Below are 55999 nucleotides of genomic sequence, written 5' to 3'. Positions count from 1 at the left end.
CGGGCGGTAGGCGACCAGGCTTGCGGGCTGCTCGAGGAGAACGGACACCAGGCCTCCTGGGGTGGCGGGACGGGGCCGGCTCGTGGGGGGTGAAGCCGGGACGAACCGTGCTTTCAAGGTCACAGTCGTCTTCGGCACCGAACCCGTCCGCCTTTAGAGAATGATCACGATTCGGTGATAACAATCCGTGCAATTCGGACACGCGGTCGATCACTCGAAGGTCGAACGGTTTCGGTCTGCGTCGATTGGCGGTCGAAAGTGGCCGTATCGACAAAGTGATTCGGCCAAGAGGGGTACGCAGGTGTGATCGTCGGCAGGGCATGGTTGACCGCCCCGTACAGGTTCGATCAGTACGGGGTCGGAACGGGTTCGATCAGCGGGACTGCGGCCCTCGCCGCTGCGGCAGCGTCACGACCGACGCGTCCCCGGGCCCGGCCGGTGGCAGCCCGGCGATCTGGGCGAGCAGATCGCACCAGGCCGCCAGATGCGCGGCCGTGTCCGGTGCGCCGCCCAGGCCCTCGCGCGGCGTCCACGACGCACGGATCTCGATCTGCGAGGCGGCCGGGCGCGCGGACAGCCCGCCGAAGTAGTGGGAACTCGCGCGCGTGACGGTGCCGCTCGGCTCCCCGTACGTCAGTCCGCGCGCCTGGAGCGCGCCGGTCAGCCAGGACCAGCACACCTCCGGCAGCAGCGGGTCCGCGGCCATCTCCGGCTCCAGCTCCGCGCGCACCAGCGTCACCAGCCGGAACGTGCCCCGCCAGGCGTCGAGCCCGGCCGGGTCGTGCAGCAGCACCAGCCGGCCGTCGGCCAGGTCCTGGTCGCCGTCGACGACCGCGGCCTCCAGGGCGTAGGAGTGGGGGGCGAGCCGCTTCGGCGGGGGCGTCGGCTCGACCTCGATCTGGGGCCGCAGCCGCGCCGCCCGCAGCGCGTCGACGGCGGCCCGGAAGGGCAGCGGGGCGGAGTCCGCCTCCCGCCGGTCGTTCTCGGTGTCCTTCGCTTCGTCCATTCCGCCAGCGCCGTCCGACAGTCGTCCCTGAGCCGCAGCCATGCGGGAAGATTACGGGGACCGGGGCCCGGGTGCGGGGCTAGACACCCCGCGCCTCTCCAGGGGCTGAATCACGCTGTCCGGCAGCGTGCGAAACTTGGCCCCGTGAGTGCCAACGACGCCCCTCGGGCCCAGCAGCCGTCCGCCCCGTACGAATCCGCCTTCCTCAAGGCGTGCCGGCGCGAGCCCGTGCCGCACACGCCGGTGTGGTTCATGCGGCAGGCCGGGCGCTCACTGCCGGAGTACCGCAAGGTGCGCGAGGGCATCCCGATGCTCGAGTCCTGCATGCGGCCCGACCTGGTCACCGAGATCACCCTCCAGCCGGTGCGCCGGCACGGCGTGGACGCGGCCATCTATTTCAGCGACATCGTCGTCCCGCTCAAGGCCATCGGCATCGACCTCGACATCAAGCCCGGCGTCGGCCCGGTCGTCGAGCACCCGATCCGCACCCGCGCCGACCTCGCGCAGCTGCGCGACCTGACCCCCGAGGACGTCTCCTACGTCACCGAGGCCATCGGCCTGCTCACCCGCGAGCTCGGCGCCACGCCCCTCATCGGCTTCGCCGGCGCCCCCTTCACCCTCGCCAGCTACCTCGTCGAGGGCGGCCCGTCCCGCACGTACGAGAACGCCAAGGCGATGATGTACGGCGACCCCGAGCTGTGGGCCGACCTGCTCGACCGCCTCGCGGACATCACCGCGGCGTTCCTGAAGGTGCAGATCGAGGCCGGCGCCTCGGCGGTCCAGCTGTTCGACTCCTGGGCCGGTGCGCTGGCCCCCGTCGACTACCGGCGCTCGGTGCTGCCCGCGTCGGCGAAGGTCTTCGAGGCCGTGGCCGGCTACGGCGTCCCGCGCATCCACTTCGGCGTCGGCACCGGCGAGCTGCTGGGCCTCATGGGCGAGGCCGGCGCGGACGTCGTCGGCGTCGACTGGCGCGTCCCGATGGACGAGGCCGCCCGCCGGGTCGGCCCCGGCAAGGCGCTCCAGGGCAACCTCGACCCGACCGTGCTGTTCGCCCCGACGGAGGCCGTCGAGGCCAAGACCCGCGAGGTCCTGGAGTCGGCGAAGGATCTCGAGGGCCACATCTTCAACCTCGGACACGGCGTCATGCCGTCCACGGACCCGGACGCGCTGACACGGCTCGTGGAGCACGTGCACACGCGGACCGCGCGCTGACGCCAAAGCCCGGTCGGCCGGCTCGGTGAACGCGGCCGTACGCGCGTGCGTATGTGTCGGCAACCGCCCGCGGCGCGGGGAAGGCGGGTCGCGGGGCCGACGTGAGGATCAGGCGATGAACGACCGAGTTACCCCCGCGATGCACGCGCTGCCCGACGGCGAGGCGGAGCTGACGCTGGTGGTGCGGCTGCCCTGGGAGGACGTGGCCCGCCTCGGCCAGGAAGCGGGGCGGCTGGCGACCCAGTTGCGGCGGCCCGTGACGCTGGAGGAGGCGGTGAGTCACCGGTTGCGGTCGACCCGGGTGGCTTCGCACGCGAAGCCGGCGGGGGAGCAGCCGCCGGCGGTGACGGCTTCGGCGTCGGTGTCCTCCTTGCCGTCGCGGCCGCCGGCGGAGCAGGCACGGCAGGCGATCGACCGGATCAACGGTACGGTCGGGACCGCGTAGGCGCTACGCCGTGGGGGCGCGGGTTCACGAGGAACCGCGGACCTTCGCCGCCGCCTTGCGGGCCGCCACCAGGACCGGGTCCCAGACCGGGGAGAACGGCGGGGCGTAGCCCAGGTCCAGCGTGGTCATCTGTTCTGCCGTCATGCCCGCGGTGAGGGCGACCGCCGCGATGTCGACCCGCTTGCCCGCGCCCTCCCGGCCGACGATCTGCACGCCCAGGAGGCGGCCCGTGCGGTGCTCGGCGAGCATCTTGACCGTCATGGGGGAGGCGTTCGGGTAGTAGCCCGCGCGGCTGGTCGACTCGATGGTGACCGACTCGAAGCGCAGCCCCACGCGGTGGGCGTCCTTCTCGCGCAGGCCCGTGCGGGCGATCTCCAGGTCGCAGACCTTGCTGACCGCCGTGCCGACCACGCCCGGGAAGGTCGCGTAACCGCCGCCGATGTTGGTGCCGATGACCTGGCCGTGCTTGTTGGCGTGGGTGCCGAGCGGGATGTGCCGGTCCTGGCCCGAGACCAGGTCGAGGACCTCGACGCAGTCGCCGCCGGCCCAGATGTCCTCGTGACCGCGCACCCGCATCGAACGGTCCGTGAGGAGACCGCCGTGCGGGCCGAGGGGGAGGCCTGCGGCCTTCGCGAGGGTCGTCTCGGGGCGGACGCCGATGCCGAGCACGACCACGTCCGCCGGGAACTCGCGGTCCTGCGTGACCACCGCCCGCACCGCTCCGTCGTCCCCGGTCAGGACCTTCGTGACCTCGGCGTCGTTCACCATCGTGATGCCCAGGCCCTCCATGGCCTCGTGCACCAGGCAGCCCATGTCGGGGTCGAGGGTCGACATCGGCTCGCTGCCGCGGTTGACGACCGTCACCTCGTAGCCGCGGTTGATGAGCGCCTCGGCCATCTCCACGCCGATGTATCCGGCCCCGACGACCACCGCCCGGCGGCCCCGCGTGCGTTCCAGCGTGTCGAGGAGTGCCTGGCCGTCGTCCAGCGTCTGCACGCCGTGCACCCCGGGGGCGTCGGCCCCGGGCATATCGGGCCGGATCGGCCGGGCGCCGGTCGCGATCACGAGTTTGTCGTAGGACGTCCAGGACTCCTCGCCGGAGTCGACGTCACGCGCGCGTACCCGCCGCCCGTCCAGGTCGAGTTCCGTGACCTCGGTGCGCAGCCGCAGGTCGATGTCCCGGGCGCGGTGCTCCTCGGGGGTGCGGGCGATGAGCCGGTCCCGGTCCGTGACGTCGCCGCCCACCCAGTAGGGGATCCCGCACGCCGAGTACGACGTGAAGTGGCCCCGTTCGAACGCCACGATCTCCAGCTCGTCGGGGCCCTTCAGACGGCGCGCCTGCGACGCCGCGGACATGCCCGCGGCGTCGCCGCCGATGACGACCAGTCGCTCCCGTGTACCTCGCGTACGGCTCATGCTCATGCGAACACGCTACGGGAGCACGGCATTTCAGTTCTGCTCGCCCTGGGTCCGCGGCCGCGTGGACTCCGGCGCCGGGCGGGCCGTCGGCAGCGGTCCCAGCGCGGTCGCCGTGGACACGGGCTCGGGGCGGCGCGGCAGCCGGGGGCGTACCACGCGGAGCCACAGCAGGACGATCAGCGCGGCCACCGCCGCGAACGGCAGGACCGCGCCGAAGGCGACGGCGAGCCAGCGCAGCATCGTCACGAAGGCGCTCCAGCCGCCCGCGAGCGCGTCCACGAACCCCGGGTCCTCGTCCTTGGTCTCCTTCTTCACCGGTGTCTCGGACAGCGACAGCGTGATGGTGGCCAGGCTGGTGCGGTCCTTCAGGGACTCCTGCCGGGCGAGCAGCGCCTCCAGGTCGGCCTGGCGGGTGCTCAGCTCGCCCTCCAGGGTCACCACGTCGCTGAGCTTCGTGGCCCGGTCCATCAGCTCACGGATCCGGGCCACGCTGGCACGCTGCGAGGTGATGCGGCTCTTCACGTCCACGACCTGGTCGGTGACGTCCTCGGCCTTCGCGCTGCGGTCGAGGAGTGTGCCGGCGCCCTCCAACTCGGCGAGGACCTCGTCGTACTTCTCGACGGGTACGCGCAGCACGACCCGGGTGCGCTCGTGGCCCTCGGCGTCCCGGGTGGTGGTCTCGTTGCCGACGTAGCCGCCCGCGTTCTCGGTGCCGGTGCGGGCCTGCTCCAGGGCCTTCGGGACGTCCTTGACCTGGACGGTCAGGGAGGCCGTGCGGATGATGTGGCTCGGGGTGAGCTTCGGCGGCGCCGTGGCCCTGGCGCCGCTTCCGGCGCCGCCGGGGGCGGCCTCGCCCGAGCCGGCCTTGTCGTCCGCCCCACGGTCGGCGGCGGAGTAGCTGCCGCCCGACGCGTCGTCCCCGGCGCTGCACCCCGTGAGCGCGAGGGCGGCCGCCAGCAGCAGTGCGGCCAGGGTCGGGGCGGGGCGTCGTACGGATCGTCGTGTGCGCATGCGGGATCCCCCGAGGGTCGATTTCTGCTGACGCTTCTTCGACGCCCGGACGGGGCCGATGGTTTGGCCCGGGACGGTTCCGATGCGGTCACGGTCGTGACTCGTGGAGGACACCGGGGCGCGGCGGCGCCGCCGGTGGGGTCTGAGAGGCTGGGGGCATGCGCGAAGTTCAAGGGCAGGTCGTCGTCATCGGGGCGGGCATCGCGGGGCTGGCCGCCGCACACCGGCTGCTGGAGCGCGGGGCGCGGGTGACCGTGCTGGAGGCCTCCGGCCGGGTCGGCGGCAAGCTGCTGCCCGGGGAGGTCGCGGGTGCGCGCGTGGACCTCGGAGCCGAGTCGATGCTGGCCCGCCGCCCCGAGGCGGTGGCACTCGCGCGCGAGGTGGGCCTCACCGACCGCCTCCGGCCCCCGGCCACGGCGACGGCCTCGCTCTGGACCCGCGGCGCCCTGCGCCCTTTCCCCAAGGGGCACGTGATGGGGGTGCCCGGCACCGCTTCCGCCCTGGCCGGCGTGCTCTCCGAGGAGGGCCTGGCCCGCATCGAGCGGGACGCCGAGCTGCCCCGCACCGAGGTCGGCGACGACGTGGCGGTGGGGCAGTTCGTGGCGGAGCGCCTCGGCCGCGAGGTCGTCGACCGCCTCCTGGAGCCCATGCTGGGCGGGGTGTACGCGGGCGACGCGTACCGCCTCTCCATGCGCTCGGCCGTCCCGCAGCTCTTCCAGGTGGCCCGGACCCACACCTCCCTGACGGCGGGGGTCCGCGAGCTCCAGGCCAAGGCGGCCGCCGCCCGGCAGACCGGCCCGGTGTTCATGGGCATCCAGGGCGGCATCGGCACCCTGCCCCTCGCGGTGGCCGACTCGGTCCGTGCGCGCGGGGGCGAGATCCTCACCCGGACGCCGGTGACGGAGCTGCGCCGCACCTCCGAGGGCGGCTGGCAGGTCGGCTCCGGTGAGCGGACGTGGCTCGCGGACGCCGTGGTCGTCGCCGCGCCCGCCCCCGTCGCCGCCCGGCTGCTGCGCGCCGAGACTCCCGGGGCCGCCGCCGAGCTCGACGGTGTCGAGTACGCCTCCATGGCCCTGGTCACTCTCGCCTACCGCCGTGCGGAGACGGCCCTGCCCGACGGCAGCGGCTTCCTCGTGCCGCCGGTCGACGGGCGCACCATCAAGGCGTCCACGTTCGCCTCGCAGAAATGGGGCTGGATCGCCGAGGAGAACCCGGACCTGGTCGTCCTGCGCACCTCCGTCGGACGGTACGGCGAGGCGGAGATCCTCCGGCGCGACGACAGCGAGCTGGTCGCCGTCTCCCGGCACGACCTGAAGGCCGCGACCGGCCTGGACGCCACACCCGTCGCCACCCGCGTCACCCGCTGGGACGACGGCCTGCCCCAGTACCCCGTCGGCCACCACGCCCGCGTGGCCCGCGTCCGCGAGCACATCGCCCGGCTCCCCGGCCTCGCCGTCTGCGGCGCCGCGTACGACGGCGTCGGCATCCCGGCGTGCATCGCCGGCGCCTACGCCGCCGTCGACCAGATCCACGGTGACCTGCGGGGTGTGCAGGAGCTCACCGCCCACCCGGTGCAGAGTCTGCACGGCGGAGCGGGAGAATGAGGCCATGAGCAACGACGCCCCTACCCCCGAGTCCGGCAGGATCCCGAACAAGGGCAAGCTGGCCAAGGACCTCAACGAGGTCATCCGCTACACGCTCTGGTCCGTCTTCAAGCTGAAGGACGTCCTGCCCGAGGACCGCGCCGGGTACGCCGACGAGGTCCAGGAGCTGTTCGACCAGCTCGCCGCCAAGGACGTGACGATCCGCGGCACCTACGACGTCTCGGGCCTGCGCGCCGACGCCGACCTCATGATCTGGTGGCACGCGGAGACCAGCGACGCGTTGCAGGAGGCGTACAACCTCTTCCGCCGGACGAAGCTGGGCCGCGCCCTGGAGCCCGTCTGGTCGAACATGGCGCTGCACCGCCCCGCCGAGTTCAACCGCTCGCACATCCCGGCCTTCCTCGCCGACGAGACGCCCCGCGACTATGTGAGCGTCTACCCCTTCGTGCGCTCCTACGACTGGTACCTGCTGCCCGACGAGGACCGCCGCCGCATGCTCGCCGACCACGGCAAGATGGCCCGCGGCTACCCGGACGTGCGCGCCAACACCGTCGCCTCGTTCTCCCTCGGCGACTACGAGTGGATCCTCGCCTTCGAGGCCGACGAGCTGTACCGCATCGTCGACCTCATGCGTCACCTGCGTGCCTCGGAGGCCCGCCGGCACGTCCGCGAGGAGGTGCCGTTCTACACGGGCCGCCGCAAGGACATCGCCGAACTGGTCGCCGGTCTGGCCTGATCAGCGGATGCGCTCGCCGGCCCCGGCGGCCCCGGCCCTGTCCGGGGCCGCCGGCTTCGGCTCGGCGTGCGCGGCGCACTCCGCGCGCCGTCCCGGCAGCAGGCCCTCCAGCAGATACGCCTCCATGTGGCCGTTGACGCAGGCGTTCGCCCCGCCCGCCAGGCCGTGGGCGCCGGCGTCCCGTTCCGTCACCAGGACCGAGCCCGCGAGGCGGTCGCGCAGTTCGAGGGCGCCGTCGTACGGCGTGGCGGCGTCCCGCTCGGCGGCCAGGATCAGCGTCGGCGGCAGCTCGCCCGGCCCGGTGCCGACGTCGAGCGGCCGCTGCCGGGGCGCCTTCCAGTAGGCGCACGGCAGGTTCGTCCACACGTTGTCCCAGGTCTCGAAGGGCGCCACCCGCGCGAGCCGGGTGTTGTCCCGGTCCCACACCCGCCAGTCCGTGGGCCAGGGGGCGTCGTTGCACTCGACGGCCAGGTAGACCGCGCGTGAGTTCTCCGCCTCGGCCGCCGCTTCCGGGTGCTGCTCCGCCTGCTCGACCAGCGGCTCGGGATCGCCCTCGAGATACGCCGACAGCGCGTGCGCGCGGTGCGGCCACTGGTCGTCGTAGTACCCGGCCTGGAGGAACGCCTCCTGCAACTGTCCCGGCCCGACCTTCCCGCCCGCCGGCTCGGCGGCCAGCTTCGCGCTCGCCCGCTGGTAGCTGCGCAGCACCTCCCGCGCCGTCCTGCCCAGCCCGTACACGTGGTCGTGCCGGGCGATCCACGCGCGGAAGTCCGCCCAGCGGCGCTCGAACGCCGCCGACTGGGCGAGGTTGTTGCGGTACCAGATCCGCCCGGGGTCGGGGTGGACCACCGAGTCGAACACCATCCGCCGTACGTGCGTCGGGAACAGCGTCGCGTACAGGGCACCGAAGTACGTGCCGTACGAGGAGCCGATGAAGGTCAGCCGTTCCTCGCCGAGCGCGGCGCGCAGCACGTCGAGGTCGCGGGCGTTGTTCAGCGAGTGGTAGTGCCGCAGCGCGCCGCCCGACCGCTCGGCGCAGCCGCGCGCGTACGCCTTCGCCTGCGCGATGCGCTTTTGTTTGTACGCCTCCGAGGGATGCGTCGGCGACAGCGAGGGCCCCTCGAAGAACTGCTTCGGGTCCTGGCACGACAGCGGCGCCGAACGGCCGACGCCGCGCGGGGCGTAGCCGACGAGGTCGTAGGCGGCCGCGATCCGCTTCCACTCGGGGAGCAGGGCGGTGAGCGGGAAGTACAGGCCGGTGGCGCCGGGCCCGCCCGGGTTGTAGACCAGGGCGCCCTGCCGGCGGACCGTGTGCTTGCTGTGGTGCGGGTCCTTCCGGGTGGCCCGGGTCCTGCTGACGGAGAGTTCGATCCGCTTGCCGTCCGGGTCGGCGTAGTCCAGCGGGACGCTCACCGTGCCGCACTGCATGCTGCCCGGCAGGTCCTGTGCGTCGGGGCACGGGCCGAAGTCGACCCCGGCCGCCTTCGCGCGCGCGGCGGCCACGGCGGTGCCGCGCATCTCGGCCGCCCCCGTCCGGTCCTCGGTGTCCGGGCCCGCGGTGAGGGTGCTCAGCAGCAAGGACCCGGCGGCCGAGTAGAGGAGGGCGGCTCTCATCGCGTATCCCTTCGATGCACGGTGGCGACGAAGGGGATGTTTCGGTCGGCGAGGAGGGAAGGCAAGCACCGACCGCCGGTGTCGGGCCCAATGCCTCCTGTGCGCCCCCGGGTCGGTCAGTCGTGCGACTCGCGGTGCGCGAACGCGGCGCGCAGATCCGGTTCGCCGACGGCGCGGACGCCGCGCACGGCCACCGAGGTGAGGTACGTACGGTCGTCGGCGGCGCCGTCCGCGGTCCTGGTCAGTGCGCCGAGCAGCCGCTGACCGGCCGGGGAGGCCCACCGCGAGTACGGGTGGATCTCGACCCGCGCGACGGCCAGGCAGCTCAGGGCCAGGGCGAGCGGCAGCGCGAACCACAGGGCGACCAAGTGCCGCGGCATGTCCGGCGGAACGGGCGTCAGCAGCGCGGCCACGCCCAGCCCGAGGACGGCGACGGCCGCCCCGCGCACCTGCCGGACGGCCGTCGCGACCGTCGTACGGGCACTGTCCGGCACCGCGAGCCCCGCACGCACCAGCCCCTCGGCGATCCCGCGCACCGCGTCCGCCGTCGCGGCCGTGGCCCGCACCGGCGCGATACGGGACTGCCCCTCGGGGCCGATGGCGCCGATCACCGACCGCTCCATCTCGTCCCGCCCGCGCGGGTCGACGACCGTCGCCCAGCCGGTGCGGGCCAGGAGCAGACGGCGCTGGCGGGCCATGGCGACCAGGGTCACGTCGGCGACCCGCCGCGGGCCGCCGGAGAGGAACGCGGCCTCGTAGAGCGTGAGTTCACGACTCCGGCCGGTGTCGGCGTCGACGGCCGCGGCGCGAACGGCGGCCAGGCACAGACGTGTGCACGCAGTGCCGGCCACGGCCCAGGCCGCCAGCAGGAAAAGAACCCAAAGCATATGTTGTTTGTATGTGACACGGTCCCGAGAACACCATGCCTCGTTCACGATCCGGACGGAGTGTTGTCGGTATGTGACGTTCCGTTTCCTCTCCGGTGGCGGGGTGTGGGCGGGCGACTAGCCCAGCCGGGTCCTCTGGGCCGTCCGGACGCCGTCGCGGCGGTGTGCCCCGTGGCCGCCGCCTGCCCGATGGGCCATGTTGCTGACCGTCGAGCCGATCGGGCTCCGGCCGGATGCCAAGGAGGCCCCGCGGTGGGTGAGCTGTACATCGACGGCGAGTGGACGCATGCGGCGGCCGGTGGCCGGCGCGAGGTGATCAACCCCTACGACGCCTCGGTCGTCACCACCGTCGACGAGGCCGACGCCACCGACGTCGACCGTGCCGTGCGCGCCGCCCGGCGCGCCTTCGCCGAGGAGGACTGGGCGAACGCCCCCTCCCGCCACCGGGCCGACCTCCTGCTGCGCGTCCACGACCTGCTGCTGCGCGACCGGGAGGACATCGCCCGCACCGAGACGCTCGACACCGGCAAGACGCTGGCCGAGGCCCGGATCGACGTGGAGGACGTGGCGAACGCCTTCCGCTACTTCGCCGAACTCGCGGGCAAGGACGGCGGCCGGGTCGTCGACGTCGGCCCGGACGTCCTCAGCCGCGTCGTCTACCAGCCCGTCGGCGTGTGCGCGCTCATCGCCCCCTGGAACTACCCGCTGCTGCAGGCCTCCTGGAAGGTCGCCCCGGCGCTCGCCGCCGGCAACACCTTCGTCCTCAAGCCCAGCGAGACCACCCCGCTCACCACCATCACCATGATCCGGCTCCTCGAGGAGGCCGGCGCCCCGCCCGGCGTCGCCAACCTGGTGCTCGGCGCCGGAGCGACCGTCGGCGCGGCCCTGACCGGCCACCCCGACGTCGACCTGATCTCCTTCACCGGCGGCCTCACCACCGGACGGGCCATCATGGCCGGCGCCGCCGAGGGGCCGCGGAACATCGCCCTGGAACTGGGCGGCAAGAACCCCAACATCGTGTTCGCGGACGCCGACTTCGACGCCGCGGTCGACTACGCCCTCGACGCCGCCTTCCTGCATTCCGGGCAGGTCTGCTCGGCCGGTTCGCGTCTGCTCGTGGAGGACTCCCTGCACGACCGGTTCGTCGAGGCCTATGCCGGGCGCGCCCGGAGGATCAGGCTCGGCAACGGCCTGGAGGAGGGCACCGAGAGCGGCCCGCTCAGCTCCGCCGAGCACCGCGAGAAGGTCGAGGGCTACATCGCCGTCGCCAAGGAGGAGGGCGCCCGGCTCGTCACCGGCGGCACCCGCCCCGACGACCCCACCCTCAGCCGCGGCTTCTTCCTGCTGCCGACGATCTTCGCCGACTGCGACCGGTCCATGCGCATCGTCCAGGAGGAGGTCTTCGGCCCGGTCGTCACCGTCGAGCGCTTCCGCAGCGAGGAGGAGGCGGTGGAACTGGCCAACGACACCCGCTACGGCCTCGCCGGCGGCGTGTGGACCTCCGACGCCAGCCGCGCCCAGCGCGTCGCCCAGCGGCTGCGGCACGGCACCGTGTGGATCAACGACTTCCACCCCTACGTACCGCAGGCCGAGTGGGGCGGTTTCGGCCGCTCCGGCGTCGGACGCGAACTCGGCCCCACGGGGCTGCGCGAGTACCAGGAGGCCAAGCACATCTACCAGAACCTCGCCCCCGCTCCCTCCGGCTGGTTCAAGGGCTGACCCGCACGCCGCACCGCACCACCACGAAAGGCACGGCATGGCCACCACTCCCGCGCACGGCGCCGAGTCCGCCCACGACTACGTCATCGTCGGCGGCGGCACCGCCGGATGCGTGCTCGCCGCCCGGCTGAGCGAGGATCCCGACTGCCGCGTGTGCGTCATCGAGGGCGGCCCCAGCGATGTCGGCGACGAGCGCATCCTGCGCCTGCGCAACTGGATCAACCTGCTCGGCTCGGAGTTCGACTACGGCTACACCACCGTCGAGCAGCCGCGCGGCAACTCGCACATCCTGCACTCACGGGCCCGCGTGCTCGGCGGCTGCTCCTCGCACAACACTCTGATCAGCTTCCTGCCGCTGCCGCAGGACCTCGACGACTGGGTGAGCCACGGCTGCTCCGGCTGGGACCCGGCGACGATCCTGCCCTACCGCGACCGGCTGCTCACGCGGATCGTCCCGGTGGCCGAGGCCGACCGAAATCCCATCGCCAAGGACTTCGTCACCGCGGCCTCCCGTGCCCTCGGTGTCCCCGTCGTCGACGACTTCAACGCCGAACCCTTCGCCGACGGCACCGGCTTCTTCTCGCTGGCCTACCAGCCGGAGGGCAACCTGCGCTCCTCCGCGTCCGTCGCCTACCTCCACCCGGTGCTGGACCGGCCCAACCTCACGCTGAAACTAGAGACCTGGGCGCACCGGCTGATCCCCGACGAGTCGGGCCGGCTGACCCGGGTCGCGGTCCGGGGCGCCGACGGCGAACCCGCCACCGTGCGTGCCGAGCGCGAACTCCTGCTGTGCGCCGGCGCCATCGACACCCCGCGCCTGCTGATGCTCTCCGGTATCGGCCCGGCCGACGACCTGCGCGCCCTGGGCATCGCCGTACGGGCCGACCTGCCCGGCGTCGGGGAGAACCTGCTGGACCACCCCGAGTCCGTGATCGTCTGGGAGACCGCGGGGCCGCTGCCGCCCAACTCCGCGATGGACTCCGACGCCGGCCTGTTCCTGCGCCGCGACACCGGCCAGCCGCGCCCCGACCTGATGTTCCACTTCTACCAGGTGCCGTTCACCGTCAACACCGAACGCCTGGGCTACCCCGTCCCGCGGTACGGGGTGTGCATGACGCCGAACGTGCCGCGGGCCCGTTCCACCGGCCGCATGTGGCTGCGCAGCAACAACCCCGCCGAGCATCCCGCCCTGGACTTCCGGTACTTCACCGACCCCGAGGGCCACGACGAGCGCACCCTCGTGGACGGTCTGAAGGTGGCGCGCCGGGTCGCCGCGACCGACCCGCTGCGCGACTGGCTCGTCCGCGAGGTCGCGCCCGGCCCGGACGTCGTCTCCGACGCCGACCTGTCGGAGTACGGCCGCCGCGTGGCCCACACCGTCTACCACCCGGCGGGCACCTGCCGCATGGGCGCTGCGGACGACCCGGCTGCCGTCTGCGACCCCGAACTGAGACTGCGCGGCTTCGACGGCGTGCGGATCGTCGACGCGTCGGTGTTCCCGACGATGCCCACGATCAACCCGATGGTGACCGTACTGCTCGCCGCCGAACGGGCCGCCGACCTGATCACCGCGGAACGGAGGGCGCAGCGGTGACGGATGCGCAGCCCCCGGCGGCGGCCTCCGCCACCCCCGGAGGGGAGCCGGGCTCCGAGTTCCGCAAGGACATGGGCCCCTGGGCCAACTTCGCCCTCGGCTTCACCTATCTCTCCCCGGTGGTCAGCACCTACACCCTCTTCGGCACCGCCCTCGCCGACGGCGGGCCGCCCATGATCTGGGCGTTCGTGCTCGCCGGCTGCGGCCAGTTCCTCGTCGCTCTGATCTTCGGCGAGGTCGTCGCGCAGTACCCCATCGCCGGCGGTGTCTACCCGTGGGCGCGGCGGCTGTGGGGCAAGCGCTGGGCGTGGATGACCGGCTGGGTCTACATGTGGGCGCTGCTGGTGACCATCACCTCGGTCGCCTACGGCGCCGGCCCCTACATCGCCATCCTCTTCGGCTTCGACCCCACCGTGTACACCACCGTGCTGTGCACCGCCGTCCTCATCGTGGTCGCCGTCCTCATCAACTACATGGGGACCAAGGCGCTGTCGGCGGCGGCCGTGATCGGTTTCGCGGGGGAGCTCATCGGGGCCCTCGTCGTCGGCATCTACCTGCTGTCCACCCACCGCCACCACGGCCTCGGCGTCATCTTCGACACCTACGGCACCGAGGGGAACGGCTCCTACCTCCCGGTGTTCCTCGGCGCGGCCATCATCGGCTTCTACCAGTACTACGGCTTCGAGGCGTGCGGCGACACCGCCGAGGAGGTCGAGCACCCCGGCCGCGTCATCCCCAAGGCGATGCGCCGCACCATCTACATCGGCGGCGCGGCGGCCACGTTCACGTGTATGTCGCTGCTGCTGTCGGTCACGGACTACAACGCGGTCATCTCGGGCGAACAGGCCGACCCGGTCGTGGACGTGCTCTACGACGCCATGGGCGAGACCGGGGCCCGGATGGTGATGGCCGTGGTGCTGATCTCCTTCCTGTCCTGCACGATCAGTCTCCAGGCCGCGGCAGGGCGGCTCATCTACTCCTACGCCCGTGACGAGATGATCGCCGGGCACCGGCTGCTGCGGCGGTTCGCCCACGCCCGTGCGGTGCCGGGCTACGCGCTGCTGGTGTCGGCCGCCGTGCCGCTGCTCATCGCCTTCGCCTCGCTGCTCTCCGAGGACGCCCTCACCAACATCGTCTCGTTCGCGATCCTCGGCATCTACGCCTCGTTCCAGATGGTGGTCCTGGCCGCGCTGCGCGCCCGGCTCAAGGGCTGGAGCCCGGCGGGGGAGTTCACCCTGGGCCGCTGGGGCCTCGCGGTGAACATCGGTGCGCTGGCGTACGGCATCTTCGCCATCGTCAACATCTGCTGGGCCCGCACTCCCGAGAAGCCGTGGTGGGAGAACTGGATCGTCCTGCTGTGCGGAGCGGTGGTGCTGGGGGTGGGCCTGCTCTACATGGTCACCACGCACCACTACGGGCGCGGGGAGGCACCGGCGGGTGACGCCGTGCCGGACAGGGCCGGTTCGCTGTCCGGGGGGTCGCCTCCCGAGCCGGGGTGAGAGAGAGGAGTGAGGGGCCCGGGCCGGGCCCCTCACGCGTCAACGCCGCAACAGCACCCTGCGCGTGGCGCGGGCGAGCCGGTGGGCAGGCCGCCGGGAGCGCGGTGCCGGTCCCGACCGTTCCTGCCACCACTCCCGGAGCTCCCGCCGCGCCCGCGCGTCCCCGGGGTGCCCGGCGGACAGCAGGTGTTCGGCGAAGGTGAGGGCGTCGCGCCGGTAGCCGGCGGTCATCGGGTGGGTCTGGGCGTAGCCGAGGAACGCCGTGCGGTACTCGTCCCCGAGGATCACCGGCAGCTCGGGCGCGACCTTCGCCACGACGTCCGCCCGCTTCGCGGCGAGCGCCCGCGCCTGTACGCCGACCCGCACCCGGTCGAACCCCTCGGGCACGGGCGTCCCCGCGACCAGCGCCGACAGCAGCGCGGCCTGCGCCAGCCCGAGCCGCTGCCGGGCACCGTCGGCGCCCTCCGGGTGGGGCAGGCCGAAGGCGCCCCGTGTCGCCCCGGCCGCCCCGGTCTCATCGCCCTGCCCTCCGGCACCGACCGGCGCCGGTGCCTCGTCACGCCGTTCGCGGAGCTGCGTCTTCACGCGCGCGACAGCCCCTGACTCCAGCGCCCGGCGGATCGCGGTCAACTCGGTTTCCAGCTCCGCCGGTTCCGGGAAGTTCTCGTCCCGTTCCAGCAGGACACCCGGCGGGCAGACACGGGAGGCGAGGTCCGTGAGGATGTCGAGGACCGGCCGGGGGACCGGATGGGCGTGGCTGTCGTGCCAGACGCCGTCGCGTTCGAAGCCGCCGGCGACATGGACGTAGGCGAGGGCCTCCAGGGGCAGCTCGGCGAGGGCCTTGGACGGGTCCTCGCCGCGGTTGACGTGGTTGGTGTGCAGGTTGGCCACGTCGATGAGCAGGCGGACGCCCGTGCGGTCGGCGAGGTCGTAGAGGAACTGGCCCTCCGTCATCTCCTCGCCCGGCCAGCAGATCAGCGCGGCGATGTTCTCGACGGCCAGCGGCACCGGCAGTGAGTCCTGCGCGATGCGCACGTTCTCGCACAGGACGTCCAGGGCGTCCCGGGTGCGGGGGACGGGCAGGAGGTGGCCCGCCTCCAGACGCGGGGACGCCGTCAGCGACCCGCCCGCCCGTACGAACGCGATGTGCTCGGTGACCAGCGGGGAGCCCAGCGCCTCGGCGCGCTCGGCCAGTGCGGTCAGCCGGTCCGCGTCGGGCCGGTCCGCGCCCCCGAGGCCGAGCGAGACGCCGTGCGGCACCACGGTGACACCGCGCTCGCGCAGCCGCCGCAGCGAGTCGGGCAGATGCCCGGGGCAGACGTTCTCGGCCACCGCCTCGACCCAGTCGATCCCCGGCATCCGCTCCACGGCGTCCGCGATCTCCGGCCGCCACCCGATGCCCGTCCCCAGTCGCTCCATCGTCCCCTCCTCCACCCGGCCCGTTCCTCGAACGTGAGGGGGGTATGGCCCAGCCGTCCGGCCCCGAACCCCGCCCGGCCCTCCTTCAGAGCAACATTTGAGGTTCGCGGGTCACTGCCCCCACCGACGGAGGCGCAAGGCTCGCGTCCCGCCCTGATACGTCGTAGACCGGACCTATGCCCGAAGGCAGCGAGCAGCCCCGCCACCCCGAGCGGACACGGGAACCGGAGTCGGAGGCGGCCGGTGCCCGCCGGTTGCTGATCGGAGCCGGAGTCCTGCTCGTGGCGGTCGGCACGGCCTACTTCCTGCTGCCGCTGGAGGGGCTCGGCGCCGACCGGCCCTGGCTCGGTTGGCCGCTGTTCGTGATCTGCCTGGCACTCGTCGCCGCGCTGCTGCTGCGCCAGGTGCGCGACGTCGTGCTGGAGAGGCCCAAGGCCCGCTCGGGCATCATGATCTCGATGCTGATGTGCCTGGCCGTGCTGGTCTTCTCGTCCGGCTACTACGCGCTCGCCCAGCGGCCTGGCCAGTTCACCGGCCTGCACACCCGGGTCGACGCGCTGTACTTCACCGTCGTCACGCTCGCAACCGTCGGCTACGGCGACATCACCCCGCGCGGGCAGGAGGCCCGGCTGGTGACCGTCGCTCAGGTCGTGTACACGTTCGTCTTCCTCACGGCGGCGGCCACCGCGCTGACCCGCCGGCTGCACAGCGTGGTCGCCGAGCGCGACCGGCGTCCGCCGCCGTCCTGACCGGGCGCGGCTCTACACCGGGCGGGACGAGCGGTAGTTGAACACCGACCAGAGGACGAACAGTCCCGTCACGATCATGATGATCGACCAGAACGGCTGGTACGGCAGCCAGAGGAAGTTCGCGATCAGCGCCAGGCCGACCACGACCGCGCTCACGACCCGCGCCCAGGCGGCCCCGGTGAACAGGCCGCACCCGGCCGCCACCACGAGCACACCGACGATCAGATGGATCCAGCCCCACGCGGTCAGGTCGAACGCGAAGGAGTACTGGCCGAAGCTCGTGTACACCTCGTCGCCGGCGATGGCCGCGATGCCCTGGAGCACCGCGAAGAGGCCGTAGACGACCATCAGGATGCCGCCGAGGGCGAGACCCCCCGCCGCCCACGGGTCACCGGAGCCGCCCGGGCCGAAACCGCCGGGCGTACGGTCGTCGGAGGCGGGCGGGGCGGGGGGAGGGGGCGCGGCACTGCTCATGGCTGCCTCCTGGATCGGGTCGACTGGTAACCCCACTGGAGCACTCGCCCGCTGCCGACGCGCCCGCGGTTACGCCGAACGGGTGGCCGCCGGGCCGCCCCTGCCGAGCGGCTCCCGGCGCAGCGACGGGTGATCCGCGACCACCGTGCACGAGCCGGGCGCGATCTCCGTGAACCCCGCGTCACGCACCAACGGCAACCCGCTGCCGGTCAGTCCGGGCCAGCGGGCCGCATCGGCCGTCCGGACGGCGAGCGGGAAGCCCGCGTCCCGCCAGGCGGTCCGCTCCTCGTCGGACAGCTCCCACCAGGCCAGTTGGGCGGCGTGGCCCGCCTGCGCCATCGCCTTGCCTGCCGACATGCCGAGGCCCGGGTTCAGCCACAGCACGGGCGCGGCCGGGTCGGCGTCCACCGGAGGCTCCGGGTCGTCCAGGTCGGTGCCGGACACCTGGAGCCTGGCCAGGTCCTTGGGCCAGCCGTCCAGCGGGACGGGCGGGAAGACCCGCACCTCGGCCGCTTTGCCGGTGACCGTGATGCCGGGCAGCGCCCCGGCCCGCCGCCACTCCGCGCCGCGCGCCCGCCGCACCACCTTGCGGATCCGGGCGTCCTGCCAGTCGCGCATCGCCTCGGCCCACTCGCCCTCGCCGGCCGACCGCTCGTCGGCCAGGATCGTCAGCACGGCCCGCGCGGCCGTCTCCAGCGCGTCCGTGCGCGCCGGCGGATCCGCCCGCTCGATCCGCACGACCAGGGGCAGCACGAACTGCGGTGCCTCGTCGCGCGCCGAGGGCTCGGACCGGAAGGGACTGTCACTCACGGGCGTCGGGTCTTCGCTCACGAATCCCAGTGTGCCAGCCGGAAAATCGTGCAGGATGGCCGGATGCGACCCGACCTGTGCCTCCGGAACGCGGGCCGCCGCTACGGTCTGCGCGGCCCCTGGGTGCTGCGCGGTGTCGACCTGGTGGTGGCCCCGGGCCGGCTCGTCCGCATCGAGGGCACCAACGGCAGCGGCAAGTCCACGCTGCTGCGGCTGCTCGCCGGCATCGACGCGCCGAGCGAGGGCCGTGTCACCGGCCGGCCGCGCACGGCGTACGTCCCCGAGCGGTTCCCGCCGGCCCTGCCCTTCACCGCCGCCGGATACCTCACCCATCTGGGCACCGTGCACGGTCTGACCCGGGCGACGGCCGCCCGGGCCGCCCGGGAGTGGCTGGAGCGCCTCGGCGCCGCCGCGTGCGCCCAGACGCCCATGGCCCGGCTGTCGAAGGGCAGCAGCCAGAAGGTCGCGGTCGCCCAAGCCCTGCTGGGGGAGCCCGAGCTGCTGGTGCTGGACGAGGCGTGGACCGGCCTGGACACCGAGGCCCGCGCCGAGTTGGAGCGCGCGGTCGCCGAACGCACGGCGGCCGGCGGATCCGTGGTCTTCGTCGACCACGACCCGCGCCGCCTCGCGGGCCTGCCCGACGCGACGTACGCCGTGCGCGACGCAGGCCTCGTCGAGGGCGCGTCGCCGGAGCCGGGCCTGTCCGGCCCGCAGGTCACCGTCGACGTACAGGGCCCGCCCGACGGACGGCTCCCCGACGACGTACGGCGGATCGTCACCTCCGCCGACGAGACCGCCCCGGGCGGCTACCGCCTCACCGTCCCGGCCCCGCACTCCGACATCCTGCTCCGCAGCCTGCTGACGGCCCGCCCGCCCTGGCACGTGGCGAGCGTGTCCCCGCAGGCGACGGCTCCGGGGAGGCAGGGATGACCGCCCTGATGCGCTACCACGCCGCCCTGCTGCTGCGTTCGCAGCGCTGGCTGCCGCCGTTCCTGCTGTACGCGGCCTTCCTCGGGATCAGCATCCAGGCCGGGCAGCCGGTGCTCGACTCGCTCGGCTACACGGCCGCCGCCCTGCTGCCCGTCGCCGCCTGGCTGGCGCGGATCTGCGTCACGGGCGAACCGGACGCCGCACGCGGCTGTGTGGCGGCGGCCGCCGGACCCGCGCGGGCTCATACGGCCTGTCTGCTGGTGGCGCTGGCCGGCACGGCGGTGCTCGGCACGCTGGCGACCCTCGCCGTGACGCTCCTCAGCGACCCGGTCGCCTCCGACCACCGCACCCGCGTGCCGCTCGCCCCCGCCTGCGGGGCCGGGCTGCTCGCCGCCCTGGCCTGCGCCCTGCTCGGCACGGCCGTCGGCGCGCTCACCAGCCGGCCCCTGCTGCGCTCCCCGGGCCGTGCCGTCCTGGCCCTCTTGCTCGCGGCGCTGCTGTCCCTGGTGGCCTCCGGCTCACCGGCGCAGGCGGCCGTGCAGGGCCTGGTCACCGGCTCGCAGAAGGGCACCGTCCCGCTGCCGCTGCTGCCCCTGGCCGCGGCGGCCCTGATCGCTGCCGCGGCGCTTGCCCTGGCCGGTGCGATGGCCTCGCGCAGATCACCCTGAGCAGGCGGTGCGCTGCGCCTCCTGCCACTCGCAGGCGGGGCAGAGCGTGATGCCCTTGTACGACTCGGGGTACTCCGTCGGCTCCCGGCACAGCACGCACTCCGCGTACGGCGGCCCGTCGGCCCGGGGCGGCCTGGTCGCGTCGATCAGACAGTAGTCGTCCTCGCTCATACGTCCAGCGTAGGCCCGGGGCGCTCGTCAGAGGTCGCGCTGCTCCAGCGGCTTGGTCGCCGGGCCCTGGATCACCTTGCCGTCCGTGTCGAAACGGGAGCCGTGGCAGGGGCACTCCCAGGCGCGTTCGGCGGCGTTGAAGTCGACCAGGCAGCCCAGATGGGTGCAGCGGGCGGAGACGGCGTGCAGCCCGCCGTCCTCGTCCCGGTACACCGCGACGCGGTGGCCGTCGGCGCGGACCACGGCGCCCTCGCCGGGCGGCAGGGACTCCACCGGCGGCGATGGCCGCAGCCGGTCGCCCACGAAGTGCCCGGCGACCTTGGCCTGCGTCTTGAGAAACGTCGGCGCCTCACGCACCGCGGCCTTCAGCCGGCGCGGATCGTACAGCGCGCTCCACTCGCACTCCTCGCCCGTGATCTGCGCGCTCAGCAGCCGGCCCGCCATGATGCCGCCGGTCATGCCCCAGCCGCCGAAGCCGGTGGCCACATAGGCGTGCCGGGCGCCATGGTGCAGCAGGCCGACCATCGGAACGGTGTCCGTGGGTTCGGTGTCCTGGGTGGCCCACCGGTGGGTGACCTCCAGGTCCGGGAAGTGGCCGGTGGCCCAAGCGGTGAGGCGTTCGAAACGGGCCCGTGGGTCGCTCGTGCCCGGCGTGAAGTGCTCACCGGTGACGATGAGCAGCCGCCGGTCGCCCTCGTAGGGCGCGGTGCGCACCGAGCGGGTGTCCTCGTCGGGCGTGATGAACATGCCGTCCGGGTCCTGGTCCGCGGGGATCGTCCCGGCGACGACCAGTTCGCGGCGGGTGGAGAGGCGGGCGAAGAGCAGGGCCCGGTCGAAGATCGGGTAGTGCGTCGCGACGACGACGTCCCGGGCCCGGACGGTCGCCCCGGCCGCGGTCGACAGCCTGCACGGCTCACCCTCGTCCAGGCCGAGGACGGTGGTGTCCTCGTAGATCCGCCCGCCGTGTTCGACCAGGTCGGCGGCGAGGGCCAGCAGGTACTTGCGCGGGTGGAACTGGGCCTGCCCGGTGACCTCGACCGCACCCGCCACCGGGAAGGGCAGCCCGGTCTCGGTGACGAACGAGGCGGGCAGCCCGGCCTCGGCCGCGGCCCGTGCCTCGGCGCGCAGTTCCTCCACGCGGCTCGCGTCGACGGCGTAGGTGTAGGCGCTCCTGGTCTCCCACTCGCAGTCGACGCCCAGTTCGCGGGCGATCCGGGACGCGTGCTCGATCGCCTCGGACTGCGAGCGCGCGTACAGCCGCGCGCCGTCGGGGCCGCGGGTGCGCCGCAGCTTGTCGTAGACCAGCGTGTGCTGGGCGGTGACCTTGGCGGTGGTGTGCCCGGTGACGCCGGCCGCGACCCGGCCGGCCTCCAGCACGGCCACGCTCCGCCCGGCCCGCGTCAGCTCCCACGCCGTGGACAGCCCGGCGATCCCGGCGCCGATCACCGCCACGTCGACGTCCAGATCCTCCGCGAGCGCCGGGTGGCGGCCGTCCGGTGCCGTCTCGAGCCAGTACGAGCTGCTGACCTGCTGCTTCTCGCTCATGGGCCGTCGAGTACCCCGGTCCGTCCGCTTCAGTGTCGGGCGGGTCGCCTTTACAGAAGCGGCGGGCAGGGCTAACGTACAACCAAATGGTTGTAGATGAGCTGAGTGACGACACGGTGGACCGGCTGTTCCACGCCCTGGCCGACACCACGCGCCGGGACATACTGCGCCGCTGCGTGCGCGGGGAGCTGTCGGTGTCCCGGCTGGCCGAGTCCTACCCGATGAGCTTCGCCGCGGTGCAGAAGCACGTCGCGGTGCTGGAACGGGCGGGTCTGGTCACCAAGCAGCGCAGCGGACGGGAGCAGCTCGTGCGCACCGACCCCGACGCGGTGGGCCGCGCACGCCAGGCCCTGGACGAACTCGAGTCGGCGTGGCGCGGGCGCGTGGACCGCATGGCCCGGCTGCTCGCCGAGGACGCCGGAACCGAAGAGAACGACACGACGGAAGGAACCGGACGATGAGTGTCACCAGTGTCGACAAGGACCTCGACCGCCTCACCCTCACCCTGATCGCCGACTTCGCCGCCCCGGTCGAACGGGTGTGGCGGCTGTGGGCCGACCCCCGGCAGCTGGAGCGCTGGTGGGGTCCGCCGACCTACCCGGCGACCGTGGAGGAGCACGACCTCACCCCCGGCGGAGAGGTCACCTACTTCATGACCGGCCCGGAGGGCGACCGGCACCGCGGCTGGTGGCGGATCACCTCGGTCAGCGAGCCGACGGCCCTGGAGTTCACCGACGGTTTCGCCGACGACGACGGCAAGCCCAAGGACGACATGCCGACCATGTCCGTGACGGTGCGGCTCAGTGAGCACGACCGCGGCACCCGCATGGAGATGCGCTCCCTGTTCGACTCCCGCGAGCAGATGGAGCAGATGGTCACCATGGGCATGGAGGAGGGCCTGAAGGAGGCCGTCGGCCAGATCGACGCCCTGCTGGCCGCCTGACCGGAGGGATCAGGACTGCTCCAGCAGCCGCTTCCGGCACTCGGCCACGTCGAAGTCCGCCTTCGGATACCGCGGATCCAGCTCCTGGAAGTGCTCCAGGAGCAGCGCGCTGACCGCCCAGTTGCGGTACCACTTGTGGTCGGCCGGGACCAGGTACCAGGGTGCGTACGAGGTGCCGCAGCGCTCCATGGCGGTCTCGTAGGCCTCCTGGAACGCGGGCCACAGGGCGCGGTCGTCGATGTCGGAAGCGGCGAACTTCCAGCGCTTCTCCGGGTTGTCGAGGCGTTTGAGCAGCCGGCGGCGCTGCTCTTCGTAGGAGAGGTGCAGGAAGCACTTGATCAGGGTCACGCCGTCGTCGGCGAGCGACTTCTCGAAGCGGTTGATCTGCTCGTAGCGCCGTGCGATCTCGGCGGCGGGTGCGAGCTCCCGGACGCGGGCGATCAGCACGTCCTCGTAGTGGGAGCGGTCGAAGATCCCCAGTTCACCGCGGACCGGCAGCGCCTGCTCCACGCGCCACAGGAAGGGGTGCGTGCGCTCCTCGGCGGTGGGCGCCTTGAACGCGGTGATCCGGCAGCCGGACGGGTTGAGCAGACCGATGACGTGCTTGACCGTGCCGCCCTTGCCGCTGGTGTCCATGCCCTGCAGCACCAGCAGGACGCGACGCCGGTCACCCGCGGTGCCGGCCGCCCACAGCCGTTCCTGGAGGACGGCGAGGCGCTCGCCGATCCGGGCCGTGGCGGCCTTGCCGGCCGCCTTGCCGTCGGGGCCCGCGGGGGTGGCGGCGGCGTCGTACCGGGTCAGGTCGACCGGTTCACCGGTGGCGAGAGCCAGCCGCTCCCGCAGCGAGGTGCTGTCCTGCTGTCTCACCGGGCCCCCTTGCGGTCCTGTGCCTCGATGGTCCCCTGGGACGCCGGGCCATGCCGGCGCCCCGTCCGGGAAGGTGAGCGCCGGCTAGCGGCGCCAGGGGCCCGTCACCGCGAACGTGGTGCCGGGCGTGTAGCAGTTGACGTACATCGTGTCGCCGTCGGGGGAGAAGGTCACCCCGGCGAATTCACCCCACTCGGGCTCCTTCGGAGTGCCGCCCGCCGCGTCAGCGGCTGATGTGATCGCCTGCCGGTTGCGGGCCATCGCGTAGACCTCGCCTCGTCGGGTGACACCGTAGACGTGCTGGGCGCCGTTGCCGTCCTCGCAGACCATGAGGCCGCCGCTGGGCGCCAGGCAGATGTTGTCCGGGGACTCGCCCGGCAACTGCACATCGGTGTCCGGGCCGAAGACGACCACCAGGGTGAGCCGGCGGCGCTCCGGGTCGTAGCGCCAGACCTGCCCGAAGTGGTCGGCGGCCGAACCGTCCGAGCGGCGGGCGAAGGACGACACGAAGTACACCGACCGGCCGCCCCAGTAGCACCCCTCCAGCTTCTGCGCGTGCGTGATGCCCTTGCGGCCGAAGTCCTGGAACCGGATCGGCGTCTGCGCGGCCTGCGGGTCCGGGACGTCCACCCACTCGACGCCGTCGAACTCGGCGCCGACGTCCTGGATGGAGGACAGATCCGGCACGCCCGGCACGCGCATGGCCTGGAGCCGGCCGCCCGCACGCAGCGAACCCCTGCCGCCCAGCGGCCGGTCCGGCAGGAAGCGGTAGAAGAGGCCGAAGGGCTTCTGGAAGGCGTCCTCGGTCTCGTAGACCACGCCCCGCCGGGGGTCGACGGCGATCGCCTCGTGCGCGAAGCGGCCCATCGCGGTCAGCGGGACGGCCCCGGTGCGGTGCGGGTCGGCCGGGTCCACCTCGAAGATGAAGCCGTGGTCCTTGGTGTAGCCGTTGGTGCCGGCCTTGTCCTCGGTCTCCTCGCAGGTCAGCCAGGTGCCCCAAGGGGTGGGGCCGCCCGCGCAGTTCACGGCCGTGCCGGCGATCGCGACGCGTTCCGACCGGACCCGGTTGTGGGAGTCCAGGGTCAGCGCCGTGCAGCCGCCCTTGCCGGCCGGGTCGTAGGTGAGGCCCTCGACGGCCGGGACCGGGACCCTGCCGTCGGCACGGTTCTCGTGGTTGCGGACCAGGTGGACCCGGCCGCCTCTGCCCGCGAAGGCCGCCATACCGTCGTGGTTGGAGGGAACCGGGCCCTCACCGGAGCGGAGTTCGTCTCCCTCGCGGGAGAGGACCCGGTAGCTGAAGCCCTCCGGCAGGTCGAGGAGACCCCTCGGGTCGGGGACGAGCGGGCCGTAGCCGGTACGGCCGAGGCCCTGTGCGGCGGCGGTGCCGGCGAAGAGTTCGGAAAGGGCACCGGAGAACGCGATCCCGATGCCCAGGGCGCCCGTTCCGGCGAGCATCTGACGTCGTGTGGCGGAGCGACCGGATGCGGTCATGGGGAAACCTTCCTGCTGGCGGACAGGAACTGTGATCCCGCTGTGTCTATCACCTGGTGCCGGTGGCGGGAACCACGCGCGTAGCACGGGTCACTGCTCTACGGCGCGCCGCAGTTGCTCCATGGCGTCTTCGGCCTGTTCCGTGCGGTCGACGGCGCCCTCCGCGATCTCCGCCTGTTCCGCCGCCTCGGCGTGTCCCGCGGTTTGCGCGGGGGGCTGCTGGCCCCGTTCCAGGAACCGCAGGAGTTCCACCGGAATGGGCAGGACGAGAGTGGAGTTCTTCTCCGCGGCCACCGCCATGACGGTCTGGAGCAGCCGGAGCTGGAGCGCCGAGGGCGTGTCGGCCATCTGGTGGGCGGCCTGGGCCAGCTTCTTGGAGGCCTGGTACTCGGCGTCGGCGTTGATCAGCCGGGCCCGCCGCTCGCGGTCGGCCTCGGCCTGGCGGGCCATGGAACGCTTCATGGTGTCCGGCAGGGAGACGTCCTTGATCTCCACGCGGTCGATGGTCACGCCCCACTCCACGGCCGGGCTGTCGATCATCAGCTCCAGGCCCTGGTTGAGCTTCTCCCGGTTGGACAGCAGGTCGTCCAGCTCGCTCTTGCCGATGATCGAGCGCAGCGAGGTCTGCGCCATCTGCGAGACGGCGAAGCGGTAGTCCTCGACGTTGACGATCGCGGCCGCCGGGTCCACGACCTTGAAGTACACCACCGCGTCGACCCGCACGGTCACGTTGTCGCGGGTGATGCCCTCCTGAGCGGGGATCGGCATGGTCACGATCTGGAGGTTGACCTTGCGCATCCGGTCCACCGCCGGAACCACGAGGTTGAAGCCGGGCCGTCGCACATCCCCGTGCAGCCGCCCGAGCCGGAAGACGACCCCGCGCTCGTACTGCTTGACGACCCGCGCCGCGGCAGCCACGTACACCAGCGCCCCCGCCCCGACCGCGGCCACCACGCCGACCAGCTCTTCGACCATGCCGACCTCCCCGTCCAGAGGTCCGAATTCTTCTACTTCTGTAACGATATGCCCGGAACAGGGTGCGGGGCCATGCCCGGACGGCCGGGGCGGAAAGGGGCGGACACGAGTGGTCCGGGGCACGCTGGGTGCGCGCCCCGGACCAGAGGGTCGGGTGATCAGGCCGGACGGCTAGGCGGCGGTGACCTTCTCCGCCGGGGCCCGGACGGGTTCCGCGACGGGTTCCGTGACCTTCACCGGCTCGGTGCCGGTCGCGCTGTGGCGTTCGGCCCAGCTCTCCAGGGCCGTGCGGCAGGCGTGGTCGAGGTGGTGCAGCCCCGAGAGGTCCAGCTCGACCGGCCGGTCCTGCGGCAGGCTCTCCAGGCTGTCGAGGATCTTCGGCAGGCGCAGGAAGGTCGCGTTGCCGGACAGGTACGCCTGGATCGGGCCGGCGCCCTTGTCGATGATCTCCATCTTGACGTGCGAGGCCTCCCAGGCGGTCTTGACGACCGACAGGGCCAGACCGATGAGCACGCCCTCGAACATGTTCACCGCGACGATCGACACGGCGGTGACGACCAGGATGAGCGCCTCACCCTTGTGGGCCCGCCACAGCGCCTTGATCTGGCCGAACGGGATCAGCTTCCAGCCGGCGTGCACGAGGATGCCGGCGAGGGCGGGAATCGGGATCAGCGCCAGGGCCCACGGCATCGCGGCGGCGAACAGCAGCAGCCACACGCCGTGCAGCACCCGCGAGGCCTTGGTCTTGGCGCCCGCGCTGACGTTGGCGGAGCTGCGCACGATGACGGCGGTCATCGGCAGCGCGCCGAGCAGACCGCACAGGGTGTTGCCCGCGCCCTGGGCGATCATCTCCTTGTTGTACTCGGTGCGCGGACCGTCGTGCAGCCGGTCCACGGCGGCCGCGCTGAACAGACTCTCCGCGGAGGCGATCAGCGCGAAGGCGATGATGGTGCCCCAGATGGCCGGGTTCGCCAGTTCGCCGAAGGCCTCGGCCCCGGGCGGCTGGATGACGCCCAGCAGGCCCTCCACCTGGACGGTGGCGACCGGCAGGCTGAAGGCGAGCGTGGCGACCGTGGCCAGGACGACCGCTGCGAGGGCGCCGGGCACGGTCTGGACGGCCTTCGGCAACTTCTTCCAGAGCACGATGACGGCGATGGTGCCCGCGCCGATGGCGAGGGAGATCATGGCCTCGCTGCTGCCGAGCGTGTCGGCGAACATCCCGGGCAGCCCGGCGATCTTGCCGAGTCCGGACTCCGGTGCCTTCAGGCCTGCCGCCGCGTAGATCTGCCCGGCGATGATCACCAGCCCGATGCCGCAGAGCATGCCCTCGACGACGGAGACGGATATCGCCCGGAACCAGCGGCCGATCCCCAGGAAGCCCATGGCGAGCTGGAGCAGGCCGGCGAGCAGCACGATCACGCCGAGCGTCGCCACTCCGAACTGGCTGACGGCCTCGAAGACCAGCACGGTGAGACCGGCGGCGGGTCCGGACACCTGCAGGCTGCTGCCGCGCATCAGCCCGGTGACGAGCCCGCCCACGATGCCGGTGATGAGGCCCAGCTCCGCGGGAACGCCGGAGGCGACCGCCACGCCGACGCACAGCGGGACTGCGACCAGGAAGACGACGATCGAGGCGAGGAAGTCCTGCTTCAGGTAAGGGAACTTGGTCATGGTGCCCCTCACAGCTTCTCGAAGGTGTCGGTGTCCGCGCGGTGTTCCCGCACGATGCCGGTGTGCACTTCGTAGAACCAGGCGTGCAGGCCGAGCCGGCCCTCGGCCAGCCGGCGCTCGACGCACGGGTACGACCGCAGTCGCAGCACCTGGGTGAGGACGTGGTTCTGCACGGCTTCGGCGACCGTCGGGTCGGCCGGGTCCGAGCAGGCGGGCTGGTCGGCGGCGCGCGCGAGCCAGTCGCGCACCGCCGGTACGGCGGCGAGGTCGTCGCCGCGTACCACCGCGCCCACGGCACCGCAGTGCGAGTGGCCGCAGACCACGATCTCCTTGACGCCGAGGACCTCCACGGCGTACTCGATCGTGGCCGCCTCCGATGTGGGGTGCTCGAAGGAGTGCGGCGGGACGACGTTGCCCGCGGTGCGCAGCTCGAAGAGCTCGCCGGGGCGGGCGCCCGTGATCAGGGCCGGTACGACCCTGGAGTCGGAGCAGGTGATGAACAGGACGTCGGGGGACTGGCCCTCGGCGAGGTGGGCGAACTCCTCAGGGCGCTGTCCGAAGGTGCGGGCGTTGTCGATGAGGGGTTGCATGAGTGTGGTGACTCCTCCTGGCGCGCAGTGGGGGCGCGTCGGACGGGCATGACAGTGGGTGGGGGGAACTGCTCTGCTCGCTCAGCAGCGAAAGACCTGAAGTGCTGCCGGGGTGTGCGACGTCGAGGATCTCGACGTGCGGTGGTGCGCGGCTCCGGGGATGACCGGTTCGGGCACCGTCGGCTGGATGTGCCTCAGCGGCCGCTCGGGCGCCGAGGGCGCGGAGTCGGCGGTGTGGAACCGGTCGCGGGTGCGCAGGGGACCGGTCGGGTCCCCGTGGTGTCCGGCGCGGCAGGTGGCCGTCTCGTCGCGCAGAGCCTTCCCGGAAGGCTTGTGGCCGGGACGCGAGGACTTGCCGGAGGGTTTCGTTCCGGGCTGAGCGTTGGCCTCGGTTTGACCGTGCGTATGCGCTGATGCGAAGGACGCGGTCGGTGCGAAGAACTGGAGGGCGAGCAGGACGGCGGCGAGGATCGAAACCACGGTCCGTGCCGTCGTACCTCGGAACATGCGCCCCCCTTCAGGTGATTGACACATCTAGCGCAGACCAATACTTGGTCAATGGCTGGTCAAGAAACACGTTAACCCTGCAAGGTCGTTTGCAGGGTTAACTTAACGTTTCAAGCTGAAGAGAGCCTGAAAACCGTGGGTGGACTGGCTTGAACCAGCCCTTCCCATCGGCCGGTCGGCGCGGTATTGGGGTTGTCGTTACCGGGAGTTCGCCAGCTTGCCCGCGTCGCGGGCGAGGGCGGTGAGCCGGGAGATGGCCCGGAAGTACTTCTTGCGGTAGCCGCCGTTCAGCATCTCGTCGCTGAACAGCTGGTCGAACGGCAGACCCGAGGCCAGCACGGGCACCTCGCGGTCGTAGAGCCGGTCCGCGAGGACGACGAGCCTGAGGGCCGTCGACTGGTCGGGAACCGGCTGTACCCCGGTGAGGCACACGGCCTTGATCCCGTCGGTCAGAGCGCCGTACCGGCTGGGGTGGACCCGGGCGAGATGCTCCAGGAGGGGCGAGAACGCGTCGAGTGAGGCGCCCTCGGTGGCGTGCGCCGCCTTGGTCACCTGTTCGTCCGAGTACGGCGGCGGAGCCTCGGGCAGGCCGCGGTGGCGGTAGTCCTCGCCGTCGATGCGCAGGGCGCGGAAGTGGGCCGACAGGCCCTGGATCTCGCGCAGGAAGTCGGCCGCGGCGAACCGGCCCTCGCCGAGCTTGCCGGGCAGCGTGTTGGAGGTGGCGGCGAGCGCCACGCCGGCGTCGACGAGTCTGCCGAGGAGCGTGGAGACCAGGACGGTGTCGCCCGGGTCGTCGAGCTCGAACTCGTCGATGCACAGCAGGCGGTGGCCGGACAGCGTCCGGACCGTCTGCTGGAACCCGAGGGCGCCGACCAGGTTGGTCAGCTCCACGAACGTGCCGAAGGCCTTGAGCGCGGGCTCGGCCGGGGTGGCGTGCCACAGGGACGCCAGCAGGTGGGTCTTGCCGACGCCGTAGCCGCCGTCGAGGTAGACACCGCGCGGGCCGGCGGGGGCCTTCTTCGCCGCCTTGCCGAAACCGAACAGCCGCCGCCTGCCGGAGCCAGGGGCCGCCCCCGAGTCGAGGCCCGCCGCGAAACCCTCCAGGACCCGGACGGCCTCCGTCTGGCTCGGCTGGTTCGGGTCGGGGATGTACGTGCTGAAGCGGACGGAGTCGAACCGCGGCGGCGGCACCATCTCGGCGACCAGCCGGTCCGCGGGCACATGCGGCTCACGGGCGCACAGGGACAGCGGGGCCGGGTCGGTCATCGGGCCGGTTCCGGAGGGGACGGGGGAAGAAGACACGGTTCACCATGCTACGGGGCGTGGAACACTGCACGACATGCGACGTCTGTTCCCTGTGACCGATGAAACAGCAGCTCCGGCCCCGGGTGGCGCATCCGGTGGGGACGCCGGACGGGAGTGGAGCCTGGACGAACTGGCCGCCGCGTACGCCTACCCCGAGCCGGGACCCGGGGGCCCGGTGCCGTGGCTGCGCGCCAACATGGTGTCCACGCTGGACGGGGCCGCCCAGCACGACGGCCGTTCGCAGCCCATCTCCAGCGCCACCGACATGCGGATCTTCGGCACCCTGCGGGCGCTCGCGGACGTCGTGGTCGTCGGCGCGGAAACGGTACGGAAGGAGGGCTACCGGCCGGCCCGCGCGCGTGAGGACTTCGCGGCGATGCGGGAGGCGGCCGGGCAGCGGCCCGCACCCGCGATCGCGGTGGTCACCGCGAGCCTCGACCTGGACTTCTCACTGCCGCTGTTCACCTCGCCCCTGGTGCCCACCCTGATCCTCACCGGCGCCGCGGCCGCCCCGGACCGCGTCGCCACCGCCGAGAAGGCGGGCGCCCGTGTGGTGACCGCCGGGGACGGCATCGGCGTCGACCCCGCCCGCGCCGTCCGGGCCCTCGCCGACCTCGGCCACACCCGGTTGCTGACCGAGGGCGGCCCGCGGCTGCTGGGGCAGATGGTCGCCGCCGGCGTGCTCGACGAGCTGTGCCTGACCGTCTCCCCGATGCTCACGGCGGGCGACGCGCAGCGCATCGCCGGGGGGCCGGCGGTCACGGTCCCGCACCGCTTCGGGCTGGTGTCGATGCTGGAGGAGGACGGTTTCCTGTTCACCCGCTACGGGCGTGCCTGACGTACTGAACCGCCGGACGCGGGGTACAAGGTGTCGGCGGACGGGCGGTCCGGCCGGCCGGTTCGTCCGGAAGCGGGGCCGAAGGTCACCGTCGGTCCGTTCATCGGTGGAATATGCCGTTCTGTTTGGTTTCCGAAGGGCACACTGGATCCGGCAGTACCCGTGCGAACACGGGCAGGATGGTTTCCGCAGGGCCCGGCACGGCCCGCGGAGGAGTGGGGCCACGGGCCCCCGGGAGCAGAAGGGGCGCCTGGTGTTCACAAGCGTATTGATGATCGAGAAGGCGCTGACGTCCGCCGACGTGGAGTTCGTCACCACCTTGCACGGCGAGGAGGAGGTCTCCTTCCAGGTGCTGCTGCAGCCGCGCGGCGAGCAGGCGGATCGCCTGCTGCGGGCCATCGACGACGTGGCGCTCGGCGAGCTGGACGAGGCCGTCCGCGAGGGGGAGACGCCGGAGGGGGAAGAGGCGCTGAGTGTGGGGCAGCGGGCGCTCGAGGTGTCACTCGCCGCGTTGCGTGCCTCGGGCAGCGGGGCGGAGGGGCGGCTGATCGAGGATCACCCGCTGGATGCGCTGAAGTCCCTGGTGGAGGAGGTCGGGGCGGATGAGGTCATCGTGCTGACCGATCCCCACTACGTGGAGGAGTTCTTCCATCGGGACTGGGCCTCCCGGGCTCGGCACAAGGTGGGGGTGCCGGTGCTGAAGCTGTTCTCGCACAGCAAGGCGTAGGGGTCTCTCCGAGCCTGGCGCGGCCCTGCGCGCTCCTGAAATAGGGTGGGGGGCGCCCACCCTCGTCACCCGAACTTGGAGACATGCATGGCAGCCGGCCTTCCTACCGCCATGGACCGACCGCACTTCATCGGGATCGGTGGGGCCGGAATGTCGGGGATCGCGAAGATCCTCGCCCAGCGCGGGGCCGTCGTGGCGGGCAGCGACGCCAAGGAGTCGGCCACGGCCGAGGCGCTGCGGGCGCTGGGTGCGACCGTGCACATCGGGCATGCCGCCGGGCACCTCGCCGAGGACGCCAGCTGTGTGGTCGTGTCGTCGGCGATCCGGCAGGACAACCCCGAGCTGGCCCGCGCGGCCGAGCTGGGCATCCCCGTCGTGCACCGGTCCGACGCGCTCGCGGCCCTGATGGACGGGCTGCGGCCGATCGCCGTCGCCGGTACGCACGGCAAGACGACCACGACGTCGATGCTGGCCGTGGCGCTGAGCGAGCTGGGCCTGAAGCCCTCGTACGCGATCGGCGGGGACCTGGACGCGCCCGGCTCCAACGCGCTGCACGGCGAGGGCGAGATCTTCGTCGCCGAGGCGGACGAGTCGGACCGCAGCTTCCACACGTACGCGCCCGACGTCGCGATCGTCCTCAACGTCGAGCTCGACCACCACGCCAACTACGCGTCGATGGACGAGATCTACGAGTCGTTCGAGACGTTCGTGGACCGCATCACCGAGGGCGGCACGCTGGTGATCGCCGCCGACCAGGAGGGCGCGCGGGAGCTGACGCGCAGGGTGGCCGGGCGCGGCGTGCGCGTGGTGACGTACGGCGAGTCCGAGGACGCCGGCGTGCGCATCCTGTCGGTCGTGCCGCAGGGCCTGAAGAGCGAGGTCACCGTGGTGCTGGAGGGTGAGGAGCTGACCTTCACGGTCTCCGTGCCCGGCCGGCACTACGCGCACAACGCGGTCGCCGCGCTGGCGGCGGGCGTGGCCCTCGGAGTCGCGGCGGCCGAGCTGGCCCCGGCCATCGCCGCGTACACGGGCGTGAAGCGGCGGCTCCAGCTGAAGGGCGAGGCCGCGGGTGTACAGGTCATCGACTCCTACGCGCACCACCCCACCGAGATGACCGCCGACCTGGAGGCCATGCGCGCGGCGGCCGGTGACGCCCGGATCCTGGTCGTCTTCCAGCCGCACCTGTTCTCGCGGACGCAGGAGCTCGGCAAGGAGATGGGCCGGTCCCTCGCCCTCGCGGACGCCTCGATCGTGCTGGACATCTACCCGGCCCGCGAGGACCCGATCCCGGGCGTCACGAGCGAGCTGATCATCGAGGCGGCCCGGGCCGCGGGTGCGGACGTCACGCCGGTGCACGACAAGGCGGACGTCCCCTCGGCCGTCGCGGGAATGGCGAAGCCCGGGGATCTCGTTCTCACCATGGGAGCGGGCGATGTCACCGACCTCGGCCCGCACATCCTGGACCGTCTGTCGAACTGAGGGGCTGGAGGCTCATGCCGTACGACGTCGAGAAGCCGGACGAGCAGTGGCGCGCGGAGCTGTCCCCGGGGGAGTACGCGGTCCTGCGGCAGGCGGCCACCGAGCCCGCCTTCACCGGTGAGTACACCGACACCAAGACCCGGGGCGTCTACTCCTGCCGCGCCTGCGGCGCGGACCTGTTCACCTCGGACACGAAGTTCGAGTCGCACTGCGGCTGGCCGTCCTTCTTCGACCCCAAGGACACCGACGCGGTGGAGCTGATCGAGGACCGTTCGCACGGCATGGTGCGGACCGAGGTGCGGTGCGCGCGGTGCGGCTCGCATCTCGGGCACGTGTTCGCGGGCGAGGGGTATCCGACGCCCACGGACCAGCGGTACTGCATCAACTCGATCGCGCTGCGACTGGCCCCCGAGGAGGGCTGAGGCGGCGCTCAGCGGATCCGGCACTCCTTCTGAGTGAGGCGCTTGGTGTCCCCCGCCTTGCGCCTGCACAGCACATGGGTTTCGGAGGTGCCTTCTCGGGTGCGGCGCACCTCCTTGAGGACGATGCTGTGCCCGGCGCGGTCGCCGTACAGCGGGGCGCCGGTGAAGTCGATGGTGCCGGTGGCCATGCCCTCGATCTTGACGCTGCGCAGGTTCACCCAGGTCGCGGCGCGGCTCTGCGGCCGGTCGCCGCGGGAGGCCGCCCAGAACAGGGCGCGGGTCGCGTCATGGGCGAGGGCGGTCTGGCCGCTGGCCAGGGCGGGGCTGTCGTAGCGCAGGCGGTGGCCCCGCAGACCCGGCAGGTGCTGGGCGGCGTCCTGGTAGAAGGCCGTTCCTTCGGCGGCCTTCTGCAGTTCCGCGAGGGCCGCGTGGTACAGCGTGACCTTCGGCGCGACGGACTGGCCGCCGCCGGCGAAGTCGGCCTTGGACACATCGTCGCCGGTGAGGATGGCCAGGGGCTTGCCCGCGCAGCCCGGCTCGGTGCCCAGCTGGGTCATCAGGGGATCGATGTCCTCCACCCGGCCCGCGAAGTAGATTACGGACGGGACCCGGCCGCCCCGGCAGATCTCCTGGGCGTGCGAGCGGAGTTCCGGCTTGCCGCCGCTCAGGGTGTAGCGGCGCTGCTCGAGCAGGGTGAAGCCCGTTCGCCGCAGCGTCCGCTGGCCGTAGCGCGCCTGTTCGTCGGTGTAGAGATCGTCGGTCCTCGCCGTGTCGCGGGCCAGGACGAGCGCGTACTGCCGCCGGTCCGGTGTGCGCAACTGGGCGGCGATCAGGCCGAGTTGCCGGGCCTGCCACTCGTCCGTGGCGGCCAGGCTGAACCAGTTGGCGTACTCACGGGGCAGATAGGTGGCGGAGTTCGTGCCGGAGACGACCGGGAGGCCCGCCTCCATCAGGGTGCGGGTCGTCGCCCGGCTCGACTTCAGGTCGCGGCCGGTGCCGACCACCCCCACCACGGTCGGGTCGTGGGCGGCGTACGCGGCGATCGCCTCGGCCATCTCCTCCTGGTGACCCAGGTCCACGCCGCCGTTGGCGATCAGGACGCGCAGCTTCACGCTGGAGTTCTCGTTGACGACGGCCTGCGCCAGGTACACGCCCGCCAGTTCCTCGGCGCCCTTCACGAGGGAGGAGCCGGCCGCGACGTCCGCGCTGAGCGGGCCCGCGTAGACGACGGTGACGTACTTGCCTGCGTGGCCGGCGAGGACGTCCGCGTTCTGCCGGGCGATGCGGTCCTCCAGGTCGGCCACCGTCCAGGGCGTCTCGTCGTCGGCGGTGAGCGCCTTGACGTCGTCACCGGGCCCGGCTGCCGGCAGCCAGTCGGCGAAGCGGACGTCGTCCGTCGCTATGCCGATGCACTCCGTGCGGCCGTCGGGCGCCTGTGCGCGCCGGGTGTCGCGGTTGGCGGTCAGCACGGACGCCGAGCAGTACCGGTCGTGCAGGGCGTCGGCCCGCATGACGGTGCCCGCGGCCAGCAGGACGATCACCAGGACCAGCGTGTGCAGGGCCCACACCAGCCGGGCGAGCGTCGGCCGGGCGGAGGCCCGCAGATGGTGGCGGCCCTCCTCGACAGGACCCAGCTGGTCGTGCGGCAGCGGGATCTTCATCACCCACGGCAGCACGGACCGTTCCCGGCTGGGCGACTGCTCCGCGCGCAGGTTGCGGCCCCACTCCCGGTACCAGGTGCGCAGCCGGACGCCGAACGTGGGCGGCGCGACCTCCGGGCCGGGCGCCGTCTCGACGACGCTGCGCTCCAGGCGCGGCACGTCGTGCGTGCGCACCGCGGCGACCACGAGCAGCGGATCGAGCTCGCTGCGCCGGCTGCGGACGTCGCTGATGGCCCGGATCAGCTCGATGCCGCCGTTGCGGTCGTCGGCGTGCGGCAGGAATAGCATCGGCGGGCGCGGCCGTTTGAAGCCGCGCAGGTCCCAGCTCCAGCGGCGGTGGTTGTCCCGCAGGTCCTCGCGCAGCGCCAGCACGCACAGCTGGAGGTGGAAGTCGCCGCCCGCCGTGAGCGCCTCTGCCACGTCGTGGGCCCGGGCGGCGATCGCCTTCCAGGAGCGCACCGGTCGCAGCAGCGACACCTCGGTGGGCTCCTCCTGGTCCGCCGCCCTCAGGAAGGTCGTCGTCATGAACCAGCGGCTCTCCCGGCGCAGCCACAGGAAGATCGGCGCCCGCCCCGGCAGGACGTAGTTGAGGACGGTCAGCAGCAACAGGAAGACGAGACCGGCGCCCACCGCCACGTACCATTCGCTGCGGGCCAGCAGCGCGGCGAGCACGGTCACGAGGCTCGCCGGGAGGATGTGTGCCATGTCGAACAGCGGCAGCCCCGAACGCCAGCGCGCGGTGTTCTTCGGCCGCCAGCGCTGCTGCGCCAGCTCGTTCAGCAGTCGCTGCCGCTGGTCCTGCCCGGCCTCGGGGCTGCCCGGGGCGGGTGCCGGCCAGGTGTCGCCGAGCGCCGCGACCGCGTCGTCGATGGCGTGCACCAGCCGCAGCCGCGGGAACGCGTAGCGCCGGTAGACCGCCTTCGGGCCGCCCCACTTTCTCGGATCGCTCAGCGCCCGCACCAGGGCCGCGGCCCGGCGCACCTCCGTGGAGCCCTCGTAGGCGTCCTGCGTCACCGCGCAGCGCGTGCCGTGCGCCTCCTGGCCCGCGTACAGCTGCCGGACCAGCCCGGCCACCGCGTCGTCGTCCCGGCTCTCCTGCGCGTGCACGACGAACACCGGCATCGGCGGTTCGGCGCTCCGGCGGAAGTCCTGGATGAGGATCTCGAGCTGGTTCTGCAGGAGGCGCCCGGCGTCGCTCTCCGGCATGCCGTCATGGCCCCCGGGGCACTCCGGCGGCGTGCGATCGGTGTTCACCATGGGCAACCCCCGTTAACCTTCGGTGACTTACGAGGTTAACCGGTGCCGATGATGTGGGAGTGGGTGACGCGCGAACTCCTGTTCCGTCCGGGTCGTCGACGCCGCCGGCCCGGGGAACCCCGCGCTCCGCAGCACCCGCCTCCCCGCGTCCACCGCGAACACCTCGCAGTTCTCGCGGGCCGCCGCCCACTCGACGCCCTGCGCGCCCAGCGCGAACGCCGCCGTGGCGACCGCGTCGGCCTCCGTCAGGGTCGGGGCCACGACGGTCATGCTGAGGAGGCCGGTCGCGGGGTCGCCGGTGCGGCCGTCGAGGATGTGGTCACCGCGCTCGTAGCGGGCGGAGGTCGCCACCGCACGGTCCGTGACGTCCAGGACCGTGCACAGCCGGTCGGCGTGCTCGGGGTGGCGCACGCCGACGCGCCAGGGACCGCCGGCGGCGATCACGTCGCCGCCCGCGTTGAGGCAGAAGCGCGTCGCCCCCGCCGCCGACAGCAGCTCCGCTCCCTTCTGCACCGACCAGCCCTTCACCACGGCGCACGGGTCGAGGCCGCGGCCGGGCAGGCGGACGTCGAAGGCGCCCCCGGTCGCGATCCGGTACTCCTCGCACAGGTCCAGGACCTCGCGGAGCGCGGGGCTGGGCTCGCTCACCTCCCCCCGGTCCAGCCGTGACACCTCGCTGTCCGGGCGGAACGGGCTGAACCGCGCGTCGACCTCGCGCAGCCAGGCGAACAGGCCGTCCACCGGTGCCTCGGGGAAGTCCTCGTCGTCGATCCGTACCGACACCGGGAACCCCATGACGTGCTCGACGCGCCGCATCCTCTCAGCCCCTCGCGTCGAGGGCGGCCTGGAGCGACTCCTTGTAGCCGTCGCTGGTGATCGTGGCGCCGGACACCGTGTCGATGTCGGCGTTCTGCGCCTGGAGGGTCTCCTCGATCAGCTTCGGCACGGCGGCCGTGGTCTGCGGATGGTCCGGCTGCCGCAGCATCCGCACCGAGGCGATTCTGTCGCCCTCGAAGGTGACCTCGACCTGCACCGGCCCCTTCTCGGTGTCGATGCTGGACCCCGACACGACCGTGGTCGTCGTGCCGCCGGGCCCCGCGGACGACGAGACCGAGGGCGTCGACGCCGGCGCCGCGGCCTCCGTGGCGGACGACGACCCGGTGTCGTGCGACGGGGCGTAGCGCCAGACCGGGATCAGGCCCGCGACGCTCAGGACGAGGACGGGCAGGGCTCGCTTCACGACAGTCTCCTCGTCATCCGGCCAGGCTGAAGCGTTCGAAGTGGGTCTGCGAGGCCGGGACGCCCAGCTCGCGCAGGCTGCCGAGCACCGCGTTCATCATCGGCGGCGGACCGCACAGGTAGACGTCCCGCTCGGCGATGTCCGGCACCAGCCGCGCCAGCTCCCGCGGCGCCAGCCGGTCCGGTACGGGCGGGCCCGTGACCAGGTGCAGTTCGGCGCCCTTGGCGAGCGCGAGGTCGCGCAGTTCGTCGTGGAGGACGGCGTCCCGGTCCGTGGCGACCCGGTAGATCACGACCGCGTGTCCGTGGAGTTCCTCCAGCAGGGCCCGGATCGGCGTGACACCGACGCCGCCGGCGATGAGCACGGCGTCGGGGCGGGTGCGGTGCAGGGCGGTGAAGGCGCCGTAGGGGCCCTCGGCGAACACGCGCGTGCCGACCTTCAGGTGCCGCAGGGCCGCACTGCCCTCACCGGCCCGCTTGACGGTCAGGCGGAGCGTACGGCCGTCGGGGGCGGCGGACAGGGAGAACGGGTTCGCCTGCCACCAGCGGTCCCTCGTCAGGAACCGCCACAGGAAGAACTGCCCGGCCCGGGCGGGCAGCCGGTCCAGGTCGCGGCCGGTGACGTAGACCGACACCACCTGGTCGTTCTCGGGGACGACCGCCGTCACCCGCAGCCGGTGACGCAGGTTGCGCCACAGCGGGAGCACCAGCCGGCCGGCGAACACCGAGGCGAGGGCCGCGCCCCACACGCCGTACCAGTAGGCCGTCGCCAGCGGCGACGCGGTGAACGTCGTCCCCGCCGCGACCTGGTGGGTGAACGCCAGGACCACCGCCACGTAGGTGTACAGGTGGATGAAGTGCCAGGTCTCGTAGGCCAGCCGGCGCCGGGCGTAGCGGGCCGAGACCGCGCCGACCACGAGGATGATCGCCAGGGCGACGATCGCCCGCAGTACGCCCTCGACCGTCTCGGCGAGGTTCACCAGCTGGTTCACCGGGTCCAGCGACGAGGCCCGCGCGTAGCCGAAGACGATGAACACCGCGTGCGACAGCAGCAGCCACAGCACCGAGAAGCCCGTCCAGCGGTGCCAGGACGTCAGCCGGTCCATGCCGATCCGCCGGTCGAACCAGGGCAGCCGCGCCACCAGCAGCAACTGGAACGCCATCAGCAGCGCCGCGTACAGCCCGGTCAGCCGGCCCAGCACGATCAGCGCGTTCGAGGCGAAACCGGCCTGCACGAAGAAGACGGTCACCACGACCGCGTTCGCCAGCAGCACCGCGTACAGGCCGGTGCGGCCCACCACTCTGGGCCGCACACCCGGGCGGGTCGCCGCGGGAGGTTGATGGAGGGTCGTCACGGTCGGCAGCTCCTTGATCGGATCCTGGGCTACCGAGCTTGGCGCGGGGGAGCTGTCGGGAAGCTGTCGCTCAACTTTCAAGTGTTTATCGATCCCGCGGCGAGAGGACATGCGGCTACGTCCGCACGGGACCCGTGCCGCACTATGAGCTCGTGGAAAAAGTACGACTTCTCGTCGTCGACGACGACCCGCCCATCGCCGATCTCGTCGCGACCGTCGCCCGCTACGAGGGCTGGGAGGCGGTCACGGCGTACACCGGCGAGGACGCGCTGCGGCGGGCCGCCGAGTTCCACCCGGACATCGTGGTGCTCGATCTGATGCTGCCCGGTGTGGACGGCTTCGGCGTCCTGGACCGGCTGCGCGCCTCCGGCACGATGGTGCCGGTGGTGTTCCTCACCGCGCGTGACGGTGTCGCCGACCGGGTCGCCGGTCTGACCCGGGGCGGGGACGACTACCTGGTCAAGCCGTTCGCCGTGGAGGAGCTGATGGCACGGCTGCGGACCGTCCTGCGGCGCAGCGCCGGACCCGCCTTCCAGCGGTCCGTGCTCCAGGTCGGCGACCTGACGATGGACGAGGACACCCGCGAGGTCCGGCGCGGCGAGCGGCTGCTGTCGCTGACCCCGACCGAGTACGAGGTGCTGCGCTACCTCATGCGCAAGTCGCCCACCGTGCTGACCAAGGCGCAGATACTCGACCACGTGTGGGAGTACGGTTTCGGCGGCCGCTCCAACGTCGTCGAGCTGGTCGTCAGCCGGCTGCGCCGCAAGCTCGACGAGACCGACGACGGCGGCTCGCCGCTCATCCACACCGTGCGCGGCTTCGGGTACGTGCTGCGGCAGGCCGCCGAGTGATCGCCCGGCTGCGACGGGCCTACCGCAGGATGCGGCTCGGCACCCGGCTGGCCCTCGGCCTCGGCGCCCTGTCGCTGGTGGTGTTCGCCGTCGTCGGCACGGCCCTCACCACGTACATGCGGGACTACCTGTCGGCCCAGCTCGACACGCAGCTGGCGCAGGCCCAGATCGCCCAGTCCAAGAGCATCGCGGACTACGGCACGCTCTCGGGCAAGAAGTACTACAGCTGGTTCTACGCCGTGTACGACGTGTCGGACGGCAGGCCCGAGCTCCGCAGGCCCGAGGACCCCGCCGATCTGCCGAAGGACGTCGACGACTTCACCTCTCTGGCCCGGGCGCAGACCGCCGCGCACACCGAACTCCTGCGCACCGAGCACCTCAGGGGCGCGGGCTCCTACCGGCTGCGCGCCTGCCAGGTCGAGCCCGGGGTGGTCCTGGTCAGCGCCGCGCCCCTGGAGGACATCGAGGACACCGTCGGGCAGCTGATCACCATCCAGGTCGTCACCTTCGCCCTCGCGCTGCTCGCTCTGGTCGTCTTCGGCCGCCGGATGCTGCGGCGCGGACTGAAGCCGCTCAGCGACATGGCGTCCACCGCGCACGGCATCGCCTCGCACGACCTGACCGAGTCGGCGGCCCGGCTGCCGCTGCGCGCCGACGGCCGGGACGGCGGGCCCGAGGTGGACGAACTGCGCACCGCCTTCAACACGATGCTGGAGCACATCGACGACTCCCTCGCCGTGCGCGCGGAGGCCGAGCAGCGGCTGCGCCGCTTCGTCGCCGACGCCTCCCACGAACTGCGCACCCCGCTGATGTCGGTGCGCGGCTACGCCGACCTCTTCCAGTACGCCGCCGCCAACGCCCCCGAGGAACGCGACCGGCACCTGGCCCGGCTGCGCGCCGAGGCCGCCCGGATGGGCGTCCTCCTGGACGATCTGCTGCTGCTGGCCCGGCTGGACGCGGCGGAGGTGGAGGCGCCCCTGCGCCTCCAGGACGCCGACCTGGTGGAGCTGGTGGGCCAGGCCGCGGACGCCTTCCGCGCGAGCCGCCCCGGCCATCCGCTGACCGTCCTCGCGGGTCCGGGCCCGGTGCGGCTGCCGATGGACCCGCTGCGCGTCCGGCAGGTCGTCGACAACCTCCTGACCAACGCCGCCGTGCACACCCCCGCCGGTACGAAGGTGTCGGTGGAGGTGGCCGTCGCGCCCGGCGCGGCCGAGGTGCGGGTCGCCGACACCGGGCCGGGCATCCCGCCCGACGACCGGGCCCGTGTCTTCGACCGCTTCTACCGCGTCGACAAGGCCCGCAGCCGCGACCGCGGCGGCAGCGGCCTGGGCCTGGCGGTCGCCCAGTCCCTGGTCCGCGCCCACGGCGGCCGCATCGAGCTGAACAGCGCGCCGGGCGCGACGGTGTTCACCGTGCGCCTGCCGGTGAGGGACGTACGCCCTACGGACCGGTGAAAGGCGCCCTCTAGACTCGACCGGAAAACAGCCCGTACGACCATGGCCAACGCTTCCGCCAACCCGAAGGGCTCCGGCGCCTTGATACGGATCGAATCAGTCACCAAGCGGTACCCGGACGGCACGGTGGCTGTCGACCGGCTGTCCCTGGAGATACCCGACCGCTCGATCACCGTCCTCGTCGGACCCTCTGGCTGTGGCAAGACGACCACCCTGCGGATGATCAACCGGATGGTCGAACCGAGTGAGGGAACGATCCTCCTCGACGGTGAGGACATCCAGCGCCGGCCCGTCACCACCCTGCGCCGGTCCATGGGTTACGTCATCCAGAACGCCGGCCTCTTCCAGCACCGCACGATCGTCGACAACATCGCCACCGTGCCCCGCATGCTCGGCTGGGGCAAGCAGAAGGCCCGGGCCCGGGCGGCCGAGCTGATGCAGCGCGTGGGCCTCGACGCCGCGCTCGCCAAGCGGTACCCGTACCAGCTGTCCGGCGGCCAGCAGCAGCGCGTCGGTGTGGCCCGGGCGCTCGCCGCCGACCCGCCCGTGCTGCTCATGGACGAGCCGTTCTCGGCGGTCGACCCGGTCGTGCGCAAGGGGCTCCAGGACGAACTGCTCCGCATCCAGGACGAGTTGGGCAAGACCATCGTCTTCGTCACCCACGACATCGACGAGGCGATCAAACTCGGCACGATGGTCGCCGTGATGCGCGAGGGCGGTCACCTCGCCCAGTACGCACCCCCCGCCGAGCTGCTGTCCAACCCCGCCGACGCCTTCGTCGAGGACTTCCTCGGGGCCGACCGCGGCATCCGGCGGCTGTCCTTCTTCCCCTCCGCCGAACTCCCCCTGACGACCGGGCCGGTGATCCCGGCCGACGCCACCGCCGAGCAGATCGCCGCCCCCGACGCCCCCTGGCTGCTGGTCACCGACGCCGAGCGCAGGCCCCTCGGCTGGGCCGAGCCGCACGACCTGACGGCCGGCGACATCGATCCCGGCCGGCTCCTGCCGCACGGGCGGCCGTTCGTCCCCGGCACCGACTCCCTGCGGGCAGCCCTGGACTGCGCCGTGCTCTCCCCGGCCGGCTGGGCCGTCGCCGTGGACGACGCCGGGCGGGTGACCGGCGTGGTCTCGCAAGCGACCATCGGCGAGGCGATCCGCAGCGCCCACGCCGCCGGCCACGCCGACGAGGCCAAGGTCGCGTCGTGAACGGCTTCTTCGACGGTTTCTTCGACATCCCGAGCGACCTCCAGCACAGCTACGCCGGCCTGATCGGGCTGCATCTGCGCGAGGCCCTGCTGCCGGTGCTGGCCGGGCTGCTGCTCGCGCTGCCGCTCGCCCAGCTCTGTGTCCGCTTCCGCTGGCTGTACCCGCCCGTGCTCGGCGCCACCACGATCCTCTACGCCGTCCCGTCCCTGGCCTTCTTCGTGGTCCTCATCGACTACACCGGCCAGACCGAGCTGACCGTGATGATCCCACTGGCCGTGTACAGCCTCGTGGTGCTCGTCCCGGCCATCGTCGACGGGGTGCGGTCCGTGCCCCAGGAGACCCTGGCCGCGGCCACCGCCATGGGGTTCGGCCCCGTACGCCGTTACCTCCAGGTGCAGTTGCCGATCGCGGTGCCGGCCATCATCGCCGGGCTCCGGGTCGCCACCGTCTCCAGCATCTCCCTGGTCAGCGTCGGTACCCTCATCGGCAACCAGGGCGCCCTCGGCAACCTGCTCGCCGACGCGCAGAAGTACGACCGTCCCGAACTGGCCGTCAACTCCGTGATCACGACGGCCGTCCTGGCCATCGCGTGCGACGCCCTGCTCGTGCTGCTCCGCGTCGTGCTGACCCCCTGGATGCCGAGCGGCACCCGCAGGCGCCCGAAGACCCGAGTGCGGCAGGCACCGCCCGCCCCCCAGGACGTGACCCGGTGAACGTACTGACCTTCGTCAACGCCTTCTTCAGCGACAGCGCCCACTGGCACGGCTACGACGGCATCCCGCAACGCCTGCTCGAACACGTCCAGTACTCGGCTCTGGCGCTGGCCCTGGCCGCCGCGATCGGCCTGCCCGTCGGACTGCTGACCGGGCACACCGGGCGGGGCGGCAACGCCCTCGCCTTCATCGCCACCGCGGCCCGCGCGCTGCCCAGTTTCGGCCTGCTGGTGCTGATCGTCATCGTGCTGGGCTTCGGCCTGCTGCCCGTGATGATCCCCCTGGTCGTGCTCGCCGTGCCGCCGATCCTGGTGACCACCTACGAGGCCGTCCGCACCGTCGACCCGTCCCCGGTGGACGCCGCCCGCGGCATGGGCATGCACGAGTCGCGGATCCTCTTCCAGGTCGAACTGCCCGTCGCGCTGCCGCTGATCCTGAGCGGCCTGCGCTCGGCCGCCATCCAGATCGTCTCGACGGCCACCATCGCCGCGTACGTCAGCCTGGGCGGCCTCGGCCGGTACATCGTCGACGGGCTCTACCAGCGCGACTACGAGAAGGTGGTCGGCGGCGCCACCCTGGTCGCCGTCCTGGCGCTCGTCACGCTGGCGCTGTTCTGGGCCGCGGGCCGGGTGGCCGTGTCGCCAGGGGTGCGCAGGCGCTGAGGCCCGGCCCCGGGTCTGTGACAAACCGTGACCAGGAGGCTCTTGACTGATCACAAAGCGGCTGGATTGGATCGTTGAATGACTTCTACCGCGAAGAGCAGCAGGTCCAGGACGAGGCACACCAGCGCGGCGGCCGTCGCGCTCACCGCCGCTGCGGCGCTGCTCGCGGGCTGTTCGTCCGGCGACTCCTCCGACAACCCCCTGGCGGGCGAGAAGGCGAAGGCCGGCACCGTGGTCGTCGGCTCCAACAACTTCGCCGAGAGCACCCTGCTCGCCGACATCTACGGCGAGGCGCTCAAGGCCAAAGGCGTCAAGGTCACTTACAAGCACAACATCGGCAGCCGTGAGACGACGTACGGACTGATGAAGAACGGCTCCGTCACCGTGCTGCCGGAGTACAACGGCTCGCTGCTGGCCTACCTGGACCCCAAGGCCGAGCAGAAGTCCGCCGAGGCGGTGAACGCCGCCGTCAAGGCCAAGCTCGACAAGAAGCTGACACTCCTTCAGTCGTCGCCCGCCGAGGACAAGGACTCGGTCACCGTCAACGCCGAGACCGCGAAGAAGTACAAGCTCACCTCCTCGTCCACCCTCGCGGACCTCAAGGACGCCGCCCCGGACCTGATGATCGGCGGTTCGCCCGAGTTCCAGACCCGGCATCAGGGCCTCAAGGGCCTGAAGTCCGTGTACGGCCTGGAGTTCAAGTCCTTCAAGGCGCTCGACGCGGGCGGCCCGCTGACCCAGGCGGCACTGACCCGGAACACCGTCCAGGCCGCGGACATCTTCACCACGGACCCGACCATCGTGAAGGAGAAGTTCGTCGTCCTGAAAGACCCGGAGAACCTCTTCGGGTTCGCCAACGTGACCCCGCTGGTCAACAAGAGCGGCCTCTCCCAGAAGGGCGTCGACGCACTCGACGCGGTCTCCGCCGAGCTGGACACGAAGACGCTCCTGGAGCTCGACGCGCAGGTGCAGCTGGAGAAGAAGGACCCGCTGGACGTGGCGACGGCGTGGCTGAAGTCGGCGGGCCTGGCCTGAGCCGGCGGCCCGTCACGATGCGATAACGGGCTCGGCCGGGTCCGCAGGGGACCGAACGCGGGCCGGTGGTGGGGCGTCACAGGGACGGAACCACCCCGGCACCGCGTTTCCCTGGGAGAGCCATGCGTACCGACAGGACCCGAACCGCCCGTCTTCTGCTCGTCCTCGCCCTGTCCGCCACCGGAGCCGGAGCCGCCGCGGGCTGCGGCTCCGCGGAGGCCGGCGGCAGCGAGCCGGACCCTCCGTCGCAGGACCGCGCCCGCCAAGTCGCCGATGCCTGGGACGGCTCCGGGGCGGCCGCACAGTGGCACGAGGGCTACCACCCCGTCGAGGCGGTCGTCCAACCGCCCGCGGAGGGCCTGCGCGGCGACGACCGGCGCGCCTACGCGACGGGCAACTTCGACCTGCGGGCCCCCCTTCCCTCCGCCCGGGGCAAGAGCGGCCGGGTGACGTGGCGGGACGGGGGCTCGCTCACCAGGCCCCTCATGGCCGCCGACCGGGCCTACCGGACCTTGGACCGCGACAGCGGCCCAGGACCCCGACTGACCGTCACCCGGGCCGAGTTGGGGAACATGACCGTGCTCACCGCCCGCGGGCCGGCGACCGTCCCGGCGTGGCTGTTCACCCTGGAGGGCTACGCCGGTCCGCTGAAGAGGGCCGCGGTGAGTCCCTCCGGACCGCCCACGCCGCCGATCGGGCCGCTCGGGCAGGACGTGCCCACAGACGTGCTGGCGCCGCTCGGAGGCCTGATGAAGGTGGCGCGGGACGGCCGTTCCGTCACCGTGGTGGCGCACCACGGTTCCTGTGACGACGGCCCCGTCGTCCAGGCGCTCGAGACGGACGGCAGCGTGGTGCTGTCCGCCGCGGTGGAGGGAGCCGACGACGGTCTCTGCACGAGTGAACTGCGCGGCGAGAAGGTGACGGTGAAGCTGGACCGGCCGGTCGGCGACCGCATCGTCCTGGACGCGTTCACGGGCCGCCCGGTGCCGTACACCGACTGGCCCGGCGCCGCTCCCGGCCGGAGCTGAACCGCTTCCCGTCTCAGGCCTGCACGGCCGACGCGATCAGCTGGTCGATCAGGGCGATCAGCACGTCCCGGCACGACTCCCGGTCCCGGGCGTCGCACAGCAGCACCCGCACGTGCTCGGGCACCGCGAGCGCCTCCCGGATGTCCTCGGGCGGGTACGGGTGCTCGCCGTGGAAGCCGTTGACCCCGACGACGAACGGAATGCCCCGGCGCTCGAAGAAGTCGATCGCGGCGAAGCTGGACTCGGGTCTGCGCACGTCGACCAGGACCACCGCCCCCAGCGCGCCGAGCGCCAGGTCGTTCCACATGAACCAGAACCGCTGCTGTCCCGGCGTACCGAACAGGTACAGCACCAGCTCCCGGCTGATGGTGATCCGGCCGAAGTCCAGGGCCACGGTGGTGGCCCGCTTCTCCTCGATGCCGTCGAGGTCGTCGACGCCCAGACCGGCCATGGTCAGGGGTTCCTCGGTGCGCAGCGGGACGATCTCGCTGACCGACCCGACCATGGTGGTCTTGCCCACGCCGAAGCCCCCGGCGATGAGGATCTTGACCGTGTCGGGTGCCGAAGACGCGTCAGTGGCAAGGTCAGAGCCGGCCAAGGCCGTCCCTCACTTTCTGCAGCAGGTCCAGGTCCGGAGTGGTACGGGAGACGAGGCGCGGCGGGCGGACGGTGATCCGGCCCGCCTCCAGCAGGTCGCAGAGCAGGATGACGACCACGCTCACCGGCAGGTCCAGCCGGGCGGCCAGCTCCGCCACGGCGACCGGCTCGGCGCACAGCCGGAGGATCCGGGTGTGCTCGGGCTGGCACCGGGCCGCCGAGGCGGGCGGCGGATCGACCGCCGTGACCGTGGAGATGAGCGTGAAGTCGGCGCGGCTGGGCCGGGTCCGGCCACCGGTCAGAGCGAACGGTCTGACGAGCCGGCCCGCCGCATCACCTCCGCCCACCTCACACGCCTGGGCCGACGACGGGTCCGGCCACGCCCCGCGGTGCCGCGCTGAGGTGCTCGCCGATCTTCTTCACCAGCATGTTCATCTGGTACGCCACCACCCCGACGTCCGCGCCGGGACCGGTCAGCACGACCAAGTGCGCGCCGGGACCGGCGGAGGTCAGGATCAGATAGCTGTTGGCCATCTCGATGAGCGCCTGGCGTACCGGTCCGCCCCGGAAATCCATGCTGACGCCCTTGCTGAGGCTCATCAGCCCGGACGCGGTCGCCGCGAGCCGTTCGGCGTCGTCGCGCAGGAATCCGGTGGACTTGCTGACCACCAGGCCGTCCTCGGAGAGCACCACGGCCTGGTTCACGTCGGCGACCCGCTCCACGAGTCCGGTCAGCAGCTGGTCGAGCTGGGTGTGCGTGGCGGGGATGGGGCGTGTCATTGCGGTGTCCTTCGTCGGCGGTCGGCGGGCGGAGTCGAGGGGGCGGGACCGGCGGCGGCCTGCCGGGGTACTGAAGCCGCCTCCGCGTCGTACGGCGGCTCGGCGTCGTCGTCGCGGGCCCGGAGCGTGCCGCGCTGGAAGCCGGCCAGGGAGGACGCGGCGGCCTCCGCGGTGAAGTCGTCGAGGGAACCGTCGTCAGCGGAGGGCGCGGCCTCCTCGCGCAACTCCTCCACCAGGCTGGTCTGCGGCACCCTGCGGGGGAGCGGGGTGAGACCGTCCCGGCGGGGGATGACCTCGCGGGTGGCGGACGGGTCGGCGGAGACGGTGCGGGCCGTGACGAGGGGCCGGGGCTCACGGGCCGATGCGGCGGCGCCGTCGGTTCCCGGCGATGCCTCGGCGCCCTGGGGCGTCCCACTCCGCTCGGCGTCCATCGCACCCCGTCCGTCCACCGGAACCAGCCCGCCCTCCGGGGCGTCGCCGTCCTTCACGCCGCCGCTGGCGGAAGTCTCCCGCACCACGATCTCGTGGGGTATCAGCACGATCGCCGTGGTCCCGCCGTACGGTGATGAGCGCAGGGTGACGGCGATGCCGTGCCGGTGGGCCAGCTGGGCGATCACGAACATGCCGAGGCGCAGGTCGTCGGCGAGCGCCACCACGTCGAACTGCGGGGGCACCGCCAGCTGTTCGTTGAAGGACGCGTAGTCCTCCTCCGACATGCCCAGGCCGCGGTCCTCGATCTCGACGGCCAGGCCCTTGGCCACCATCCCGGCCCGTACCGTGACGGGACTCGGCGCGGGGGAGTACGCGGTCGCGTTGTCGATGAGCTCGGCCAGCAGATGGATGACGTCCGCCACCGCGGGCGGCGCGACGTACACCTCCTCCTCGGTGAGCACGTCCACCCGCTGGTACTCGGCGACCTCCCCGACGGCGCTGCGCAGGATGTCCATCAGCGCGACCGGCTCGGTCCAGCTGCGGCCGGGCCGTTCGCCGCTGACGATGACGAGGTTCTCCTCGTAGCGGCGCAACTGGCTGGCGGTGGAGTCCAGTTCGTACAGGCCCTTCAGGATGTCGGGGTCGGTGTGCTCGCGCTCCAGCGTGTCGAGCTTGCTCAGCTGGAGGTTGACCAGGTTCTGGCTCTGCCGCGCGATGCCCAGGATGATCTTCTGGAAGCCGCGCCGGGTGTCGGCGAGTTCGACCGCGGTGTGCACGGCCGTGCGCTGGGCGGTGTTGAACGCCCGGGCCACTTGGCCGAGTTCGTCGTGACCGTAGTCCAGCTCGGTCGTCGCCGACTCCGGGTCGACCGTCTCGCCCCGCTCCAGCCGCGCCACCACGTCGGGCAGCCGCTCCTGCGCGAGGCTGACGGCCGCCCTGCGCAGACCGCGCAGCCGCCGGGACAGCGAGCGGGTGATCCGCCAGGACATGCCGACGCACACCAGCAGCGCGAGCAGTCCGCCGGCGCTCAGCAGCGCCGCCTTGAGCAGCAGGGCGTCCGCCTGGTCCGCACTGCGCTGCAGCAGCCCCGCCGTCTGCTGCTCGATGAGACCCGCGTACTCCTCGGAGAGCTTGTCCATGGCGGCGCTCCACCGCTTCTGCGCGTCCGGCAGGGGGATCCGGTCGGCGGAGGCGCCGGAGTTGCGCGACGCCAGCACCTGGTCCTCGACGGACTGCAGCGTCCGCCACTCCGGGCTCGCCAGGATCCGCTCGGTCTGCACCTTCGCGCCGCCCGTCAGCTGCGGCACGACCTGGTCCTTGACCAGCCAGCGCCGCGTGTTCACCAGCTCCGTGAACTGCGTCCAGGCCTTGTCGTCCAGATGCCCGGACGGCCAGGCCAGGGTCAGCTGCGCGTCCTCCCGGGAGACCAGTTCCGCCGCGTGCTCCAGACCGACCAGCGGGCCGGCCTGCGAGGTGAGGTCGCCGTCGTCGACCTGGGACAGCTCCTGGAAGGCGTGGATCTGGTCGTCGATGATCGACGAGTACTGGTCCAGCGCCTGCTGCGCGGTGATGTCGGTCGGGTCGTCCACCTGGTCCCGGTAGTACTCCAGGCTGCCCACCGAGCCCAGCACCGAGTACAGCCGGTCGGATATGCGCGAGGGCGCCTTCTCGATCGCGTCCGCCTCCCCGACCAGCTTGGCGACCGCCTTGTCGGTCTCCTCGCGCTGCGCGTCGAGCGCGGCCCGGGAGCCCTTGGGCGAGGCCAGCCAGGCGGCCGACAGGCTGCGCTCCCGTTGCAGGGCGAGCGTCGCGTCGGTTCCCATGGCGCCGGTCGACCGGCTGAGGTCCGTCTGGTCGCGCAGCCGGAGGCCCTCCGAGAACATCTGGATCGTCGTCACGCCCCACATGGCGGCGAGGGTGACGCTGGGCACGAGGGCCAGAAGCACCAGGGAGAGGCGTATGGAACCGAGACGGCGCCGGGCACCTGTCCGTCGAGACATCGTCGTCCTAGGGCGATCAGCGGGGGCTGAGGAACGGGGAGGCGGAGCGGTCGGGGGGTGTGGGGGACGGGCGCGGGGGTGGTGCCGTCCCGGGCACGGCACATGGGATGCGCAGGATGTTATCCGTACAAGTGGGCGTACGGGCCGGGCCTGACCGAATCTTTGGCGACACCGTCACAGGAAGTGCCCGGTCACCGGGTCCCCGCGGCCGCGAACCGCGCCACGGCGGACACGTTCGACCTGGTCACGAAGGCGGGACCGGTGAGCACCGGGGCCGTTCCGCCGCCGCTGACGTTGCCGTTGGTCCGGTACAGCCACAGGGCGTCCACGGCGAGGTAGCCCTGCAGATACGGCTGCTGGTCCACGGCGAACTGCACCTCGCCCCGCTGGACCGCCTTGACCAGGTCCTTGTCGAGGTCGAAGGTGGCGACCTTCGCCCGGCTGCCGGACTGCCGCACGGCCTTGACGGCGCTGAGCCCGTACTGGGCGCCCAGGGTGACGACCTCGTCGATGCTCGAGTCCTGCCGCAGCCGGGACGCGATCGTGGCGGTCACCGCGTTCATGTCGCCGCCGTCCACGTACAGGTTGTCGGTGTCGCCGCGGAACGTCTTGCGCACACCGGCGCAGCGGGCTTCCAGCGCGACGTTGCCCCGCTCGTGCACCACGCACAGGGCGTGCTGGGCCTTGACGCCGTTCAGCTTCTCGCCGACGGCGCGGCCCGCGACGGACTCGTCCTGGCCGAAGTACTCCAGGAGGCCCGTCGGACGCCAGGCGTCGATACCGGAGTTGAGCCCGACCACGGGTATGCCGGCCGCCTTGGCCTGGGCGACCGGGCCGCGCATCGCCGCCGGTTTGGCGAGGGTCACCGCGATGCCGTCGGCCTTGTCGCGGACCGCGTCCCGCACCAGGTCGGCCTGCGCGGCCGGGTCCGCGTCGCTGACGTACGTCAGGTCGATGTCGTCCTTGGCGGCCGCCGCCTCGGCGCCTCTGCGCACCAGGTCCCAGAAGGCGTCGCCCTTGCCGCCGTGCGTCACCAGGGTGACCTTCATCCCGCCGCCGGACCCGCCCGCCGCGTCCGGCCCGTCGTCGGCCGCGCCGAGGGCGGAGCAGCCGGACACCAGCAGACACAGGGCGGAGGCCAGGGCCGCGACACGGGTGCGTCTCACGGAGGGGTGCGGCGGGGGAGGCGGAGTGTTCATGAGGGGCGGACCTCGCTGTGCGGCCGAGCAAGAGCAGGGTGAGAGCGCAGGCGGGGCCGCAGGGTGTGCACCGACCGGATGACTCTCGCTGGCCCGGAGCCAACCGTGTGTGACCACTGGTCGTCAAGTGAGCGGCCACATGCCGTGAGATGATGCTGCCGCATCGTGATGATCCGTCCGACGGGCCGAACACCATGATTCCGGTTACGGCTTGCGCGCCACCGCCGCGCACCTCGCGATGCCCGCGTCGCGGATGCTCTCACTTCCGTTTTCCGTACCGTCCGTGCGGTTCGGGCCGCCCCTTGCGGCCGGGCGGGCAGGGGGCGTCGCCACCTGGAGCCGCCTGGAGCCGCCTGGAGCCGCCTGGCACGGCGGGCCGTGGAGGCCCGCCTAGACTGGTGCGGCTCGCAGGACGACGGAGGCGACGGAAGGGGCGGGGACGGTGGCGGCAGGCGGCGGCTTCGAGGACCCCTCCGCGGACGTGCTCGCCCAGGCGGCCGCGGCCTTCGGTCTGCTGGCCTCGCCCGCCCGGCTGCACATCGTCTGGGCGCTGGCCCAGGGCGAGAGCGACGTGACCGGGCTCGCCGAACGGGTCGGCGGGGCACTGCCCGCGGTCAGCCAGCACCTCACCAAGCTGAAGCTGGCCGGACTCGTCCGCTCCCGCCGCGAGGGCCGTCGGCAGGTGTACTACGTCGACGATCCCGACGTCGTCGAGGTCGTACGACTCCTGGTGGGCCGGCTCACCGACCGCGCCGCACCGGCGCGCCGCCGTCTCCATGGCCTCTGAGACCGCCGAGGGCACCACCCTGGAGGTGCTGCGGCGGCTGGAGTCCGGGCCCCGGGGACTGACCGAGTCGGCGGCCGCGTCGCGGCTGGCCGACTTCGGCGAGAACACGCTGCCGGACCGCCGTACCCCGTCCTGGCCCCGCCGGTGCGTACGCGCCCTGCGCGACCCCTTCACCGCCGTACTGCTCTGCCTCGGTCTGGTGTCCGCCGCCGTCGCCTCATGGGGCACCGCCGTGGTGATCCTCGCCCTGGTCGCGGTCAGCTGTGTGCTCCGGGCGAGCGGGGAGCACCGGGCCGACCGGGCCCTGGACGCCCTGCGCGAACTGGTCGGCGGCACAGCCACGGTGCTGCGCCGCCCCGACCCCTCCGAGCCGCCGGAGCTGCGCGAGGTACCGGTCGCCGAGCTGGTCCCCGGGGACGTGCTCCGGCTCGGGCCCGGGGATCTGGTGCCGGCGGACGTACGGCTGCTGCGGGCGCGAGGGCTCACGGTGCAGCAGGGGGCGCTGACCGGGGAGTCGGCGCCGGTGGCGAAGCGGGCGGTCGACGCGGACGCCCCCGACGAGCCCCACCTGTGCTTCCAGGGCAGCACGGTCGCCTCGGGCAGTGCCACCGCCGTCGTGGTCGCCACCGGGTCCGGGACGCGGTTCGCCGCCGCCCATCGGGTACCGGACGCGCCCCGGGAGGGCGGGGCCTTCGAGCGGTCGGTGCACGGGATCTCCTGGGTGCTGATCCGTTTCATGCTGCTGACGCCGCCGCTGGTGCTGATGGCGAACGCGACGCTGCGCGACCGCGGCCTGGAGACCCTGCCGTTCGCCGTCGCGGTCGCCGTCGGGCTGACGCCCGAGATGCTGCCGGTGATCGTCACCACCTGCCTGGCCCGGGGCGCCGTCCGCCTCGCCCGCGCGCACGGCGTGATCGTCAAACGGCTGCCCGCGCTGCACGACCTGGGCGCGGTCGACGTGCTGTGCGTCGACAAGACGGGCACCCTCACCCAGGACCGCCCGGTCGTCGAGAAGGCCCTCGACCCGGCCGGCCGGAACGACCCGGAGGTGCTGCGCTGGGCCGCCGTCGGCGCCTGGTGGACCCTCCAGCTCGCCGAACTGCCCGCCCCCGACGCCCTCGACGAGGCCCTGCTGGAGGCGGCCGGGCCGGTGGGCGAGGAGTACGACGGGGTGGACGCCGTGCCGTTCGACCCCGTGCGGCGGACCGCGACGGCGGTGGTACGAGGCGACCTCGGACGGCACACCGTCGTCGTCACGGGCGCCGCGGAAGCCGTCCTGGAGCGCTGCGCGACGGCGCCCGGCGAGCACGACCGGCTGCTCGCCCTCGCCGCCCGGGAGGCGGACGCCGGGCTGCGAGTCCTGGCCGTCGCCACGGCCGACCGCCCCGCCGGCGCCCGTACGGCCGATGCCCGGGGCCTGACCTTCCGGGGCCTGGTGACGTTCCGGGACGCCCTCGCGCCCACCGCCGCGCAGGCCGTGCGCGAACTGGCCGCCCGCGGCGTCACCGTGAAGGTCCTCACCGGCGACCACCCGGCCACGGCGGCCCGGGCCTGCCGGGACCTGGGCCTGGACCCGGGCGAGGTACGGACCGCCACCCGGCTCGGCGACGGACCGGGGGAGGCGACTGTCGTCGCCCGCTGCACCCCTGAGGACAAGGCCCGTGTCGTCGCCGCCCTGCGCGCCGCCGGACACACCGTCGGCTTCCTCGGCGACGGCGTGAACGACGTGGCCGCGCTGCGCGCCGCCGACGTCGGCATCGCGCCGCGCTCCGCCGTCGGCGTGGCACGGGAGAGCGCCGACGTCGTGCTCGGCGAGAAGGACCTCACGGCGATCGGCCACGCGATCACGGCCGGCCGGCACGCGAGCGGCAACATCGCCTCGTACCTGCGCGTCACGCTCTCCTCGAACCTGGGCAACGTCGTCGCCATGCTCGCCGCCGGTCTGCTCCTGCCCTTCCTGCCGATGCTCCCGGCCCAGGTGCTCGCGCAGAACCTGTGCTTCGACGCGGCCCAGCTGGCCTTCGCCCACGACCGCCCGGGCGCCGCGGCCCTGCGCGGCCCGGCGGTGCTGAGGCCGCGCTCCTTCCTCCGCTTCGCCATCGGTTTCGGGACGCTCAACGCGCTCGCCGACCTCGCCACCTTCGCCGTCCTCGCCCTGGCGCTGAACGGCCCCGACGCCGTGGACGACGAGGCCGTGTTCCACTCCGCCTGGTTCACCGAGAACCTGCTCACCCAGGCCGCGGTGATGCTGCTGCTGCGCACCGGCCGGCGCGACGCGGCGGGCCGCGCACCGGGCCCGGTCGGCCTGGCGGCGGGCGGCCTCGCCGTCGTCGGCCTGCTGCTCCCGCCGAGCCCCCTCGGGACGGCCCTCGGCATGACGGCCCTGCCCGTCGCGTACTACCTGCTGCCGGCCGTCGTCCTCGGCCTGTACGCGCTGGCCCTGGCGGCCGCCCGGACCCGGCACCGGCGGCGTCAGCCGTAGGTGAGGTCCGAGCAGGGGTTGTCGTCCGCGGACCGGGCCCCGTCGGCGACCTCGGACGGCACGGCGGCCGGCGCCGGGGACGCGGACCCGCCCGCCGCCGGACCGTCCGCGTACGACTGCCCCAGGACGACGCTGATCCCACTGCCGGTCGCGGACCGGAGCCCGGCCCCGGGGAAGGCCCGCGCCACGGTCCTGGCCCGGTCCTCCAAACCCGGCCCGTACTCGACCAGCGTGGTGGGGTGGTCCTGGTCGGCCGCCGTCGCCGTGCCCGTGACGGTGAAGCCGTCCCCGGTGAGGGTGGCGGCGGCGCGGGCGGCCAGGCCGGGGACGGCGGTGCCGTTGTAGACGGCGACGTCGATGCCCTCACCGGAGACCGGGGTGGGGGAGGCGGAAGTCCCGGAAGCAGCTGTTCCGGTCTTCTTCCCCTCGGCGTTCTTGCCGTCGATCGTGCGGTCGGCCCTGAGCGCGGCCCACAGGTCGTCCGCGTCCGGCTGGACGATCGCCACCCTGGAGCCCTCATAGCGCCAGGGCAGGGTGACGAACTTGGTGTTGTGCAGGTCGATGTCCTTCAAGGACATCGCGAAGGAGATCAGCTTGTCGGCTGAGCCGAGGCCCGGGTCGACGGTCAGCGACTTGGTGGCGGCGTCGGCCAGCGGCAACAGCCTCGTGGGGGTGAGGCCCTTGCTCTTGACCTCCTTCAGCAGGCTGGCCACGAACGCCTGCTGACGCTTGATCCGGCCGATGTCGGAGCCGTCCCCGATGCCGTGCCGGAGCCGGACGTAGTCCAGGGCCTTCTGCCCCGACACGGTCTGCTCGCCCTTGCGGAAGAGCAGCTTGCCCGGGGCCGTGAGATGCGGATCGAGATCGTTCTCGTAGACGTTCTGCGGCAGGCACACCCGCACCCCGCCCACTACGTCCGTCAGTTCCGCGAAGCCCTTGAAGTCGACGACGACGGTGTGGTCGACGCGCAGTCCGGTGAGCTGCTCGACCGTGTTCTGGGTGCAGGCCGGGTTGCCCTTGGCGGTCTGGCCGACCGAGTACGCCGCGTTGAACATGGTGTTCGGCTGGGCCTTGGTCCAGGTGCCGTCGGGCAGCTTGCAGGGCGGGATGGTGACCAGCGTGTCGCGGGGGATGGAGACGGCGAGCGCGTGCCGGTGGTCGGCGTAGACGTGCAGCAGGAAGGCGGTGTCGGAGCGGCCCACGTCGTCCTTGTCGCCGCCGCCCAGCGCGTTGTTGCCGCCGGTGCGGGTGTCGGAGCCGATGACCAGGACATTCTCGCCCTTCGACGAGCCGGCGTCGGGGCGGTTGTCCGAGAGGCCGCCGGAGTCGAACGTGCTGATGTCGCCGTCCAGTTTCAGATACAGCCACCCGGCGCCGCCCGCGGCGAGCACCAGCAGGGCCAGTCCGATCAGCAGGGCGGTGCGTAGGCCCCCGCCGCGGCGACGGCCGCGCCGGCGCCCGCGGACCCGGGGTGCACCCCGGTTGCCGTGCCCGGCGCCCCCGCTCCGGTGCCGCGGCGGGTCCGTCCTCCGATTGCTGGTGACCGTCATCGGCGTCTGCTTGCCTCTCACGCGGGGGTTGTACAGTTGCGCAATGTAGCAACTGTCGATGAGAGGGAGGGCATGACGTGCTGCGCAACGGACTGGAGCCCTGGCATCTGCTGATCGTGGCGATCGTCGTGATCGTCCTGTTCGGCTCGAAGAAGCTGCCGGACACGGCGCGATCGCTGGGCCGCTCGATGCGGATCCTCAAGAGCGAGGCCAGGGCCCTGAAGGAGGAGAACGGTCCGGGCGCGGCGCCCGGGGAGCATCCCCGGCCCGCCACGCCCGCGGACACCCCCTAAAGGGTGTTGCAGAAGGCTTTGCGGCGGGCATTTTGCCTGTATGGGTGGGGTGTTGAGGGCTGAGCCGGTGTGGGTGGAGACGTTCACGGGC

General features: G+C 72.6%; 54 protein-coding genes (1 of these 54 cut by a window edge). 26 read left to right on the top strand and 28 right to left on the bottom strand.

Going from position 1 to position 55999, the window contains the following annotated elements:
• Positions 1-48 carry the 5' end (the start) of a response regulator transcription factor gene (locus ACIRDU_RS29525; protein ID WP_003993737.1) on the bottom strand. The gene continues 615 nt to the left of window position 1, outside the view, so the window shows 48 of its 663 coding nt (coding positions 1-48); its start codon is at positions 46-48; the stop codon falls past the left edge of the window.
• 325 nt (positions 49-373) lie between these two features.
• The gene (locus tag ACIRDU_RS29520) at positions 374-1048 is read right to left on the bottom strand and encodes a DUF3000 domain-containing protein (RefSeq protein ID WP_403584878.1); all 675 of its coding nucleotides are present in this window, start codon (positions 1046-1048) and stop codon (positions 374-376) included.
• Positions 1049-1150: 102 nt separating this feature from the next.
• Between ACIRDU_RS29520 and hemE the strand changes: the two genes are divergently transcribed.
• Both hemE and ACIRDU_RS29510 read left to right on the top strand, forming a co-directional pair.
• Complete coding sequence (gene hemE / locus ACIRDU_RS29515) at positions 1151-2218, top strand: uroporphyrinogen decarboxylase (protein WP_403584875.1); 1068 nt, start codon at positions 1151-1153, stop codon at positions 2216-2218.
• 115 nt (positions 2219-2333) lie between these two features.
• Positions 2334-2663, top strand: coding sequence for a hypothetical protein (locus ACIRDU_RS29510; RefSeq protein ID WP_386503853.1), 330 nt, complete (start codon positions 2334-2336; stop codon positions 2661-2663).
• Between the two features lie 24 nt (positions 2664-2687).
• Here the strand turns inward: ACIRDU_RS29510 and ACIRDU_RS29505 are convergent, their stop codons facing one another.
• Together ACIRDU_RS29505 and ACIRDU_RS29500 are read right to left on the bottom strand one after the other, a co-directional pair.
• Positions 2688-4085, bottom strand: coding sequence for an FAD-dependent oxidoreductase (locus tag ACIRDU_RS29505; RefSeq protein ID WP_403584873.1), 1398 nt, complete (start codon positions 4083-4085; stop codon positions 2688-2690).
• 27 nt (positions 4086-4112) lie between these two features.
• Positions 4113-5093 carry a DUF4349 domain-containing protein gene (locus tag ACIRDU_RS29500; protein ID WP_403584870.1) on the bottom strand — a complete coding sequence of 327 codons (981 nt, stop codon included), beginning with the start codon at positions 5091-5093 and terminating at the stop codon, positions 4113-4115.
• A 158-nt stretch (positions 5094-5251) separates the two neighbouring features.
• Between ACIRDU_RS29500 and hemG the strand changes: the two genes are divergently transcribed.
• Together hemG and hemQ are read left to right on the top strand one after the other, a co-directional pair.
• On the top strand, positions 5252-6697 hold the full coding sequence (gene hemG / locus ACIRDU_RS29495; protein WP_403584868.1) for a protoporphyrinogen oxidase: 1446 nt from the start codon (positions 5252-5254) through the stop codon (positions 6695-6697).
• Between the two features lie 4 nt (positions 6698-6701).
• The gene (gene hemQ / locus ACIRDU_RS29490) at positions 6702-7433 is read left to right on the top strand and encodes a hydrogen peroxide-dependent heme synthase (RefSeq protein ID WP_403584866.1); all 732 of its coding nucleotides are present in this window, start codon (positions 6702-6704) and stop codon (positions 7431-7433) included.
• Here the strand turns inward: hemQ and ACIRDU_RS29485 are convergent, their stop codons facing one another.
• Together ACIRDU_RS29485 and ACIRDU_RS29480 are read right to left on the bottom strand one after the other, a co-directional pair.
• Positions 7434-9047, bottom strand: coding sequence for an alpha/beta hydrolase (locus tag ACIRDU_RS29485; protein WP_403584864.1), 1614 nt, complete (start codon positions 9045-9047; stop codon positions 7434-7436).
• Between the two features lie 116 nt (positions 9048-9163).
• A complete protein-coding gene (locus tag ACIRDU_RS29480; RefSeq protein WP_403584861.1) occupies positions 9164-9934 on the bottom strand; it encodes a TIGR04222 domain-containing membrane protein in 771 nt (256 codons plus the stop codon).
• A gap of 252 nt (positions 9935-10186) precedes the next feature.
• Here ACIRDU_RS29480 and ACIRDU_RS29475 point away from each other — a divergent pair, with 252 nt between their 5' ends.
• From ACIRDU_RS29475 to ACIRDU_RS29465, 3 genes are read left to right on the top strand one after another with little or no spacing between them, the layout of a single operon-like run.
• Positions 10187-11653 carry an aldehyde dehydrogenase family protein gene (locus tag ACIRDU_RS29475; RefSeq protein ID WP_403584859.1) on the top strand — a complete coding sequence of 489 codons (1467 nt, stop codon included), beginning with the start codon at positions 10187-10189 and terminating at the stop codon, positions 11651-11653.
• Positions 11654-11690: 37 nt separating this feature from the next.
• Positions 11691-13247: a GMC family oxidoreductase gene (locus ACIRDU_RS29470; protein ID WP_403584856.1), complete on the top strand. Its 1557-nt coding sequence runs from the start codon at positions 11691-11693 to the stop codon at positions 13245-13247.
• Complete coding sequence (locus ACIRDU_RS29465) at positions 13244-14746, top strand: APC family permease (protein WP_403584853.1); 1503 nt, start codon at positions 13244-13246, stop codon at positions 14744-14746. The genes ACIRDU_RS29470 and ACIRDU_RS29465 overlap by 4 nt, the downstream gene beginning before the upstream one ends.
• A 39-nt stretch (positions 14747-14785) precedes the next feature.
• Here ACIRDU_RS29465 and ACIRDU_RS29460 read toward each other — a convergent pair whose 3' ends face one another.
• On the bottom strand, positions 14786-16165 hold the full coding sequence (locus tag ACIRDU_RS29460; RefSeq protein ID WP_403584850.1) for a DUF692 domain-containing protein: 1380 nt from the start codon (positions 16163-16165) through the stop codon (positions 14786-14788).
• Between the two features lie 176 nt (positions 16166-16341).
• Between ACIRDU_RS29460 and ACIRDU_RS29455 the strand changes: the two genes are divergently transcribed.
• Complete coding sequence (locus ACIRDU_RS29455; protein ID WP_403584848.1) at positions 16342-16914, top strand: potassium channel family protein; 573 nt, start codon at positions 16342-16344, stop codon at positions 16912-16914.
• Between the two features lie 12 nt (positions 16915-16926).
• On the opposite strand, the gene ACIRDU_RS29450 is transcribed toward ACIRDU_RS29455, so the two are convergent.
• Both ACIRDU_RS29450 and ACIRDU_RS29445 read right to left on the bottom strand, forming a co-directional pair.
• On the bottom strand, positions 16927-17388 hold the full coding sequence (locus tag ACIRDU_RS29450) for a hypothetical protein (protein ID WP_403584846.1): 462 nt from the start codon (positions 17386-17388) through the stop codon (positions 16927-16929).
• A gap of 69 nt (positions 17389-17457) precedes the next feature.
• Positions 17458-18219, bottom strand: coding sequence for an aminoacyl-tRNA hydrolase (locus ACIRDU_RS29445; RefSeq protein ID WP_403584843.1), 762 nt, complete (start codon positions 18217-18219; stop codon positions 17458-17460).
• A gap of 42 nt (positions 18220-18261) precedes the next feature.
• On the opposite strand from ACIRDU_RS29445, the gene ACIRDU_RS29440 reads away from it, so the two are divergent.
• Both ACIRDU_RS29440 and ACIRDU_RS29435 read left to right on the top strand, forming a co-directional pair.
• Positions 18262-19128, top strand: coding sequence for an ATP-binding cassette domain-containing protein (locus ACIRDU_RS29440; RefSeq protein ID WP_403584840.1), 867 nt, complete (start codon positions 18262-18264; stop codon positions 19126-19128).
• A complete protein-coding gene (locus tag ACIRDU_RS29435) occupies positions 19125-19796 on the top strand; it encodes an ABC transporter (protein ID WP_403584837.1) in 672 nt (223 codons plus the stop codon). The genes ACIRDU_RS29440 and ACIRDU_RS29435 overlap by 4 nt, the downstream gene beginning before the upstream one ends.
• Here ACIRDU_RS29435 and ACIRDU_RS29430 read toward each other — a convergent pair.
• Together ACIRDU_RS29430 and ACIRDU_RS29425 are read right to left on the bottom strand one after the other, a co-directional pair.
• Entirely contained in the window at positions 19788-19967 is a 180-nt protein-coding gene (locus ACIRDU_RS29430; RefSeq protein WP_062929707.1) for a hypothetical protein, read from the bottom strand. The two genes, ACIRDU_RS29435 and ACIRDU_RS29430, sit on opposite strands and share 9 nt — an antisense overlap.
• Positions 19968-19994: 27 nt before the next feature.
• Positions 19995-21512 (bottom strand): FAD-dependent oxidoreductase, encoded by a 1518-nt coding sequence (locus tag ACIRDU_RS29425; RefSeq protein WP_403584834.1) that lies wholly within the window; start codon positions 21510-21512, stop codon positions 19995-19997.
• Positions 21513-21598: 86 nt separating this feature from the next.
• Between ACIRDU_RS29425 and ACIRDU_RS29420 the strand changes: the two genes are divergently transcribed.
• Both ACIRDU_RS29420 and ACIRDU_RS29415 read left to right on the top strand, forming a co-directional pair.
• Positions 21599-21973 (top strand): ArsR/SmtB family transcription factor, encoded by a 375-nt coding sequence (locus ACIRDU_RS29420; RefSeq protein ID WP_403584831.1) that lies wholly within the window; start codon positions 21599-21601, stop codon positions 21971-21973.
• Complete coding sequence (locus ACIRDU_RS29415; protein ID WP_403584828.1) at positions 21970-22455, top strand: SRPBCC domain-containing protein; 486 nt, start codon at positions 21970-21972, stop codon at positions 22453-22455. The genes ACIRDU_RS29420 and ACIRDU_RS29415 overlap by 4 nt, the downstream gene beginning before the upstream one ends.
• Positions 22456-22464: 9 nt before the next feature.
• On the opposite strand, the gene ACIRDU_RS29410 is transcribed toward ACIRDU_RS29415, so the two are convergent.
• The 7 genes from ACIRDU_RS29410 to zapE form a co-directional block, all read right to left on the bottom strand.
• Positions 22465-23322: a PPK2 family polyphosphate kinase gene (locus ACIRDU_RS29410; protein ID WP_403584826.1), complete on the bottom strand. Its 858-nt coding sequence runs from the start codon at positions 23320-23322 to the stop codon at positions 22465-22467.
• An 84-nt stretch (positions 23323-23406) separates the two neighbouring features.
• The gene (locus tag ACIRDU_RS29405; RefSeq protein WP_403584823.1) at positions 23407-24813 is read right to left on the bottom strand and encodes a PhoX family protein; all 1407 of its coding nucleotides are present in this window, start codon (positions 24811-24813) and stop codon (positions 23407-23409) included.
• 90 nt (positions 24814-24903) lie between these two features.
• On the bottom strand, positions 24904-25788 hold the full coding sequence (locus tag ACIRDU_RS29400) for a slipin family protein (protein WP_403584821.1): 885 nt from the start codon (positions 25786-25788) through the stop codon (positions 24904-24906).
• 171 nt (positions 25789-25959) lie between these two features.
• Complete coding sequence (locus ACIRDU_RS29395; RefSeq protein WP_403584819.1) at positions 25960-27459, bottom strand: SulP family inorganic anion transporter; 1500 nt, start codon at positions 27457-27459, stop codon at positions 25960-25962.
• Positions 27460-27467: 8 nt separating this feature from the next.
• Entirely contained in the window at positions 27468-28049 is a 582-nt protein-coding gene (locus ACIRDU_RS29390) for a carbonic anhydrase (RefSeq protein WP_403584817.1), read from the bottom strand.
• An 81-nt stretch (positions 28050-28130) separates the two neighbouring features.
• Positions 28131-28556, bottom strand: a complete 426-nt coding sequence (locus ACIRDU_RS29385) for a hypothetical protein (RefSeq protein WP_403584814.1) — start codon at positions 28554-28556, stop codon at positions 28131-28133.
• A 198-nt stretch (positions 28557-28754) separates the two neighbouring features.
• Complete coding sequence (gene zapE / locus ACIRDU_RS29380) at positions 28755-29822, bottom strand: cell division protein ZapE (RefSeq protein WP_403585184.1); 1068 nt, start codon at positions 29820-29822, stop codon at positions 28755-28757.
• Between the two features lie 73 nt (positions 29823-29895).
• Here zapE and ACIRDU_RS29375 point away from each other — a divergent pair, with 73 nt between their 5' ends.
• The 4 genes from ACIRDU_RS29375 to msrB all read left to right on the top strand — a co-directional run bounded on the left by ACIRDU_RS29375 (position 29896) and on the right by msrB (position 33327).
• Complete coding sequence (locus tag ACIRDU_RS29375) at positions 29896-30699, top strand: pyrimidine reductase family protein (RefSeq protein WP_403584811.1); 804 nt, start codon at positions 29896-29898, stop codon at positions 30697-30699.
• A 253-nt stretch (positions 30700-30952) separates the two neighbouring features.
• Complete coding sequence (locus tag ACIRDU_RS29370; RefSeq protein WP_403584809.1) at positions 30953-31426, top strand: indole-3-glycerol phosphate synthase; 474 nt, start codon at positions 30953-30955, stop codon at positions 31424-31426.
• An 87-nt stretch (positions 31427-31513) separates the two neighbouring features.
• A complete protein-coding gene (gene murC / locus ACIRDU_RS29365) occupies positions 31514-32905 on the top strand; it encodes a UDP-N-acetylmuramate--L-alanine ligase (protein WP_403584807.1) in 1392 nt (463 codons plus the stop codon).
• 14 nt (positions 32906-32919) lie between these two features.
• Complete coding sequence (gene msrB / locus ACIRDU_RS29360) at positions 32920-33327, top strand: peptide-methionine (R)-S-oxide reductase MsrB (RefSeq protein ID WP_403584804.1); 408 nt, start codon at positions 32920-32922, stop codon at positions 33325-33327.
• Between the two features lie 8 nt (positions 33328-33335).
• On the opposite strand, the gene ACIRDU_RS29355 is transcribed toward msrB, so the two are convergent.
• Genes ACIRDU_RS29355 through ACIRDU_RS29340 form a run of 4 tightly spaced genes read right to left on the bottom strand, consistent with a single transcriptional unit; the run spans position 33336 to position 38785 of the window.
• The gene (locus ACIRDU_RS29355; protein ID WP_403584801.1) at positions 33336-36245 is read right to left on the bottom strand and encodes an ABC transporter substrate-binding protein; all 2910 of its coding nucleotides are present in this window, start codon (positions 36243-36245) and stop codon (positions 33336-33338) included.
• Positions 36246-36272: 27 nt separating this feature from the next.
• The gene (locus ACIRDU_RS29350; protein ID WP_403584799.1) at positions 36273-37061 is read right to left on the bottom strand and encodes an FAD:protein FMN transferase; all 789 of its coding nucleotides are present in this window, start codon (positions 37059-37061) and stop codon (positions 36273-36275) included.
• Positions 37062-37065: 4 nt separating this feature from the next.
• Complete coding sequence (locus ACIRDU_RS29345) at positions 37066-37485, bottom strand: FMN-binding protein (RefSeq protein ID WP_403584796.1); 420 nt, start codon at positions 37483-37485, stop codon at positions 37066-37068.
• Positions 37486-37498: 13 nt separating this feature from the next.
• Complete coding sequence (locus ACIRDU_RS29340) at positions 37499-38785, bottom strand: ferric reductase-like transmembrane domain-containing protein (RefSeq protein ID WP_403585181.1); 1287 nt, start codon at positions 38783-38785, stop codon at positions 37499-37501.
• 206 nt (positions 38786-38991) lie between these two features.
• Here ACIRDU_RS29340 and ACIRDU_RS29335 point away from each other — a divergent pair, with 206 nt between their 5' ends.
• The 7 genes from ACIRDU_RS29335 (at position 38992) to ACIRDU_RS29305 (ending at position 45788) form a co-directional block, all read left to right on the top strand.
• Positions 38992-39690 carry a response regulator transcription factor gene (locus ACIRDU_RS29335; protein ID WP_403584792.1) on the top strand — a complete coding sequence of 233 codons (699 nt, stop codon included), beginning with the start codon at positions 38992-38994 and terminating at the stop codon, positions 39688-39690.
• Positions 39687-41144 (top strand): sensor histidine kinase, encoded by a 1458-nt coding sequence (locus ACIRDU_RS29330; RefSeq protein WP_403584790.1) that lies wholly within the window; start codon positions 39687-39689, stop codon positions 41142-41144. The genes ACIRDU_RS29335 and ACIRDU_RS29330 overlap by 4 nt, the downstream gene beginning before the upstream one ends.
• Before the next feature lie 81 nt (positions 41145-41225).
• A complete protein-coding gene (locus ACIRDU_RS29325; RefSeq protein ID WP_403585179.1) occupies positions 41226-42350 on the top strand; it encodes an ABC transporter ATP-binding protein in 1125 nt (374 codons plus the stop codon).
• Positions 42347-43063 (top strand): ABC transporter permease, encoded by a 717-nt coding sequence (locus ACIRDU_RS29320; protein ID WP_403584787.1) that lies wholly within the window; start codon positions 42347-42349, stop codon positions 43061-43063. The genes ACIRDU_RS29325 and ACIRDU_RS29320 overlap by 4 nt, the downstream gene beginning before the upstream one ends.
• Entirely contained in the window at positions 43060-43725 is a 666-nt protein-coding gene (locus ACIRDU_RS29315) for an ABC transporter permease (RefSeq protein WP_403584785.1), read from the top strand. Before ACIRDU_RS29320 ends, ACIRDU_RS29315 begins: the two co-directional genes overlap by 4 nt.
• Positions 43726-43803: 78 nt before the next feature.
• Positions 43804-44760, top strand: coding sequence for an ABC transporter substrate-binding protein (locus ACIRDU_RS29310; RefSeq protein WP_403584783.1), 957 nt, complete (start codon positions 43804-43806; stop codon positions 44758-44760).
• Between the two features lie 122 nt (positions 44761-44882).
• Positions 44883-45788: a hypothetical protein gene (locus ACIRDU_RS29305; protein WP_403584780.1), complete on the top strand. Its 906-nt coding sequence runs from the start codon at positions 44883-44885 to the stop codon at positions 45786-45788.
• A gap of 13 nt (positions 45789-45801) precedes the next feature.
• On the opposite strand, the gene ACIRDU_RS29300 is transcribed toward ACIRDU_RS29305, so the two are convergent.
• From ACIRDU_RS29300 to ACIRDU_RS29280, 5 genes are all read right to left on the bottom strand, one after another.
• Positions 45802-46386, bottom strand: a complete 585-nt coding sequence (locus tag ACIRDU_RS29300; RefSeq protein ID WP_031110366.1) for an ATP/GTP-binding protein — start codon at positions 46384-46386, stop codon at positions 45802-45804.
• Positions 46373-46732 carry a DUF742 domain-containing protein gene (locus ACIRDU_RS29295; RefSeq protein ID WP_403584777.1) on the bottom strand — a complete coding sequence of 120 codons (360 nt, stop codon included), beginning with the start codon at positions 46730-46732 and terminating at the stop codon, positions 46373-46375. The genes ACIRDU_RS29300 and ACIRDU_RS29295 overlap by 14 nt, the downstream gene beginning before the upstream one ends.
• 1 nt (position 46733) lies before the next feature.
• Positions 46734-47165, bottom strand: a complete 432-nt coding sequence (locus ACIRDU_RS29290; RefSeq protein ID WP_366714400.1) for a roadblock/LC7 domain-containing protein — start codon at positions 47163-47165, stop codon at positions 46734-46736.
• Positions 47162-49597, bottom strand: coding sequence for a nitrate- and nitrite sensing domain-containing protein (locus ACIRDU_RS29285; protein WP_403584776.1), 2436 nt, complete (start codon positions 49595-49597; stop codon positions 47162-47164). The genes ACIRDU_RS29290 and ACIRDU_RS29285 overlap by 4 nt, the downstream gene beginning before the upstream one ends.
• Before the next feature lie 191 nt (positions 49598-49788).
• The gene (locus ACIRDU_RS29280; protein ID WP_403584773.1) at positions 49789-50796 is read right to left on the bottom strand and encodes a substrate-binding domain-containing protein; all 1008 of its coding nucleotides are present in this window, start codon (positions 50794-50796) and stop codon (positions 49789-49791) included.
• Between the two features lie 442 nt (positions 50797-51238).
• Here ACIRDU_RS29280 and ACIRDU_RS29275 point away from each other — a divergent pair, with 442 nt between their 5' ends.
• Positions 51239-51583: an ArsR/SmtB family transcription factor gene (locus tag ACIRDU_RS29275; RefSeq protein WP_403584771.1), complete on the top strand. Its 345-nt coding sequence runs from the start codon at positions 51239-51241 to the stop codon at positions 51581-51583.
• The gene (mgtA, locus tag ACIRDU_RS29270; protein ID WP_403584768.1) at positions 51573-54065 is read left to right on the top strand and encodes a magnesium-translocating P-type ATPase; all 2493 of its coding nucleotides are present in this window, start codon (positions 51573-51575) and stop codon (positions 54063-54065) included. The genes ACIRDU_RS29275 and mgtA overlap by 11 nt, the downstream gene beginning before the upstream one ends.
• On the opposite strand, the gene ACIRDU_RS29265 is transcribed toward mgtA, so the two are convergent.
• A complete protein-coding gene (locus ACIRDU_RS29265) occupies positions 54056-55615 on the bottom strand; it encodes an LCP family protein (RefSeq protein WP_403585176.1) in 1560 nt (519 codons plus the stop codon). The two genes, mgtA and ACIRDU_RS29265, sit on opposite strands and share 10 nt — an antisense overlap.
• Before the next feature lie 77 nt (positions 55616-55692).
• On the opposite strand from ACIRDU_RS29265, the gene tatA reads away from it, so the two are divergent.
• On the top strand, positions 55693-55908 hold the full coding sequence (gene tatA, locus ACIRDU_RS29260) for a Sec-independent protein translocase subunit TatA (RefSeq protein ID WP_403584765.1): 216 nt from the start codon (positions 55693-55695) through the stop codon (positions 55906-55908).
• Positions 55909-55999: the final 91 nt, after the last annotated feature.

It is taken from the genome of Streptomyces sp. NPDC093598, from assembly GCF_044764825.1.
Classification (GTDB): domain Bacteria; phylum Actinomycetota; class Actinomycetes; order Streptomycetales; family Streptomycetaceae; genus Streptomyces.
Note: the sequence above shows the minus strand (reverse complement) of the source record. Positions and strands in the feature narration are given on the sequence as shown.

Coding starts and splice junctions, on each gene's coding strand:
- ACIRDU_RS29480 (WP_403584861.1), bottom strand. CDS start 9,934: ATGCTTTGGGTTCTTTTCCTGCTGGCGGCCTGGGCCGTGGCCGGCACT.
- ACIRDU_RS29440 (WP_403584840.1), top strand. CDS start 18,262: ATGCGACCCGACCTGTGCCTCCGGAACGCGGGCCGCCGCTACGGTCTG.
- murC (WP_403584807.1), top strand. CDS start 31,514: ATGGCAGCCGGCCTTCCTACCGCCATGGACCGACCGCACTTCATCGGG.
- ACIRDU_RS29310 (WP_403584783.1), top strand. CDS start 43,804: ATGACTTCTACCGCGAAGAGCAGCAGGTCCAGGACGAGGCACACCAGC.
- ACIRDU_RS29470 (WP_403584856.1), top strand. CDS start 11,691: ATGGCCACCACTCCCGCGCACGGCGCCGAGTCCGCCCACGACTACGTC.
- zapE (WP_403585184.1), bottom strand. CDS start 29,822: ATGACCGACCCGGCCCCGCTGTCCCTGTGCGCCCGTGAGCCGCATGTG.
- ACIRDU_RS29460 (WP_403584850.1), bottom strand. CDS start 16,165: ATGGAGCGACTGGGGACGGGCATCGGGTGGCGGCCGGAGATCGCGGAC.
- ACIRDU_RS29290 (WP_366714400.1), bottom strand. CDS start 47,165: ATGACACGCCCCATCCCCGCCACGCACACCCAGCTCGACCAGCTGCTG.
- ACIRDU_RS29420 (WP_403584831.1), top strand. CDS start 21,599: ATGGTTGTAGATGAGCTGAGTGACGACACGGTGGACCGGCTGTTCCAC.
- ACIRDU_RS29500 (WP_403584870.1), bottom strand. CDS start 5,093: ATGCGCACACGACGATCCGTACGACGCCCCGCCCCGACCCTGGCCGCA.
- ACIRDU_RS29355 (WP_403584801.1), bottom strand. CDS start 36,245: ATGGTGAACACCGATCGCACGCCGCCGGAGTGCCCCGGGGGCCATGAC.
- hemG (WP_403584868.1), top strand. CDS start 5,252: ATGCGCGAAGTTCAAGGGCAGGTCGTCGTCATCGGGGCGGGCATCGCG.
- msrB (WP_403584804.1), top strand. CDS start 32,920: ATGCCGTACGACGTCGAGAAGCCGGACGAGCAGTGGCGCGCGGAGCTG.
- hemQ (WP_403584866.1), top strand. CDS start 6,702: ATGAGCAACGACGCCCCTACCCCCGAGTCCGGCAGGATCCCGAACAAG.
- ACIRDU_RS29520 (WP_403584878.1), bottom strand. CDS start 1,048: ATGGCTGCGGCTCAGGGACGACTGTCGGACGGCGCTGGCGGAATGGAC.
- ACIRDU_RS29285 (WP_403584776.1), bottom strand. CDS start 49,597: ATGTCTCGACGGACAGGTGCCCGGCGCCGTCTCGGTTCCATACGCCTC.
- ACIRDU_RS29425 (WP_403584834.1), bottom strand. CDS start 21,512: ATGAGCGAGAAGCAGCAGGTCAGCAGCTCGTACTGGCTCGAGACGGCA.
- ACIRDU_RS29265 (WP_403585176.1), bottom strand. CDS start 55,615: ATGACGGTCACCAGCAATCGGAGGACGGACCCGCCGCGGCACCGGAGC.
- ACIRDU_RS29280 (WP_403584773.1), bottom strand. CDS start 50,796: ATGAACACTCCGCCTCCCCCGCCGCACCCCTCCGTGAGACGCACCCGT.
- ACIRDU_RS29455 (WP_403584848.1), top strand. CDS start 16,342: ATGCCCGAAGGCAGCGAGCAGCCCCGCCACCCCGAGCGGACACGGGAA.
- ACIRDU_RS29435 (WP_403584837.1), top strand. CDS start 19,125: ATGACCGCCCTGATGCGCTACCACGCCGCCCTGCTGCTGCGTTCGCAG.
- ACIRDU_RS29485 (WP_403584864.1), bottom strand. CDS start 9,047: ATGAGAGCCGCCCTCCTCTACTCGGCCGCCGGGTCCTTGCTGCTGAGC.
- ACIRDU_RS29350 (WP_403584799.1), bottom strand. CDS start 37,061: ATGCGGCGCGTCGAGCACGTCATGGGGTTCCCGGTGTCGGTACGGATC.
- ACIRDU_RS29405 (WP_403584823.1), bottom strand. CDS start 24,813: ATGACCGCATCCGGTCGCTCCGCCACACGACGTCAGATGCTCGCCGGA.
- ACIRDU_RS29400 (WP_403584821.1), bottom strand. CDS start 25,788: ATGGTCGAAGAGCTGGTCGGCGTGGTGGCCGCGGTCGGGGCGGGGGCG.
- mgtA (WP_403584768.1), top strand. CDS start 51,573: ATGGCCTCTGAGACCGCCGAGGGCACCACCCTGGAGGTGCTGCGGCGG.
- ACIRDU_RS29385 (WP_403584814.1), bottom strand. CDS start 28,556: ATGTTCCGAGGTACGACGGCACGGACCGTGGTTTCGATCCTCGCCGCC.
- ACIRDU_RS29375 (WP_403584811.1), top strand. CDS start 29,896: ATGCGACGTCTGTTCCCTGTGACCGATGAAACAGCAGCTCCGGCCCCG.
- ACIRDU_RS29390 (WP_403584817.1), bottom strand. CDS start 28,049: ATGCAACCCCTCATCGACAACGCCCGCACCTTCGGACAGCGCCCTGAG.
- ACIRDU_RS29395 (WP_403584819.1), bottom strand. CDS start 27,459: ATGACCAAGTTCCCTTACCTGAAGCAGGACTTCCTCGCCTCGATCGTC.
- ACIRDU_RS29305 (WP_403584780.1), top strand. CDS start 44,883: ATGCGTACCGACAGGACCCGAACCGCCCGTCTTCTGCTCGTCCTCGCC.
- ACIRDU_RS29510 (WP_386503853.1), top strand. CDS start 2,334: ATGAACGACCGAGTTACCCCCGCGATGCACGCGCTGCCCGACGGCGAG.
- ACIRDU_RS29430 (WP_062929707.1), bottom strand. CDS start 19,967: ATGAGCGAGGACGACTACTGTCTGATCGACGCGACCAGGCCGCCCCGG.
- ACIRDU_RS29505 (WP_403584873.1), bottom strand. CDS start 4,085: ATGAGCATGAGCCGTACGCGAGGTACACGGGAGCGACTGGTCGTCATC.
- ACIRDU_RS29415 (WP_403584828.1), top strand. CDS start 21,970: ATGAGTGTCACCAGTGTCGACAAGGACCTCGACCGCCTCACCCTCACC.
- ACIRDU_RS29450 (WP_403584846.1), bottom strand. CDS start 17,388: ATGAGCAGTGCCGCGCCCCCTCCCCCCGCCCCGCCCGCCTCCGACGAC.